39 protein-coding genes are annotated in these 52,758 nt (G+C 71.5%); 18 read left to right on the forward strand and 21 right to left on the reverse strand.

Going from position 1 to position 52,758, the window contains the following annotated elements:
• From M4J07_RS16180 to M4J07_RS16215, 8 genes are all read right to left on the reverse strand, one after another.
• Positions 1-425: inositol-3-phosphate synthase (locus M4J07_RS16180; RefSeq protein WP_255972430.1), on the reverse strand; the 425-nt coding region annotated here is incomplete at its 3' end.
• A gap of 124 nt (positions 426-549) precedes the next feature.
• Positions 550-4,269 carry a ThuA domain-containing protein gene (locus tag M4J07_RS16185; protein ID WP_255972432.1) on the reverse strand — a complete coding sequence of 1,240 codons (3,720 nt, stop codon included), beginning with the start codon at positions 4,267-4,269 and terminating at the stop codon, positions 550-552.
• Positions 4,270-4,530: 261 nt separating this feature from the next.
• Positions 4,531-5,529 (reverse strand): sugar phosphate isomerase/epimerase family protein, encoded by a 999-nt coding sequence (locus M4J07_RS16190; RefSeq protein ID WP_255972434.1) that lies wholly within the window; start codon positions 5,527-5,529, stop codon positions 4,531-4,533.
• Between the two features lie 13 nt (positions 5,530-5,542).
• Positions 5,543-6,793 (reverse strand): Gfo/Idh/MocA family protein, encoded by a 1,251-nt coding sequence (locus M4J07_RS16195; RefSeq protein ID WP_374215047.1) that lies wholly within the window; start codon positions 6,791-6,793, stop codon positions 5,543-5,545.
• Between the two features lie 58 nt (positions 6,794-6,851).
• Positions 6,852-7,913 (reverse strand): substrate-binding domain-containing protein, encoded by a 1,062-nt coding sequence (locus M4J07_RS16200; RefSeq protein ID WP_255972436.1) that lies wholly within the window; start codon positions 7,911-7,913, stop codon positions 6,852-6,854.
• A 20-nt stretch (positions 7,914-7,933) separates the two neighbouring features.
• Complete coding sequence (locus M4J07_RS16205) at positions 7,934-8,950, reverse strand: ABC transporter permease (RefSeq protein WP_255972438.1); 1,017 nt, start codon at positions 8,948-8,950, stop codon at positions 7,934-7,936.
• Positions 8,951-9,260: 310 nt separating this feature from the next.
• Positions 9,261-10,748 (reverse strand): sugar ABC transporter ATP-binding protein, encoded by a 1,488-nt coding sequence (locus tag M4J07_RS16210; RefSeq protein ID WP_255972440.1) that lies wholly within the window; start codon positions 10,746-10,748, stop codon positions 9,261-9,263.
• A gap of 250 nt (positions 10,749-10,998) precedes the next feature.
• The gene (locus M4J07_RS16215; protein ID WP_255972442.1) at positions 10,999-12,180 is read right to left on the reverse strand and encodes an ROK family transcriptional regulator; all 1,182 of its coding nucleotides are present in this window, start codon (positions 12,178-12,180) and stop codon (positions 10,999-11,001) included.
• Between the two features lie 296 nt (positions 12,181-12,476).
• On the opposite strand from M4J07_RS16215, the gene M4J07_RS16220 reads away from it, so the two are divergent.
• Both M4J07_RS16220 and M4J07_RS16225 read left to right on the forward strand, forming a co-directional pair.
• Positions 12,477-13,697, forward strand: a complete 1,221-nt coding sequence (locus M4J07_RS16220; RefSeq protein WP_255972444.1) for a low temperature requirement protein A — start codon at positions 12,477-12,479, stop codon at positions 13,695-13,697.
• A complete protein-coding gene (locus M4J07_RS16225; RefSeq protein ID WP_255972446.1) occupies positions 13,694-14,533 on the forward strand; it encodes an NmrA family NAD(P)-binding protein in 840 nt (279 codons plus the stop codon). The genes M4J07_RS16220 and M4J07_RS16225 overlap by 4 nt, the downstream gene beginning before the upstream one ends.
• A gap of 128 nt (positions 14,534-14,661) precedes the next feature.
• Here the strand turns inward: M4J07_RS16225 and M4J07_RS16230 are convergent, their stop codons facing one another.
• The 4 genes from M4J07_RS16230 to M4J07_RS16240 form a co-directional block, all read right to left on the reverse strand.
• Positions 14,662-15,345, reverse strand: coding sequence for a GntR family transcriptional regulator (locus M4J07_RS16230; RefSeq protein ID WP_255972448.1), 684 nt, complete (start codon positions 15,343-15,345; stop codon positions 14,662-14,664).
• 177 nt (positions 15,346-15,522) lie between these two features.
• Positions 15,523-16,470 (reverse strand): beta-ketoacyl-ACP synthase III, encoded by a 948-nt coding sequence (locus M4J07_RS16235; protein WP_255972450.1) that lies wholly within the window; start codon positions 16,468-16,470, stop codon positions 15,523-15,525.
• A 141-nt stretch (positions 16,471-16,611) separates the two neighbouring features.
• Positions 16,612-16,755 carry an MFS transporter small subunit gene (locus M4J07_RS48675; RefSeq protein ID WP_445276301.1) on the reverse strand — a complete coding sequence of 48 codons (144 nt, stop codon included), beginning with the start codon at positions 16,753-16,755 and terminating at the stop codon, positions 16,612-16,614.
• On the reverse strand, positions 16,715-18,064 hold the full coding sequence (locus M4J07_RS16240) for an L-lactate MFS transporter (protein ID WP_255972452.1): 1,350 nt from the start codon (positions 18,062-18,064) through the stop codon (positions 16,715-16,717). Before M4J07_RS16240 ends, M4J07_RS48675 begins: the two co-directional genes overlap by 41 nt.
• Before the next feature lie 279 nt (positions 18,065-18,343).
• Between M4J07_RS16240 and fdhD the strand changes: the two genes are divergently transcribed.
• Positions 18,344-19,192 carry a formate dehydrogenase accessory sulfurtransferase FdhD gene (fdhD, locus tag M4J07_RS16245; protein WP_255972453.1) on the forward strand — a complete coding sequence of 283 codons (849 nt, stop codon included), beginning with the start codon at positions 18,344-18,346 and terminating at the stop codon, positions 19,190-19,192.
• 33 nt (positions 19,193-19,225) lie between these two features.
• Here fdhD and M4J07_RS16250 read toward each other — a convergent pair whose 3' ends face one another.
• Both M4J07_RS16250 and M4J07_RS16255 read right to left on the reverse strand, forming a co-directional pair.
• Positions 19,226-20,122 carry a sulfotransferase family protein gene (locus M4J07_RS16250; RefSeq protein WP_255972455.1) on the reverse strand — a complete coding sequence of 299 codons (897 nt, stop codon included), beginning with the start codon at positions 20,120-20,122 and terminating at the stop codon, positions 19,226-19,228.
• Positions 20,123-20,256: 134 nt separating this feature from the next.
• Entirely contained in the window at positions 20,257-20,730 is a 474-nt protein-coding gene (locus tag M4J07_RS16255) for a MarR family winged helix-turn-helix transcriptional regulator (RefSeq protein ID WP_255972457.1), read from the reverse strand.
• A 126-nt stretch (positions 20,731-20,856) separates the two neighbouring features.
• On the opposite strand from M4J07_RS16255, the gene M4J07_RS16260 reads away from it, so the two are divergent.
• The 3 genes from M4J07_RS16260 to M4J07_RS16270 all read left to right on the forward strand — a co-directional run bounded on the left by M4J07_RS16260 (position 20,857) and on the right by M4J07_RS16270 (position 24,998).
• Complete coding sequence (locus M4J07_RS16260) at positions 20,857-21,780, forward strand: quinone oxidoreductase family protein (protein WP_255972458.1); 924 nt, start codon at positions 20,857-20,859, stop codon at positions 21,778-21,780.
• Between the two features lie 114 nt (positions 21,781-21,894).
• On the forward strand, positions 21,895-23,730 hold the full coding sequence (locus M4J07_RS16265) for an exo-alpha-sialidase (RefSeq protein WP_255972459.1): 1,836 nt from the start codon (positions 21,895-21,897) through the stop codon (positions 23,728-23,730).
• Positions 23,731-23,741: 11 nt separating this feature from the next.
• Positions 23,742-24,998 carry a DUF4185 domain-containing protein gene (locus tag M4J07_RS16270; RefSeq protein WP_255972460.1) on the forward strand — a complete coding sequence of 419 codons (1,257 nt, stop codon included), beginning with the start codon at positions 23,742-23,744 and terminating at the stop codon, positions 24,996-24,998.
• Here M4J07_RS16270 and M4J07_RS16275 read toward each other — a convergent pair.
• Positions 24,934-25,986, reverse strand: a complete 1,053-nt coding sequence (locus tag M4J07_RS16275) for a bile acid:sodium symporter family protein (protein ID WP_255972462.1) — start codon at positions 25,984-25,986, stop codon at positions 24,934-24,936. The genes M4J07_RS16270 and M4J07_RS16275 overlap by 65 nt on opposite strands.
• A 180-nt stretch (positions 25,987-26,166) precedes the next feature.
• Between M4J07_RS16275 and M4J07_RS16280 the strand changes: the two genes are divergently transcribed.
• Positions 26,167-27,021, forward strand: a complete 855-nt coding sequence (locus tag M4J07_RS16280; RefSeq protein WP_255972463.1) for a LysR substrate-binding domain-containing protein — start codon at positions 26,167-26,169, stop codon at positions 27,019-27,021.
• A gap of 9 nt (positions 27,022-27,030) precedes the next feature.
• On the opposite strand, the gene M4J07_RS16285 is transcribed toward M4J07_RS16280, so the two are convergent.
• The gene (locus tag M4J07_RS16285) at positions 27,031-28,002 is read right to left on the reverse strand and encodes an Lrp/AsnC family transcriptional regulator (protein WP_255972491.1); all 972 of its coding nucleotides are present in this window, start codon (positions 28,000-28,002) and stop codon (positions 27,031-27,033) included.
• 122 nt (positions 28,003-28,124) lie between these two features.
• On the opposite strand from M4J07_RS16285, the gene M4J07_RS16290 reads away from it, so the two are divergent.
• The 6 genes from M4J07_RS16290 to M4J07_RS16315 all read left to right on the forward strand — a co-directional run bounded on the left by M4J07_RS16290 (position 28,125) and on the right by M4J07_RS16315 (position 37,426).
• Positions 28,125-29,609, forward strand: coding sequence for an MFS transporter (locus M4J07_RS16290; RefSeq protein WP_255972465.1), 1,485 nt, complete (start codon positions 28,125-28,127; stop codon positions 29,607-29,609).
• Between the two features lie 235 nt (positions 29,610-29,844).
• On the forward strand, positions 29,845-31,671 hold the full coding sequence (locus M4J07_RS16295) for an AMP-dependent synthetase/ligase (RefSeq protein WP_255972467.1): 1,827 nt from the start codon (positions 29,845-29,847) through the stop codon (positions 31,669-31,671).
• Positions 31,672-31,782: 111 nt separating this feature from the next.
• Positions 31,783-33,039 carry an ABC transporter substrate-binding protein gene (locus tag M4J07_RS16300; protein ID WP_255972468.1) on the forward strand — a complete coding sequence of 419 codons (1,257 nt, stop codon included), beginning with the start codon at positions 31,783-31,785 and terminating at the stop codon, positions 33,037-33,039.
• A 40-nt stretch (positions 33,040-33,079) separates the two neighbouring features.
• The gene (locus M4J07_RS16305) at positions 33,080-35,755 is read left to right on the forward strand and encodes an ABC transporter permease subunit (protein WP_255972470.1); all 2,676 of its coding nucleotides are present in this window, start codon (positions 33,080-33,082) and stop codon (positions 35,753-35,755) included.
• Positions 35,752-36,489, forward strand: a complete 738-nt coding sequence (locus tag M4J07_RS16310) for an ABC transporter ATP-binding protein (protein WP_255972471.1) — start codon at positions 35,752-35,754, stop codon at positions 36,487-36,489. The genes M4J07_RS16305 and M4J07_RS16310 overlap by 4 nt, the downstream gene beginning before the upstream one ends.
• Before the next feature lie 64 nt (positions 36,490-36,553).
• Positions 36,554-37,426, forward strand: a complete 873-nt coding sequence (locus M4J07_RS16315; RefSeq protein WP_305127785.1) for an aldo/keto reductase — start codon at positions 36,554-36,556, stop codon at positions 37,424-37,426.
• Between the two features lie 87 nt (positions 37,427-37,513).
• Here M4J07_RS16315 and M4J07_RS16320 read toward each other — a convergent pair whose 3' ends face one another.
• Positions 37,514-38,353 carry a patatin-like phospholipase family protein gene (locus M4J07_RS16320; protein ID WP_255972473.1) on the reverse strand — a complete coding sequence of 280 codons (840 nt, stop codon included), beginning with the start codon at positions 38,351-38,353 and terminating at the stop codon, positions 37,514-37,516.
• Between the two features lie 124 nt (positions 38,354-38,477).
• On the opposite strand from M4J07_RS16320, the gene M4J07_RS16325 reads away from it, so the two are divergent.
• Positions 38,478-39,170 carry a TetR/AcrR family transcriptional regulator gene (locus tag M4J07_RS16325; protein WP_255972474.1) on the forward strand — a complete coding sequence of 231 codons (693 nt, stop codon included), beginning with the start codon at positions 38,478-38,480 and terminating at the stop codon, positions 39,168-39,170.
• 1 nt (position 39,171) lies between these two features.
• On the opposite strand, the gene M4J07_RS16330 is transcribed toward M4J07_RS16325, so the two are convergent.
• Positions 39,172-40,083, reverse strand: coding sequence for a class I SAM-dependent methyltransferase (locus M4J07_RS16330; RefSeq protein ID WP_255972476.1), 912 nt, complete (start codon positions 40,081-40,083; stop codon positions 39,172-39,174).
• Between the two features lie 147 nt (positions 40,084-40,230).
• On the opposite strand from M4J07_RS16330, the gene M4J07_RS16335 reads away from it, so the two are divergent.
• Positions 40,231-41,049 (forward strand): phytanoyl-CoA dioxygenase family protein, encoded by an 819-nt coding sequence (locus tag M4J07_RS16335; protein WP_255972477.1) that lies wholly within the window; start codon positions 40,231-40,233, stop codon positions 41,047-41,049.
• Here M4J07_RS16335 and M4J07_RS16340 read toward each other — a convergent pair.
• Together M4J07_RS16340 and M4J07_RS16345 are read right to left on the reverse strand one after the other, a co-directional pair.
• Entirely contained in the window at positions 41,034-42,770 is a 1,737-nt protein-coding gene (locus M4J07_RS16340) for a glycoside hydrolase family 6 protein (RefSeq protein WP_255972479.1), read from the reverse strand. The two genes, M4J07_RS16335 and M4J07_RS16340, sit on opposite strands and share 16 nt — an antisense overlap.
• A 56-nt stretch (positions 42,771-42,826) precedes the next feature.
• Positions 42,827-44,335: a cellulose binding domain-containing protein gene (locus M4J07_RS16345; protein ID WP_255972481.1), complete on the reverse strand. Its 1,509-nt coding sequence runs from the start codon at positions 44,333-44,335 to the stop codon at positions 42,827-42,829.
• A 244-nt stretch (positions 44,336-44,579) separates the two neighbouring features.
• Here M4J07_RS16345 and M4J07_RS16350 point away from each other — a divergent pair, with 244 nt between their 5' ends.
• The 3 genes from M4J07_RS16350 (at position 44,580) to M4J07_RS16360 (ending at position 50,941) form a co-directional block, all read left to right on the forward strand.
• The gene (locus tag M4J07_RS16350; protein ID WP_255972483.1) at positions 44,580-47,483 is read left to right on the forward strand and encodes a glycoside hydrolase family 48 protein; all 2,904 of its coding nucleotides are present in this window, start codon (positions 44,580-44,582) and stop codon (positions 47,481-47,483) included.
• A gap of 110 nt (positions 47,484-47,593) precedes the next feature.
• Positions 47,594-50,266 carry a cellulose binding domain-containing protein gene (locus M4J07_RS16355; protein WP_255972485.1) on the forward strand — a complete coding sequence of 891 codons (2,673 nt, stop codon included), beginning with the start codon at positions 47,594-47,596 and terminating at the stop codon, positions 50,264-50,266.
• A gap of 165 nt (positions 50,267-50,431) precedes the next feature.
• A complete protein-coding gene (locus M4J07_RS16360) occupies positions 50,432-50,941 on the forward strand; it encodes a hypothetical protein (RefSeq protein ID WP_255972487.1) in 510 nt (169 codons plus the stop codon).
• A gap of 15 nt (positions 50,942-50,956) precedes the next feature.
• On the opposite strand, the gene M4J07_RS16365 is transcribed toward M4J07_RS16360, so the two are convergent.
• The coding region (locus M4J07_RS16365; RefSeq protein ID WP_374215048.1) for a rhamnogalacturonan lyase at positions 50,957-52,758 on the reverse strand (1,802 nt) is incomplete at its 5' end.

Below are 52,758 nucleotides of genomic sequence, written 5' to 3' on the forward strand. Positions count from 1 at the left end.
GCGCGGACGAAGGCACGGATGTCGGTGGCGAACCGGTCGATCAGTTCGTCCTGGGTGCGTCCGTCGTCGCGGCCGGGCAGCGGGCCGCCGGGCTTGATCTCCCGGTCGGCTGCGGCCAGTTCGGCGTGCACGGCCGAGGGCAGGCCGTGCGGCAGGACGCCGCCCGCGGCGAGGTGTTCGGCGCGCTTGGGCAGCGGGCAGTCGACGGTGTCGTGGCCGCCGAAGACGAGCGACGACAACGTTGGCAGACCGGATGCGGCGAAGGGGGCGGTCTCGGTGACCATGCCGGTCGGCGGGTGGAGTCCGGCGGCGACGGCGGCGCAGCCGGCGACGGCCGTCGTGGCGACGGAGCCGCGTGCGCCGATCAGCCACACGCCGAAGCGGGGGGCCGGGGAGGGGGCGGGGAGGGACGGTTCGGCGGACATGGGCAGCCTCCTTGTCGTACGCGAACCGGGAGTGAGCGGCGCCGGCGGGGGTCGTGCGGGGTCCCGGGCCCGGGGGCCCGGGAGACGGCGGGCGGAGGTCCGGCGTCCTCCGCCCGCCGCCGTTCTAGTCGCCCGTGGTGGGCAGTTCCTTCAGCTGGACGTTGCGGAAGGAGACCTGGTCGGAGGCGCCGTGGTTCTGAAGGCCGATGTAGCCGTCCTTCAGGCTCCGCTCCGGGTCGGTGTTGGTGAAGTCGTTGATCTTGACTCCGTTGAGGAACACCTGGAGGCGTTCGCCCTGGACCTTGATCTCGTAGGAGTTCCACTGGCCGGGCGGCCGCAGGACCTGGTCACGGGCCTTGATGTTGGCCGACTTGAAGGAGTAGACCGAGCCGGTGGTGCGGTCCGGTGCGTCCGTCGCGTCGATCTGGATCTCGTAGCCCTTGTTCACCGCGGACCAGGGGTCGTCGGAGGCCGGGAAGCCCACGAAGATCCCGGAGTTGTCGTCGCCCTGCATCTTCCAGTCGAGCTTCAGGGAGTACGACTTCAGCTCCTTGGCCTGGTACCAGAGCAGGCCCATGCCGCCCTCGGACTCCAGCGTGCCGTCCTTGACGTTGAACTTGCCGGGACCGGCCTGCTTCCAGCCCTCCAGGGTCTGGCCGTTGAAGATCGGCCGGTAGTCCTTGCTGGGCTTGCAGTCGGCCTTGACCTGGCCGGTGGCGTACTGCAGGCCGCCGAGCAGGTGGGTGCGGAAGGCCTGGTCCGCGTAGGACTCCTTGGTGTGGCCGCCCCCGGTGTAGAAGGACCGGCCGCCGCCGTAGCTCTGGCACCAGGCGATCGGGTGGTCGCCCTTCATGGTGCCGCCCTGGTAGGTGGTCTCGTCGAGGGTGGCGAGGACCTTGGCCTGCTCACGGGGGTTGGTGCGGTAGTTGTACCACTCGTCGGTGCGCTCCCAGGCGTCGTCCAGGTGCGCGGTGGCCGGGTGGTCGTGGTCCTCGACGCGCACGGTGGCCTTCTGGATGGCCGGGTGCGAGTCGAAGTAGGCGCCGACGAGTCCGCCGTAGAACTTCCAGTCGTACTCGGTGTCGGCGGCCGCGTGGATGCCCATGTAGCCGCCGCCGTTCGCGACGTAGTTCTCGAACGCCTTCTGCTGGGCGTCGTTGAGGACGTCACCGGTGGTCGACAGGAAGGCGACCGCGTCGTACTTGGCCAGGTTCGTCGTGGTGAACTGGCCCGCCTCCTCGGTGGCGTCGACCGTGATGCCGGCCGGGGCGCCGAGCTCCTTCAGGGCGGCGATGCCCTCGGGGATCGAGTCGTGCCGGAACCCGGCGGTCTTGGAGAACACCAGGACCTTCTTGCCGCCGGTGAACGGCTGGGTGGAGAACTCGAAGTCGTCGACGTCGAACAGTGCGCCGTCGCCGCCCTTGAAGACCAGGTAGAGGTCGGTCGTGCGGTTCGGGAGGGCCCGCAGCGGCACGTCGACGTTCTGGAAGGTCTCCCAGCTGCCGGTCGGCGGGATGTAGGCCGAGCCGTGCAGCGGTCCGGTGGGCGAACCCGTGCGGACCTCGACGTAGCCGCCCGCACCGCCGGAGGAGGCGCGGACGGTCACCTTCTTCTGTCCGGCGAGCCGGTAGGGCGTGAAGGAGATCCAGTCGCCGTCGTTGATGTCGCCGACCGTCTTGCCGCCGTTGGCACCGGTCTTGTCGTACGTCTGGATGCCCGACTGGGTGGAGAAGTGCTCGGCCTGGCGGTGCAGCGGCTGGACGACGGCGCGCGCGGTGCCGGTCAGGGCCTCCTGGCCGTTGGCCCCGCCGTCGGTGTAGCTGGCGCCGACGACGCCGTAGATGTTGGCGTTGGGATCGTGGCCGCCGTCACCGGCGGGCGGCTTCAGGGTGCCTTCGCAGCCCATCTCGCTGGTCAGCTCGTGGGCGTGGGAGTCGTGGCCCAGGCTGTAGGCGACCTTGACCTTGGAGCAGTCGATCGTCTCCTCGGGGTCGGTGACGGTCACCTTGAAGGGGACCGGCTGGCCGAAGGCGGCCAGCGCGCCGTTGCCCGGGACCTCGATCTTCACGGTGGGCTCGGTGTTGCCGACGACGACGCGGGTGCTGGCGTTGCCGGTGTGGCCCTCGGGGTCCTTGGCGGTGAAGGTCGCGGTGTAGGTGCCGACCTTCTTGTACTGGTGGGTGGGGGTCAGGCCCTCGCCCTTGGTGCCGTCGCCGAAGTCCCAGCTGTAGGTGAGGTCCGGGGAGTCGGCGTCCTTGGCGGAGCCGGTGAAGGTGACCTTCATGCCGGCCGCGCCCGAGGTCTTGTTCGCCTTGACCTCGGCGATCGGCGAGAAGCCGTCCTCGGCGTTCTCGATGCGGTACAGCGCGGAGTTCTCGTCGCCCTGGAACCAGGAGACACCGTAGTCGAGGACGTAGAGGGCGCCGTCGGGGCCGAACTCCATGTCCATGATCTGGGTGCCGGTCCACGGAAGGTTCTTGATCTCCTTGACCGAACCGTCCGCGTTCTGCGAGATCGGCTTGATCCAGCGGCGGCCGAACTCGCCCGCGAAGAAGTCTCCGTCGTACGACTCGGGGAACTTCACCTTGGAGTCGAGGTTCGGGTCGTAGTGGTAGACCGGGCCGCCCATCGGGGACTCCGAGCCGCTGCCGAACTCCGGCACGCTGGCGCCGTCGTACGGGATCCACGCGGCCTGGGCGGGCGGCAGGTCCGTGAGGCCGGTGTTGTGCGGCGAGGTGTTCTTGAGGTTGGCGCAGTCGAACTTCTCGCCGGACTCCTTGGTGGCGAAGTCGTAGTCGAGATACGCGTCGTTGTTGCCGGTGCAGAAGGGCCAGCCGAAGTTGCCCGGCTTCGTGACCTTGGCGAACTCGACCTGGCCCGCCGGACCGCGCTTCGGGTCGGCGGCGCCCGCGTCGGGGCCGTAGTCACCGACGTAGACGGTGCCGGTCTTCTCGTCGACGCTCATCCGGAACGGGTTGCGGAAGCCCATCGCGTAGATCTCGGGGCGGGTCTTCTCGGTGCCCGGGGCGAAGAGGTTGCCGTCGGGGACGGTGTACGAGCCGTCCGCGGCGACCTTGATGCGGAGGATCTTGCCGCGCAGGTCGTTGGTGTTGCCGGCCGAGCGGCGGGCGTCGAACGCCGGGTTGCGGTCGGCCCGCTCGTCGATCGGGGTGAACCCGTCGGAGGCGAAGGGATTGCTGTCGTCGCCGGTCGACAGGTACAGGTTGCCCTGCGCGTCGAAGTCGATGTCGCCGCCGACGTGGCAGCAGATGCCGCGGGACGCCGCGACGTCGATGACCTTCTTCTCGCTGGCCATGTCCAGCGTGCCGTTGCCGTTGAGGACGAAGCGGGAGAGGCGGTTGACGCCGTCGAACTTCTTGAAGTCCTCGGCGGAGCCGTTCTCCGGCGCGTCACCGGCCGGGGTGTCGAGCGGCGGGGCGTAGTACAGGTAGATCGCCCGGTTGTTCTTGAAGTCCGGGTCGATGCCGACGCCCTGGAGGCCTTCCTCGTCGTGGTTGTAGACGGGGATCTTGCCGGCGACCTTGGTGACGCCGCCCTGGTCGGTGAGGCGCAGTGTGCCGTCGCGTGCGGTGTGCAGGACGCTGCGGTCCGGCAGGACGGCGAGCGACATCGGCTCGCCCATCTCGGGCTCGCCCTTGGCGAGCGGCACCTGCTGGAACTGCCCTTCGGCGGCGGCCTTGGGGGCGCTGTCCGCGGGCTCGTCCGCGCCGGCCACGGCCGTCGGGGCGCCCACGGCGAGCAGTGCGCCGGTGAACAGGGCCAGAGCGGTGCGGACTCTCGGACGCCTGGCGGCTCGGGTGCTTCTGAGTCTGGTTCTGTGCACGAAGTCCCTCCGGGAACGGGGTGGGCCGTACGGAACGGGTGCGAAGACGTGCGGTGCGGGCGCCGGGGTGCGCCGTCACCCCGGAGGCGTGTGTGTCCTGAACACTTCAGGGACGTTAGCCGCGTTTGTCCGGAGCGAACACCCCTTGCGTCACTACTAGTTGAGCTTTTTCCCATCGCAGGACAAAGCAGCGTTCGGGCAGGCCGGACCGGGAGCCGGCACCGTTGTCCGACTCCCTGTCCCGGCCCCTGGCCGGACGGTTCAGCTGTTGAACGCGGCGTCGAACGACGCGGTCGGCGGCTCGAAGTCGAACGCCTTGAGACTCTTCAGCGCCTCGGGGGCGCCCTGCAGGCGGTCCATGCCCGCGTCCTCCCACTCCACGGAAATGGGGCCCGCGTACTCGATCGAGCGGAGCATGCGGAAGACGTCCTCCCAGGGCACGTCGCCGTGACCGGCCGAGACGAAGTCCCAGCCGCGCCGCGGATCGCCCCACGGGAGGTGGGAGCCGAGGCGGCCGTTGCGGCCGTCGAGGCGGCGCCTGGCCTCCTTGCAGTCCACGTGGTAGATGCGGTCCCTGAAGTCCCACAGGAAGCCCACGGGGTCCAGGTCCTGCCACACGAAGTGCGACGGGTCGAAGTTGAGGCCGAACGCAGGGCGGTGGTCGACCGCCGCGAGGGCCTGGTGCGTCGTCCAGTAGTCGTACGCGATCTCGCTGGGGTGGACCTCGTGCGCGAAGCGGACGCCCTCGGCGTCGAAGACGTCGAGGATCGGGTTCCAGCGCGTCGCGAAGTCCTCGTAGCCGCGCTCGATCATGGATTCCGGCGCGGGCGGGAACATCGCGACCAGGTGCCAGATCGACGACCCGGTGAACCCGATGACGGTGTCGACGCCGAAGGCGGCGGCCGCACGGGCGGTGTCGGCGATCTCGGCGGCGGCCCGCCGCCGCACCCCCTCGGCCTCGCCGTCGCCCCAGATGCGGGCCGGCAGGATCGCCTCGTGGCGCTCGTCGATGATGGCGTCGCAGACGGCCTGGCCGACCAGGTGGTTCGAGATCGCCCAGCACTTGAGGCCGTACTTGTCGAGCAGCTCGTGGCGGCCCTTGACGTACGAGGGGTCCGCGAGGGCCTTGTCGACCTCGAAGTGGTCGCCCCAGCAGGCGAGTTCGAGGCCGTCGTAGCCGAAGTCACGGGCGTGGCGGCAGACCTCCTCCAGGGGCAGGTCCGCCCATTGACCGGTGAAGAGAGTGAAGTTGCGGGGCACGGTGGAGACCTCCTCAGGCCGGGACGGGGCTCGGGACGGGGGTGAAGACGGAGTTCTTCGCCGCACTCTCCTCGACCGCCGCGAGGACGCGCTGCACCTGGAGGCCGTCGGCGAACGACGGGGCGGGCGTGGTGTGTTCGGCGATGGCGTGGACCAGGTCGCGGGCCTGGTGCACGAAGGTGTGCTCGTAGCCGAGGCCGTGGCCCGGCGGCCACCACGCCTCCAGGTAGGGGTGGCCCGGCTCGGTGACGAGGATGCGGCGGAAGCCCGCACTGTCGCCGGGTTCGGTCTGGTCGTGGAAGAAGAGCTCGTTGAGCCGCTCCAGGTCGAACGCCAACGAACCTCGTTCACCGTTGAGTTCGACCTTGAGGGCGTTCTTGCGGCCGGTCGCGAACCGGGTCGCCTCGAAGGAGGCCAGGGCGCCGGAGGCGAAGCGCGCGGTGAACAGGGCCGCGTCGTCGACGGTGACCTGGCCGAAGCCCGCCTCTCCCCCGCCGGCCGCCGAGAGGCCGGACGAGGCGCCGTCGAGCAGCGGGCGTTCCCGCACGAAGGTCTCGGTGAGCGCCGAGACGCCCGCGATCGGCTCGCCCACCAGGAACTGGGCGAGGTCGACGGCGTGCGCGCCCAGGTCGCCGAGCGCGCCCGAGCCCGCGTACGGCTTCTGCAGCCGCCAGGTCAGCGGGAACGACGGGTCGACGAGCCAGTCCTGGAGGTAGCTGACGCGTACGTGCCGCAGCGTGCCGATCCGCCCCTCGTCCACCATCCGGCGGGCCAGCGCCATCGCGGGCACCCGCCGGTAGTTGAACCCGGTCATCGCCAACTGGCCGCGCTCGGCGGCCAGTTGGGCGGCCACGGTCATGGCCTCCGCCTCCTCGACGGAGTTGGCGAGGGGCTTCTCGCACAGCACGTGCTTGCCGGCCTCCAGGGCGGCGACGGCGATCTCGGCGTGGCTGTCGCCCGGGGTGCAGATGTCGACGAGGTCGACGTCGTCACGGGCGATCAGCGCGCGCCAGTCCGTCTCCGCGGCCGCCCAGCCGAGCTTGTCGGCCGCGGCGCGCACCGCCCGCCCGTCGCGGCCGCAGACCGCGGCGAGCCGGGGGGTCAGCGGCAGGTCGAAGACCCGGCCCGCGGTGCGCCAGCCCTGGGAGTGCGCCGCGCCCATGAAGGCGTAGCCGACCATGCCCACCCCCAGGACGGGCTTGGCCTCCGGATCGTTTCCTTCGCCCGGTTCCCGAGCCGTCGTGCCGGTGCTGCTGCCTGCCATGCGGAAGTCCTCCTCGTCCACGCCGTGTTCGCCTCGTGCGCCGTGCCGACGGCGTGCATCACTTGAAGCCGGTCGGCATGTACTGGTCGACGTTGTCCTTGTCGACGACGGCCGAGTACAGCGTCACGTGCGCGGGGATCTCGAACTCGGCCATGCCGCTGATCCCCTTGCCCTGGCCGAGGGCGCGGGCCAGGTCGATGGCGGAGGCGGCCATGGTCGGCGGGTAGAGGACCGTCGCCTTCAGGACGCTGTTGCCCGCCTCGATGGCCTGCATGGCGGAGAGCGCGCCCGCGCCGCCGACCATCAGGAAGTCGTCGCGGCCGGCCTGCTTGATGGCGCGCAGGGCGCCGACGCCCTGGTCGTCGTCGTGGTTCCACAGCGCGTCGAAGCTCTTCTGGGCCTGGAGGAGCTGAGACATCTTCGCCTGGCCCGACTCGACGGTGAAGTCGGCGGCCTGCCGCGCCACCTTCTTGATGTTCGGGAAGTTCTTCAGCGCGTCGTCGAAGCCCTTGGTGCGCTGCTGGGTGAGTTCGAGGTTGTCGATGCCGGCGAGCTCGATGACCTTCGCGTTCTTCTTGTCCTTGAGCTTCTCGCCGATGTAGTTGCCGGCGGACAGGCCCATGCCGTAGTTGTCGCCGCCGATCCAGCAGCGGTACGCCTGCGGGGTGTTGAAGATCCGGTCGAGGTTCACGACGGGGATGCCGGCCCGCATCGCCTTCAGGCCGACCTGGGTCAGGGCCTTGCCGTCGGCGGGCAGGATGACGAGGACGTCGACCTTCTTGTTGATGAGGGTCTCGACCTGACCGATCTGCGCGGCCGTGTCGTTCGACCCCTCGGTCGCCTCCAGGGTGACGTCGGCGTACTTCTTCGCCCGTTCCTTGGCGTTGTCGTTGATGGCGTTGAGCCAGCCGTGGTCGGCCTGCGGTCCGGCGAAGCCGATCGTGACCTGCTTGCCCTTCTTGTCGTCCGCGACCGGCTGGTCGGCGGCCTTGCTGCTGTCGTTGCCCTTGTCGCTGGGCTCGTTGCTGGTGCAGGCCGTGAGCAGGCCGCCCGTGGTGACGGCGGCGGCCGCGCCGAACAGGAGGCTTCTGCGGCTCGACACGCTTGTCGACTCTGGCATGGCGTCGTCCCTTCCCGAACTTACGAGGTGGTGTTGGCCGTACGTCGCTGGACCAGGACCGCCGCGACGATGATCGCGCCCTTGGCGATCTGCTGTGTCGCGGTCTCCAGGTTGTTCAGCGCGAAGATGTTCTGGATCGTGATGAAGATCAGGACGCCGAGCACGGAGCCGACGACGGTGCCGCGACCTCCGGTCAGGAGGGTGCCGCCGATGATCGCGGCGGCGATGGCGTCGAGCTCGTACAGGTTGCCGTTGGTGTTCTGGCCGGAGCCGGAGAGCACGATCAGCAGGAAGGCCGCGATGCCGCAGCACAGGCCGGAGAGCAGGTACAGGTAGAGCCGCTGGCGGCGCACGTCGATGCCGGCGAGCCGGGCCGCCTCCGCGTTGCCGCCGACGGCTACCGAGCGGCGGCCGAACGTGGTGCGGTTCAGGACGAGCCAGCCGAGCACCGTGACCGCGGCGAAGACGAGGACGAGCGGCGGGATGCCGAGGAGGTACGAGTCCCGTTCGCCGAGCTTGAGGACGCTGTCGACGGTGACCATCTGGGTATTGCCGTCGGTGATCTGGAGGGCCAGGCCGCGGCCCGAGGCGAGCATCGCGAGGGTGGCGATGAAGGGGACCACGCCGCCGTAGGCGATGAGGAGGCCGTTCACCAGGCCGCAGGCGAGGCCGACGAGGATCGCGGTGAACAGGATGCCCGCGAAGCCGTACTCCTGGGTGGCGACCGTGGTCGCCCAGACGCTGGCCAGCGCGACGATGGCGCCCACGGAGAGGTCGATGCCGCCGGAGATGATCACGAAGGTCATGCCGACGGTGACGACGCCGATGACGCTCGCCTGGGTGAGGACGAGTTGGAGGTTGTCCGTGTCCAGGAAGGAGTCGGGCTGGGTGATGCCGCCGATGACGACCAGGACGGCGAGGACGCCGAGCAGTGAGAGCGTGCGGACGTCGACGCGGAGGGTGCGGAGTGCGCTGGGGCGCTGGGCCGGCGCGCTCTTGGGCTCCGCCGGGCGGGCGGGTGAGGCGGGCTGCGTCATGGCGCCGGGGTCCCTTCTGGGCGATGGGTTCTGGAGGCTGACTGTGGTGAGGGCGGGGCCACTCGCCGTGGCGGGTGCGGGGCCACTCGCCGTGGCGGATGCGGGGCCACTCGCCGTGGCGGATGCGGGGCCACTCGCCGTGGCGGATGCGGGGCCACTCGCCGTGGCGGGTGCTGTCGAGCGCGAGTGCGGGTGCGTCGTGGCTGGTCGCGCAGTTCCCCGCGCCCCTGAAGGGCGCCGGGAACTGCGCGAGCGGCCCCCGCCGGCCGGTGGTCCCGCACGAAGCACGATGTGGCTCGATCGGAGGGGATCACGTCGGGGCGCCTTCCATCACCAGGTCCAGGACCCGGTGCTCGTCCAGCTCCCCGGCAGGGGCTTCGTGCACGACGACGCCCTCCCGCAGGACCAGCACCCGGTCGGCGAGCCCGAGCACCTCGGGGACCTCGCTGGAGACCAGGAGAACGGCGAGGCCCTCGTCGGCGAGGCGGCGGATGACCGCGTAGAGCTCGGCCCGCGCGCCGACGTCGACGCCACGGGTGGGCTCGTCCAGGAGCAGCACCTTGCAGCCGCGCAGCAGCCAGCGGGCGAGGACCGCCTTCTGCTGGTTGCCGCCGGAGAGGGTGCGGACGGGCGCGGACGGGTTGTCGGGTCGCAGCGAGAGATCGCGGGTCGCCTGCCGCGCCGCCTCCCGTTCGGCCGACCGGTTCAGCCAACCCCCGTACGAGAACCGGGACATGGAGGAGACGGAGACATTGCGGGTGACCGACTCGAGCATCAGGAGGGCCTGCGCCTTGCGTTCCTCGGGAGCCAGGCCGAGACCCGCGCGGACCGCGGAGCGGACGCTGCCCGGACGCAACGCCTTTCCTTCGACGGCGACGTGGCCGGTCGTGGGCTTGCGGGCGCCGTAGATCGTCTCCAGGATCTCGGAGCGGCCCGAGCCGACCAGACCGGCCAGGCCGACGATCTCGCCGGGGCGCACCTCCAGGTCCAGTGGCGCGAACTCGCCCTCGCGGGAAAGGTTCTGGACGCGCAGGACGGGTTCCGCCGACGGCCGGCCGGCCGGGCGTTCCGGGAAGACGTACTCGACGTTGCGGCCCGTCATCAGCGCGACGACGTCACGCGTCGGGGTGTCTTTCGCCGGGAGGCCGCCGGCCACCGCCCGCCCGTCCTTGAGGACGGTGACGCGGTCGCCGATGCGGCGGATCTCCTCCAGGCGGTGGGAGATGTAGACGACGGCGACGCCGTCCGCGGTGAGGTTCGCGACGATCCGGAAGAGGTTGTCGACCTCGTCGGGGTCGAGCGCGGCGGACGGCTCGTCCATGACGATGAGGCGTACGTCGTGGGAGAGGGCGCGGGCCATCGAGACGATCTGCTGCCCGGCCGCGGAGAGCTCGCCGACCAGTGTGGCCGGGTCGATCTCGCCGTGCCCGAGCCGCTCCAGGAGCGCGGCGGTCGCCGCCTTCGCGTCCCTGCCCCGGACGACGAAGCCCGCCGTGGTCGGCTCGTGGCCGAGGAAGACGTTCTCGGCCACCGACAGGTGTTCCACCAGGTCGAGTTCCTGGTAGATGGTGGCGATGCCGAGGCGCATCGCGGCGATCGGCGAGCGCAGGGTGACCCGCTGTCCGCGCCAGGTGATGGTGCCGTCGTCGGGCTGGTGGGCGCCCGCGAGGACCTTGATGAGAGTGGACTTGCCCGCGCCGTTCTGGCCGAGCAGACAGTGCACCTCGCCCGCCAGGACGTCGAGGTCCACGCCGTCGAGGGCGCGCACACCGGGAAACGCCTTGGTGATGCCGGACATGGTGAGCAGCGGTTGTCCCGCCGCCGATGGCAGCGACGAGTCCGAAGGTGGTGAAGAGTCCGATGGTGCCGAAGATGCCATGGCGGGTCCCCTAGCAACGGGTGCGGGCCGGGTTCAGGGCAGTTCAGAGCTGTTTCAGGGCAGGGTGAAGCGGATCAGGACGGAGCAGGGTGAAGCGGATCAGGGCAGGGCAGGGCTGAGCGCTGTGCGTGGTGCCTGGTGTGCGGAACGCGCGGGACGCGCGGGCGTGCTACGCGGGTGAGAACAGGTGGTCGCTGATCAGGCGGGCGCCACCGATGACTCCGGCGGTGGGGCCCAACTCGCCCAGGACGATGGGGAGATTGCCGGTCGCGAGGGGCAGCGACTGACGGTAGACCTGGGTGCGCAGGGCGGCGAGGAGCGTGTGGCCGAGGCCGGTGACACCGCCGCCGATGACGACGAGCCCGGGGTTGAAGAAGCTGACGAGGGACGCGATGACCTGGCCCGTGCGGTTGCCGCCGTCGCGGATCAGGTCGAGGGACGTGCCGTCACCGGTGGCCGCGGCCACGGCGACGTCGGCGGCGCTGAGCTTGCCGGCCGCCTCCAGCCGAGTGGCGAGTTCCGGTGAGCGTCCGTCACGGGCGGCCTCCTCGGCGTCACGGGCGAGTGCCGCGCCGCTGAAGTAGGCCTCCAGGCAGCCCCGGTTGCCGCAGGCGCACTGCCGGCCGTCCGGTTCGACCTGGATGTGGCCGATGTCGCCCGCGGAGCCGGTCGTGCCGCGGTAGACCTCGCCGCCGACGACGATGCCGCAGCCGATGCCGGTACCGATCTTGACGCAGAGGAAGTCGCGCGCCTGGCGTGCGACGCCGGCGTGCTGCTCCCCCATCGCCATCAGGTTCACGTCGTTGTCGACCATGACCGGGCAGCCGAGGTCCTGGCTGAGCGCCTCGCGGACCGGGAAACCGTCCCAGCCGGGCATGATCGGCGGGGCGACCGGTACGCCTTCGGGGAAGCGGACGGGGCCGGGGACGCCGATCCCCGCTCCGTCGAACCCTTCGGCGAGGCCGGAAGCCCTCAACTTGGCTGCCATGGCCAGCACTTGCTCGAAGACCGCGACCGGGCCCTCGCGCACGTCCATGGGCTGGGTGATGTGCCCGAGCACTTCGAGTTCCGCGTTGGTGACGGCGACATCGACCGAGGTCGCGCCGATGTCGACGCCGAGGAACCGGAGTTCGGGCGCGAGCCGGATGTTGTGGGAGCGGCGGCCGCCGCGCGAGGCGGCGAGTCCGTCGGCGACCACGAGTCCGGTCTCCAGCAGGCGGTCCACCTCGACCGCCAGTTTGGACCGCGACAGATCGATCTGGTCTCCCAGCTGGGCGCGGGAGTTGGGCCCTCCGTCGCGCAGCAGTCGCAGCAAGCGCGCCTGGTGCGCGTTCGCGGGTCGAGCCGTCATGCGTCTCACGTGCCCCTCCCCGCCTCTTCGGGCCCCGTCGGTCACCTGCGGTCGTTCCGGCGCCGTCATTATTGCGCCGTCTTGCTTTCGATGGGGAACGTAGCAGCGCCTGCCGGGACTGGGAAGAAGTTGCGCAGGAATTACCCATGACTTTCTCCAGTCACAGGACAAAGACGCTCCCCCGCCCACCTCCGGACCACCCCGGATCACCTCCCGGCCGTCCCCCGGCACTCCCGCGCCGCCACGCCGTAGTCTGTCGACGGTCACAACGCGCCATGTCACAGGGGGAATTGGGGATGACGCCGGAGACGGCACCACCACGACCGAAGGACCTGACGGGCGAAGCGGTCGCCCAGCGGGTCACCACGCTGGAACTCTTCTTCGACCTGGTCTTCGTCTACACGCTGACCCAGCTGACCGTGCTGATCGCGCACGACCTGTCCTGGACCACCGCGGGCCGGGCCGTGCTCATCTTCATGATCCTCTACTGGATGTACAGCGCGTACGCGTACCTCACCAACCAGGTGCCGCCCGACCGCCCGTCGCGCCGGCTGCTGATGCTGCTCGGCATGGCGGCGTTCCTAGTCTGCGCGCTGTCCATCCCGCACGTCTTCGATCCCGACTCGAACGCGGGCGTGGTCTTCGGGCTCGGCTTCCTGCTGGTCGTCGTCGTGCACAGCGTGCTCTACACGCGCAGCCACGGCCGCGACGTCATCTGGTACGCGGTGCCGAACGCCCTCGCCGCACTCGCGGTGACCGGGGCCGGCCTGGCCACCGGGCTGCTCTCGGACGCGCTGTGGGCCCTGGCGATCGCCCTCCAGGTGGTGACGCCGCGGATGGCGGAGTACGGGCCGTCCCGGCGCGGCGACCGGCCCCCTGCCGAACTCCGCGCCCAGATGGGCGAGTTGCAGCCCGGCCACTTCGTGGAGCGGCACGGTCTGCTGCTCATCGTGTCGTTCGGCGAGTCCGTCATCGCGATCGGCGTCGGCATCGGCGAACTGCCCTTCACCGCCTCCGTGTTCACGGGCGTCTTCCTGGCGCTGACCCTGGCGGGCGCCCTGTGGTGGACGTACTTCGTCCGGGACGAGGGCGGCGCCGAGCGGACGTTCGCGGCGACGCCGCCCGCGGACCGCTGGCGGCTGGCCATGACCGCGTACTACTACGCGTTCCTGCCGATGCTGCTCGGCGTCGCGTTCCTCGCGGCCGGGATCAAGAAGGCCCTCGGTCACATGGGCGACCAGCTGCACACCGGTCCCGCGCTGGCGCTCGCGGGCGGTGTGGCGCTCTTCCTGGCGGGCGACGTGGCGTTCCGGGCGGCGATGCGGCTCTTCCCGCTCGGGTACCGGGCGGCTGCCGTGCCGGTGATACTGGCCGCCGCGGTGCTCGGTGTGCGCGTGTCGGCGCTGGCCCAACTCCTTTTCATGGTGGTCGCGTTGGTGGTCATGCTGGCTGCCGAGGCACGCTGGTCACCGTGCGCCGCCGACGCGGCGGAAGCCACCACAGGGGAGCTCACATGATTCTGGTGACGGGTGCCACGGGGAACGTGGGCGCGCAGGTCGTGCGCGCCGTGGCCGCGGCCGGGGCGCCGGTGCGGGCGCTCAGCCGCTCCGGTACGGCGGACGGTCTGCCGCCGGGTGCCGAGGCCGCGGCGGGCGACCTCGAACGTCCCGAGACGGTGCGGCCCGCGCTCTCCGGCGTGACGGCCCTGTTCCTGCTGCCCGGCTACACGGGGCAGCGGCAGATCCTCGCCGACGCGCGGGCGGCGGGCGTGGAGCGGGCGGTCCTGCTGTCGAGCAGTTCGGTGCCGGGCGGCGAGGAGTCCAACGCGGTCACCCGCTACATGATGGAGGCGGAGGCCGCGGTCCGTGACAGCGGGCTCGCGTGGACCTTCCTGCGGCCGTGCGCCTTCATGTCCAACGCCCTTGAGTGGGCTGACCAGTTGAGGAAGGGCGACGTGGTGCGGGCCGCGTTCCCCGGCGTACGGGCCGCGGTGCTCGACCCGTACGACATCGGGGAGGTCGCGGCGCGGGTGCTGCTCGCGGAGTCGGGGCGGTACGACGGGGAGGCGCTCGCGCTGAGTGGTCCGGAGGCGTTGACGGCCGGGGAGCGGGTGCGGATGCTCGGCGAGGCGATCGGGAGGTCGTTGCGGTTCGAGGGGCTGACGGACGAGGAGGCCCGGGCGGACTTCTCGGCGCGGATGCCGGAGGCTTACGTGCGGGCGTTCTTCCGGTTCTACGTGGACGGGACGTTGGACGAGTCCCCCGTGCGGGACACCGTGGAGAAGGTCACGGGGCGGGGGCCCCGGACCTTCTCGGAGTGGGCTGTCGCGCATGCGGCGGCGTTCGGCGGGTGAGGGGTCGGGACTCTGTGGTGCGTTGCCGGATGCGGGCTCGTGGGGGCTGGTCGCGCAGTTCCCCACGCCCCTGAGTGGCCCGTCCGCCGGCCCCCCGAAGTCGCGGCGGAGGCGCCGCCCTCGTGGGGTCAGGGTGTGGTGCGGTCGCGGTGGTGGTAGGTCTCTCGGGTGTGTTCCGTGTGGGCGCGCATGACCGCCGTGGCCTGGGCCTCGTCGCGGGCCGAGATCGCCGCGATGAGTTCGCGGTGCTCGATCCAGGACTGCTTGCCGCGCTGGCGGGCCACCGGCTGGTAGTACCAGCGGACCCGGCGGTCGACCTGGCCCGCGAGTTCCGCCAGTACGACGTTGCCCGCGAGTTCCATGACCTTGGCGTGGAACTCGGCGTTCGTCGCGACGACCAGCTCGACGTCGCCGTCGGTCACCGCCTGTTCGCCCCGCGCGCAGAGCTCCTCCAGGGCTGCGATGCCGGTCTTGCCCGCGTTGGCCGCGGCGAGCCGGGCGGCCTCCGCCTCCAACAGCGTACGGACGGTGAGGAGTTGATCAGCCTCCTCCTCCGTCGGCTCGTGCACGAACGCGCCCTGCGCGGGGCGCAGATCCACCCAGCCCTCGGTGTTCAGCCGCTGCAGCGCCTCGCGCACCGGCTGGCGCGAGACCCCCAGGTGACCGGCGAGCTCGCTCTCGACCAGGTGCTGGCCGGGCTGGAGGGCCCGCGTCGTGATCAGTTCGAGCAGCGCCTCGTAGACCCGCTCGCGCAGCGGTCCGGGGCGCTCGAGCTTGGGCACCGCCCCCTGCGGCAGTCCTGTGGACAACATCGCGGTCCCCCTCCTGGGCTTCGGAGCATCCGGCAAGCCGTTTCCGGATCCGGGTCGGCCGGATCCCCTCCAGTATCCGGCATCGGAACACTGGATTGTCTTTGGAATACAGTTTACCGAGCACAATCGCCACAGCCAGGGGGAGTTGGGCTCGTCACATTCCGGCGACCGCCCAGGTCACGGGATGCGCACGACCTGACCCGCGTACGAGAGGTTTCCGCCGAAACCGAAGAGCAGCGCGGGCTGCCCGCTCTCGATCTCGCCGCGCTCGACCAGCTTGGACAGCGCCATCGGCACGCTCGCGGCCGAGGTGTTGCCGGACTCGACGACGTCCTTGGCGACCACCGCGTTCACGGCGCCGATCTTCTCGGCGAGCGGCTCGATGATCCGCAGGTTGGCCTGGTGCAGGACGACCGCGGCGAGGTCGGCCGGGTCGAGGCCCGCCTTCTCGCAGGCCGCGCGGGCCAGCGGCGGCAACTGCCGGGTCGCCCAGCGGTAGACGGACTGCCCCTCCTGCGCGAAGCGGGCGGGCTCGCCCTCGATCCGTACGGCGTTGCCCATCTCGGGGACCGAACCCCACAGGACGGGGCCGATGCCGGGCGCCTCGTCGCCGGGGACCGGTTCGACCACGACGGCGCCCGCGCCGTCGCCGGTCAGCACACAGGTGGAGCGGTCCGTCCAGTCGGTGACGGCGGACATCTTGTCGGCGCCGACGACCAGGGCGCGGGTGGCGGCGCCCGCGCGCAGGGTGTGGTCGGCGGTGGCGAGGGCGTGCGTGAAGCCCGCGCACACGACGTTCAGGTCGAGGGCAGCGGGCGACGGGACGCCGAGGCGGTGGGCGACGCGGGCCGCGGTGTTCGGCGAGCGGTCCACCGCCGTCGAGGTGGCGACGACGACCAGGTCGATGGCGTCGGCCGTCAGCCCGGCCGCCGCGAGCGCCTTGGCGGCGGCGTGCGCGGCGAGTTCGTCGACCGGCTCGTCGGGCCCCGCCACGTGCCGGGTGCGGATGCCGACGCGGGAGCGGATCCACTCGTCGCTGGTGTCGACCATGCCCGCCAGGTCCTCGTTGGTGAGGATCCCGGCAGGCTGATAGTGGCCGATGCCGACGATGCGCGAACCGGTCATGGGGGTCCCCTCGTTTGCCTGGCTCGCGGGCCGTGTGCACCCTCACGAGCTGCGGATCCTCCAGTCTGGTCAGCGACTCACGAGTACGGCGTGACGTAAAGCGACAGGAATGCCGCCCCTTGGTTGGAGAGTTCCAACCGATCACCTGGTAAACAGCTGTGTCGCCTTTTGTACCAATTCGTACAGTCCGTAGGCGAGGGGTGCGCCCACCCACAGCCAGGCGACGGCGATGAGGCCGCGGCGCCTAGGCGGGCTGCTGGCGGTCACGGGCGTGGGCTGCGTCATCGGCGGACTCCCTGGGGGCGGGGACGTGGTGGCGGACGTGGACGGGGCGGACCAGTTCGTTGGCGACGAAGCCGACGACCAGCAGGCCGATCATGATCGTGAACGACAGGCCGTAGAGGGACGAGCCGTGCTTGCCCGCTTCCTCCTGGCTGTCGGCGACCCGGTTGACGATGAGCGGGCCGAGGACGCCGGCGGTCGACCAGGCGGTGAGCAGCCGGCCGTGGATGGCGCCGACCTGGTAGGTGCCGAAGAGGTCCTTCAAGTAGGCGGGGACCGTCGCGAAACCGCCGCCGTAGAAGGAGAGGATCACGAGCGCGCACACGACGAAGAGGGGCTTCGACGCGTCTCCGTAGAGGGCGATGAGGAGGTACATCAGCGCGCCGACGCCGAGGTAGAGGCGGTAGACGTTCTTGCGGCCGATCAGGTCCGAGGTGGAGGACCAGCCGATGCGGCCCGCCATGTTCGCGGCGGAGAGCAGGGCGACGAAGCCGGCCGCCGCGGAGACGGACACCGGCGTGCTCGTGTCGGCGAAGAAGTCCGTGATCATGGGCGCGGCCTTCTCCAGGATGCCGATGCCCGCCGTCACGTTCATGCACAGGACGACCCACAGGCACCAGAACTGCGGGGTGCGGATGGCCTGTTTCGCCGACACCTGCGGGCCCGCGGGGGCGGCGCTCGCCGGATCCGGCGACTGTGCCCGCACCTCCTGCCGCGGCACCCGGACGAGCAGGACCCCCAGCGTCATGAACACCGCGTAGGTGAGGCCGTGCACCAGGAACGCGAGGGCGATGCCGTCGCTGTCCGTGCCGAACGAGTCCAGCATCTGCGCGCTCCACGGCGACGCGATCAGGGCGCCGCCGCCGAAGCCCATGATGGCGATGCCGGTGGCCATGCCGGGCCGGTCGGGGAACCACTTGATCAGGGTGGAGACCGGCGAGATGTAGCCGATACCCAGGCCGATGCCGCCGACGAAGCCGTAGCCGAGCACGATGAGCCAGTACTGCTCCGTGGCGGCGCCGAGCGCGGAGAGCAGGAAACCGGACGAGAAGCAGACGAGGGCGACGGCCATCGCCCAGCGCGGGCCGTTGCGCTCGACGAGGGTGCCGCCGAACGCGGCGGACAGGCCGAGCATGACGATGCCGAGCTGGAACGGCAGGGCGCTCTGCGTCCCGCTGAGGTCGAGGGCCGATTCGAGCGGCGGCTTGAAGACGCTCCAGGCGTAGGCCTGGCCTATGGAGAGGTGGACCGAGAGGGCGGCCGGGGGAACGAGCCAGCGGCTCCAGCCGGTTGGCGCGACGGGGGGTTTCATGATCCGGAACGGTAGGCAGCCGCAGAGGAGTTGGGAAGGGCCCGGACACCACTCAATACAGAATCCGTCGACCGTATGCAAGGGGTCACTGCACGGAGCCGGCCGGCCGGTGCGCGAGGGCTTGTCGGCCTCACGTCCATACTGTAGACAATATTCCATCAGTGGAACGGGGAGCCACGGCCGCGCACTCCGTGTGCAGGACAATGAGAGGGCCGGGCCACCTCGGCACCAAGGGCCGCTTCGGCCGTCGGCACGGACAGAACCGGGACTGATCACGACATGGGACGAGTCACTGAGCGGCGCAAGGTGATCCGGATCAGGGGCGAGCGCGTCTCCGAGCGGCCGGACACGCTCGTCGCCGAGGAACCCCTGGAGATCCGGCTGAACGGCAAGCCGCTCGCGATCACCATGCGCACCCCGGGCGACGACTTCGCGCTCGCCGCGGGCTTCCTGGTCAGCGAGGGCGTGCTCGGCGGCGCGGCCGACCTGCAGAACATCGTGTACTGCGCCGGCGCCACCCAGGACGGCTCGAACACGTACAACGTGGTGGACGTGCGGACGACCCCCGGCGTCGTGCTGCCCGACATCACCCTGGAGCGCAACGTGTACACGACGTCGTCGTGCGGGCTGTGCGGCAAGGCCAGCCTCGACGCGGTGCGCACCACGGCCCGGTTCCCGATCGCCGACACTCCCCCGGTCCGGCTCGAGCCCGAGCTGCTCGCCTCGCTCCCCGACCGGCTGCGAGAGGCCCAGCGCGTGTTCGACCGGACCGGGGGCCTGCACGCCGCGGCACTCTTCGACGAGGAAGGTCACCTCGTCGACATAAGGGAGGACGTCGGACGGCACAACGCGGTCGACAAGCTGGTCGGGCGGGCCCTGCAGAGCGGCGGTCTGCCGCTGTCCCGCTCGGTGCTGCTGGTCTCCGGGCGCGCCTCGTTCGAGCTCGCGCAGAAGGCCGTCATGGCGGGCATCCCGGTGCTCGCGGCGGTCTCCGCGCCGTCCTCGCTCGCCGTCGACCTGGCGGCGGAGACCGGCCTCACGCTGGTCGGCTTCCTGCGCGGCGCCAACATGAACGTGTACGCGGGCGAGCACCGGATCGCCCTGCGTGCCGCGGCCACGCAGGACTGACCTGTCCCGCCGCGGCACGGGGCGGGTTACCGGTTACCGGTAACCCCAGCTCGCGGCCAGTTCCCGGAGTCGGGGCGGGAGCGCCGACGCGTCCTTCGGCGCGCGGGCCGGCTGGATGCGGCCGGAGCGGATCGTCTCGCTCCAGTCGCCGATGTGCGGGCGGAACGTGCCGTGGTCGCCCGCGCCGTAGTCGAGCATCGCGGGGGTCCAGTCGATGCCCAGGTGCGCACAGATGCGGCGGGTCTCCCGCTCCGGGGACGCCGTCAGGTCCTCGTACCTGACCGTGACGCCGGCCAGCGCGCCCATCGCCCGGTCCAACTCCTCGGCGTAGCCCAGGACTTCGTCGTGGATCTCCGCGACGTCGGGGTCGGCGCGGCGGGCCGTCAGGGACTCGACGACGGCCGCGGGGTGGCGCAGCAGGAAGATGTAGCGGGCCTGGGGCCAGGCGCGGTGCAGCCGGGGCCACATGAGGGTGTTGGCCGGGGTCTTGTCGACCACGACCGGAGGACCGCCATAGCCGTCGCCGTCGCCGCGACATCGGGCGTGGTGCAGCACTCTGTCCCACAGCATGTGCTCCAACTCCTCGCGGTCCAGACCGAGTTCGCGCATCGCCTGGTACGAGAAGTCCCGGTCGAGACGGACGTGCAGGGTGCGCAGGTGCATCTCGTGCGGGGCCCGGACCTCGGGGTGGCTGTTGAGCAGGACGCGCAGCAGCGTGGAGCCCGAGCGCACCGAGGAGAGCAGGAAGACCGGGTCGGGGACGAGGCGCGGGGCCGGTTCGAGGGGCGGGCCCTCGTCGCGGGGGCCGGGCTGTGCGGGGATCGCCGGCAGTGTTTCCGCGCGGGGCACGGGTGGCCTGAGCGCCTGGGCGAGCAGCCTCCTCCTGCGTCGCATCCCTTTGCGTACCGCGTCCCAGCGGGCGTCCGGCACGTCGCGTCACCTCTTTCGAATCGGCCCTTCCGCTTGCACGGTCCAGCTGAGGGGGTCGAGGCGAACAGCAAGTGACCTACGGGAAAAGGGAGTACGGCACATGACGCGCACAGCCGCCCCACATCGGCGCCGGCTCAGCCGTCCTCGGCGGAGGCGGCGGGGACGGCGGCGACGCGCCTGAGCAGGTCCGTGAACAGCTCCCGCTCGGCCGCCGAGAGCACGGCGAGGAGCTCGTCGTTGGCGGCACGGGCCGACGCGGCGCAGGTCCCGACGAGCCCGCGCCCGGCCTCGGTGATGGTGACCGCGTTCTTGCGCCGGTCCCCGGGGTCGGGCGCGCGCTCGACGAGGCCCGCCTTCTGCAGGTCGTTGAGGACGCCGACCATGTCCTTGGGGTCGAGCCGGACGCTCCGCACGAGGTCGGCCTGGGCGACCGGCTCCAGGTCGGACACCGCGCACAGGACCACGTGGTGCCACATCTTCAGGCCCTGCTCGGCGAGGGCGTCGGCGACGAGCGCGCGGCCGCGGGCGGCGGCCCGGCCGAGGAGCCAGCTGGGCAGGTCCCGGATGGCGCTCGGTGCGGCGGGGGACGGTGGAGTCGCTGCGGTCATGGGGGCAGCGTAACCGTATTTCATTGGACTTCCCAACGATGAATCCCATACTGTTGGGGCTCCCAACGATTCCCGACGCGCCAGGTGGGTGCCGCCCACCCGCGCCCGAAGGCGGTGATGACGACCATGCGTCGTGTCCGGTACACCCGCGGCGGCGGACCCGAGGTGCTCTTCACGGAGGAGGTCGCGGTGCCCGAGCCGGGCCCGGGCGAACTCCTCGTGCGCGCCGAGGCGATCGGCGTCACCCTGCCCGTCGTCCGCAAGGTGCGCGAGGCCCGTGACCCGATCCCGCTCGGCGGCGAGGTCGCCGGACGGGTCGTCGCCCTCGGCGCCGGCGTGACCGCATGCGCGGTCGGCGACCGGGTGACCGGCCTGGTCCTCGGCCACGGTTACGCCGACCACGTCCTGCTGCACGTCACGATGGCCTCGCCCGTGCCGGACGGCGCGAGCGCGGTGGACGCGGTGGCCCTGGTGCGCAGCGGACTGGTCGCGTACGGGGCGCTGCGGGCGGCGCGGCCCGAGTCCGGGGAGAGCGCGCTCGTCACGGCGGCGGCCAGCGGGGTGGGCCAACTCGCCGTGCAGCTGGCCAGATTGAACGGGGCGTCCCGGGTGACGGCCGCGGTCTCCGACCGCCGCAAGGCGGACTTCGTGCGCGCTCTCGGGGCCGACTCCGTGGTGACGTACGGCGAGGAGTCCTGGGGCGAGCCGGTGGACTACGTCCTGGACGCGGTCGGCGGCGACCTCCTGACACCCGCGGTGGCGGCGCTCGCGCCGTACGGCCGGCTCGTGGCGTACAGCTCGGGCGGCGGGACCGTGTCGGCGTACGACCTGCTGGTGGGCGCCAGATCGGTGATCGGGTTCCAGATGGCGCTGATCGCACGGGAGCGGCCGGGGACGTACGAGGCGTGGCGCCGGGAGCTGTGGGAGCTGTTCCTGACAGGGGCTCTGACACCGTGCGTGCACGGCGAGTTCGCTCTGGAGGACGCGGCGGATGCGCATGCGGTGATCGAGGGGCGGGCCAACCTCGGCAAGGTGGTCCTGATCCCGTGACGGGGTTCGTGCACGGTCCTTGTGGGGTGGCGAGCGTCCCAAGTAGCGTCTGTGGCGCATACGTTGGACGTGGGATGTCCGGTTGTCCGGATGACCTGAAGGGTGGGCCGCGCCATGCACCGAAGATCCTTCCGAGTCCGTCTGAGATCGCTGCTGGTGGCGCTGGCCGTCGCCGCGGCGCTCCCCGCCCCGGCCGCCGTGGGGGCGGCCGGGCCGGACACGCAGACCCCTTTTGACCAGCAGGTGTTGTTCAAGGCGTCCCAGGACCCCGGGTACGCCTGCTATCGGATCCCCGCCGTCGTGAAGACGGTCAGGGGCACGCTCCTGGCCTTCGCCGAGGGCCGGACGAACGACTGCTCGGACGCCGGTGACATCGACATCGTCGTCAAACGCTCCGAGGACGGCGGCCGCACCTGGTCGCCGCTCCAGGTCGTCAACGAGGGCGCGGGCGACACGCACGGCAACCCCGCGCCGATCGTGGACCGCAGGACCGGCCGCATCGTGCTCGCCGAGACGTACAACACGGGCGTCCCCGGCGGCGGCAACTGCCCGGTGCCGTGCGACCGGACGCCGCACCTCCAGTACAGCGACGACGACGGCCGCAGCTGGTCGGCGCCGCGGGACCTCAGCGACCAGCTGCTGCCCGCCGACTTCAACTCCTGGTACGCGACCGGCCCCGTGCACGGCATCCAGCTCACCAAGGGACGCCACCGGGGCCGCCTCGTGTTCAGCGTCAACGCCGAGACCTGGAACGGCAGCCGGGTCACCGCGAACCACGCCGCCCTGATGATCAGCGACGACGGCGGCGACAACTGGCGGGTCGGCGCGAAGGACTCGTGGCCGATCGCCGACGACGGCACCTTCCGCCAGAAGCCGTCCGAGATGACGCTCGCGGAGCGGCCGGACGGCACGATCTACGTCAGCGGCCGGGAGCAGGACGGCACCGACCTCGGCCACCGCACGGACGCCGTGAGCCGCGACGGCGGGGAGTCGTTCGTCAGCCCGTTCGCGGCGATCCCCGACCTGTACGCGCCGCAGGTGCAGGCGTCGGTGCTGCCGGTCGGCAAGGACGGCAAGCGGCTGCTGCTCGCCTGCCCCGGCGACCCCGACCGGCGGCGCACCATGACGATCCGCTCCTCGTACGACGGCGGGCGCACCTGGGAGAGCTTCGACCGGGGCACCGTCGTGACGACGGACTGGTCCGGCTACTCGGACCTCGTGCAGGCCGACCCGGAGTACGTGGGCCTGATGTACGAGGGCGGGGCCGTGGACGCCCGGGACGAGATCCGGTTCGCCCGGTTCACGCTCGACTGGCTGAAGGAGCGGCGCGGGCCCGACCCGACGACGGACGACCGGGCGCCCGGCGCGCGGGGTGCGGCCGTGCTCGGCGGGGCCGCGGCGACGGACGGGCGGTTCGGCCGCGCGCTGGCCTTCGACGGCGTCGACGACGCGGTCCGGCTGCCCTACCGCAGGGAACTCGCGCTGGGGACACGGGACTTCACGGCGTCGCTGTGGTTCAGGTACACCGCCACGACCGGCGAGCAGCCACTGCTGTGGATGGGCGGGATCGGCACGACACAGCCGCAGGTCTGGCTCAGGGGTGAACCCGCGTCGAACCGGATCACCGGACTCATCACCGCGCGGGACGGCTCGGCCGCACCGCGGACGGTGTCCGTGCGGACCACCACGGCGTACAACGACGGGGCCTGGCACCACGTCGAACTGCGGCGCGGCGGCGGCGCGTTGACGATGTCGGTGGACGGCACCGTGGTCGGCAGCGCGGCGGACGTGCCGGGTTCCGTGAGCCGGAACTCGCCGTTCGGGGTGCACGTCGGGCAGCGGATGGACAGCCGGGCGTACTTCACCGGAGCGATCGACGACGTCCGGGTCACCGCCGGCGACGCCGCTGTGCTGTGGCTGCCCATGGACCGTGTGCACGGGAGGAGTTAGCGTCGCGTCGCGTGACGGGGCGTGAGCGTACGAAGGCGGCCGCGGGCCGGCGGAGGCCGGTCACGACGCTGATCGGGCTGCTGCTCGCCCTCGGCTGCGTCGCCGTCGTGGTGATCGCCCTCCCGGACCGGGAGGGCGATCGCCCGTGTTCCGCCCGCACCGTCTCCTCCTGGACCCCGGACACCGCCCGCACCGACGCCTTCGCCCGCTACGGCGACGACGGCGCCCGGACCGACGACTGGACCGGCGGCGACGGGACGCACTCCGTGCGGCTGCCGGACGGGCGCGTGCTCTGGCTGTTCTCCGACACGTACCTGGGGACCGTGCACCCGCCGCCCAACCCGGTCGGGCAGCCGCACTCCTGGCGGGACGGCAGCGCCCCCTTCGTCCGAAATTCGGCCGTGGTGGCGGGCAGCTCGGGAGAACCGGAGCGGACCGTCGCCGCTCCCCTCTTCCCCGACACCGGGGTCGGCGAGTGGCGGTGGCCGGTCGCCGCGCGGGTCGAGGCGCGCTCCCCCGGGTCCGGGGAGCAGGTCGTGCGCGTCCTGCTGTGGACGCGGACGGCGGGCGGCGGACCGTACATCTACGGGGTGCCCACGTCGACCGAGGTGGCCACCCTGTCCCTGCCGGACCTCCGGCTGGAGGGCATCACGCAGGTGCTCGACCAGCGGCAGGTCGGGAACCCGGCGCGGCGCGTCCTGTTCGGGACGACCGCCGTCACGGGCGGCGACGGGCGGACCTACGTCTTCGGCGGGGACGACGGGCAGCGCCCGGTGCACCGGGCCTACGTCGCCCGGGTGCCGGACGGGCGGCTCGGCGATCCCAAGGCGTGGGAGTACTGGGACGGGAAGCGGTGGCTGGCCGGGGCGCGGCCTGCCCCGGTGCTGGGCGACGGGCAGCGGCGCGGGGTGGGCAGCGCGTTCAGCGTGGTGCGGGACGCGGGGACCTACGTGCTGTTCACGATGGCGGCGGGGGCCTCCGGCCTGACGTCCGTGACGAGCTACTGGGCGTGCTCGCCGAGCGGGCCCTGGCACGGTCCCGCGAAGGCGCTCACGCCACCGCTGCCGCGCGACGCCGCCGCCGGACAGGACACCGCCGCGTACAACCCGCAGGTGCATCCGGAGCTCGGCGGCGACGGCCGGCTCGTCCTGTCCTACGACGTGAACTGGCTGGACGCGACGGCCGCCACCGCACAGGCGCACATCAGCCGGAACGTGTCGCTGTACCGGCCGCGGTTCGTGTCCCTTCGACTGGCGCGGCCGGGGTGAGCAGCGGCTCCGGCACCGTCTCGGGGTCGTTGGCGCGGCGCTTGGCGATGACCGCGCACACCATCAGCTGCATCTGGTGGAAGAGCATCAGCGGCAGCACGGCGAGCGAGGCGTGGGCGCCGAACAGGACGCTCGCCATGGGGAGTCCGGAGGCCAGGGACTTCTTCGACCCGGCGAACTGGATCGCGACGCGGTCCGCGCGGCCGAACCCGAGGGCCTTGGCCCCGTACCAGGTGGCCAGCAGCATCACGGCGAGCAGCACGGCCTCGACGACCAGCAGGCCCGCGAGGCGGACGGCGCTGACCTGGTGCCAGATGCCCTGCACCATGCCCTCGCTGAACGCCGCATAGACGACGAGCAGGATCGAGCCGCGGTCCACGTACCCGAGGATCTTCTTGTGCCGGGCGATGAAACCGCCGACCCAGCGGCGCAGCAACTGGCCCGCGACGAACGGCACGAGCAGCTGCAGCACGATCTTGACGACCGAGTCGGCGTTGAAGCCGCCGCCGCTGTTGCCGAGCAGGGCCGCCGCGAGCAGCGGGGTCAGCACGATGCCGGCGAGCGAGGAGAAGGAGCCCGCGCAGATCGCCGCCGGGACGTTGCCGCGCGCGATCGAGGTGAACGCGATCGACGACTGGATGGTGGACGGCACGAGGGTCAGGAAGAGCAGGCCCTCGTAGAGGTTCTGCGGCAGCAGCACGGGCACGAGGCCCCGGGCCGCCAGGCCGAGCAGGGGGAACAGGACGAAGGTGCAGACGAGGACCGTGACGTGGAGCCGCCAGTGGCGCACCCCGTCCATGGCCTCCCGGGTGGACAGGCGGGCGCCGTAGAGGAAGAAGAGGAAGGCGACGGCGGCGGTCGAGGCCCCGGAGGCGACGTCGGCGGCGGCTCCGCGGGCCGGCAGGAGCGCAGCGAGGCCGACTGTCCCGATCAACGCCAGGATGTACGGGTCGATCGGCATCCAGGACGGCCAGCTCAGGCGTTTCATTGGTTCCTTGTTCTGTGGCGTGCTGTGACGTGCTGTGCGTGCGGTGCGTTCTTCGGTGCTGTCAGTGCTGTCGTTCAGGTCGTGCCCTCTCCATCGTCCTCCTGATCACCGTGATCGGGAATCCGGCATACCGTTCTGACTGTGATCGTGTTCCGTGATGAGCGGGGGTAGGGTCGGACCATGTACGACCCCGGGCAGTTGAGGACGTTCCTCGCCGTGGCGCAGACGCTGAGCTTCACGCAGGCCGCGCGGCGGCTCGGCCTGCGGCAGTCGACGGTGAGCCAGCACGTGCGGCGCCTGGAGGAGGCGACCGGGCGCACGCTGTTCACCCGGGACACCCACTCCGTGGAACTGACGGAGGACGGGGAGGCGATGCTCGGGTTCGCGCGCCGGATGCTGGCGGTGCACGAGCAGGCGACCGCGTTCTTCACGGGGACGCGGCTGCGGGGGCGGCTGCGGTTCGGGGCCTCGGAGGACTTCGTCCTGACCCGGCTGCCGGAGATCCTGGAGTCGTTCCGGGTCGAACACCCCGAAGTGGACCTCGAACTGACCGTCGAGCTCTCGGGGACGCTGCACGAGCAGCTGGACGCGGGCAAGCTCGACCTGGTGCTGGCCAAGCGGCGTCCCGAGGACCCGCGCGGTGAGTCGGTGTGGCACGACCGGCTGGTGTGGATCGGCTCGGAGCGGCTGCGGATCGATCCGGAGCGGCCGGTGCCGCTGATCGTCTATCCCCCGCCGGGGATCTCGCGGGCGCTGGCGCTCGAGGCGCTCGAACGGCACGGGCGTGCGTGGCGCATCGCCTGTACGAGCGGGTCGCTGAACGGGCTGATCGCGGCGGCCCGGGCGGGTCTGGGCGTGATGGCCCACTCGCGGGGACTGCTGCCGCCCGGTCTGGTCCGGGTGCCCGAGCGGGCGGGGCTGCCGGAGCTGGGCGAGGTCGACTTCGTGCTGCGCGGGGCCACGGGACGGGCGGAGGGCGGGCCGGCGCGGGCCCTCGCCCAGTCGATCCTGGCGGGCGGCGACCGGCTGCGCTGAGTCCCGCCCTCAGCGGGTCGGCGGCCGGTACGTCAGCTGCTTCACCCGGCGCATGAAGGGCGCCGTCTCCACGTGCTCGACGCCCTCCAGGTGTCCCAGCTTTCCGGAGACGTACGCGTACAGGCCCGCCGTGTCGCGGGCGATCGCCGTGACGACGATGTTCGAGGGGCCGGCGGTCGCGGCGGCGTAGGCGATCTCCTCGTGGTCGGCGAGGGCACGGCCGACCGCGTCGAGGTGGCGCGGGGACGCCGTGATCCACAGGACCGCGGCGACGCCGAAGCCGACCCGCGAGGTGTCGTACTCGATGTCGATGTAGAGCGCGCCCGAGGCGAGCAGCGCGGCCAGCCGTCGTTTGACCGCCGACTCGGAGCGGCCCGTGGCCCGCTGGAGCTCCGGGTGGGTGGCGCGGCCGTCGCGCTTGAGGACGGCGAGGAGCGGGGCGTCGTCCGCGGTGACGACCGCAGGTCCGGCCGGGCCGTACCGCGGGCGCAGGGCGGCGATCTGGTCCGGGGTCAGCGGCCCGTACTTGCGCAGCCAGCCCTCCGGACCGCCGAAGAACCGGTGGAGCATCTGGAAGGCGCGGATCTCGACGATGTGCGGGGTGCGCGGCAGCTTGCCGAGGAGCAGGTCCTCGTGGTCGCCCGCGGTGCGCGGCACGGTCGCGCAGACCACCTCGGTGCCGCCGGACGTCAGCCCGATCCACGCGGTGTCCGGACGGCGGGCGAGCGCCGCCGCGATGGTCTCCGCGCCGTCGGGCGCGCAGCGCAGCCGCAGCATCCAGTTCTCGCGTCCGAGGAGCTGGGTGTCCTGCAGTCCGACGACCCGCAGTCCGCCCTCCGCGACGAGTCTGCGGTAGCGGCGGGCCACGGTCTGGTCGGAGACGCCGATGACCTCGGCGATCCGGCTGAAGGGCGCCCGCCCGTCGACCTCCAGGGCGTGGAGGATGCTCAGCTCCACCGCGTCGAACGGGGTGGATTCCATCGCCAGGACCTCTCGTCCGTCGGATTCCGTCGATCCGTCGCCGCTGATCACGTCGATCGGCCGGGTTCGGCTCATCGTACGGAACGACAGGCCGTACCCGACGAGAGAGGCCGGTTTTCACGATGCGTACATGGGGGACCCTGACCGCGGTCTGCCTGGGGACGTTCATGCTGCTGCTGGACGTGACCATCGCGGTCGTCGCGCTGCCCGACATGGCGGGGGCGCTGGACGCCTCGCTCAGCGATCTGCAGTGGGTGATGGACGGCTACGCGCTGGCGCTCGCCGCGCTGCTGCTCGGCACCGGGGCCGCCGCCGACATCCTGGGGCGGCGCCGGATACAGACGATCGGCGTGGTCGTGTTCGCGCTCGCCTCGGCGGTGTGCGGGCTGGCCACCGGGCCCACGATGCTGGTCGCGGCGCGGGTGGTGCAGGGCGTGGGCGCGGCGGCGATGTTCGCGACGACGCTGCCGATCATCGGCGCCACGTACCAGGGGCGGCAGCGGTCGGTGGCGCTCGGTGTGTTCGGGGCCGTGAGCGGCGGCGCCGCGGCGATCGGTCCGGTGCTCGGCGGGCTGCTGACCGAGGGGCCGGGCTGGCGGTGGATCTTCTGGGTCAATCTGCCGGTGAGCGTCGTGGCGGTGTGGCTGACGCTGCGGTACGTGCCGGAGTCGCGCGGCCCGAAGGGGCGGCGGATCGACTGGGCGGGGACGGCGGCGTTCGCCCTGTTCGCCGGGTTCGCGACGTACGGAGTCATTCGCGCGGGCGAGCAGGGGTGGGGCGAGCGGGGCGCCCTGACCGCGCTCGGCGTCGCCGTGCTGGCGCTGGTCTGCTTCGTGGGCGTGGAGCGGCGGTCGGCGCATCCGATGCTGGATCTGGGGCTGCTGCGGCGGCCCGCGTTCGTGGGCGTGATGGTGGGCGCGTTCGCGTTCAACGCCGCCGCGTTCGGCGTGCTGCCGTACACCTCGCTGTGGCTGCAGACGCTGCTCGGCATGAGCCCGGTCGACGGTGGCCTGGTGTTCCTGTCCCTGTCCGGGGCGTCGATGGTGGTGGCGATCGCGGGCGGGAAGCTGCTGCACGGGGTGCCGGCCCGGATCACGGTGGGCGGCGGGCTCGTGCTCATCGGGGCCGGACTGTGCTGCCAGGCGGTGCTCGACGCGGGGTCGACGTGGTCGGCGCTGGTGCCGGGGCTGTTGCTGACCGGTGTGGGGGTGGGGTTCGTGTCCCCCGGCATCGCGGGCGCCGCGCTCGCCACGGTGGAACCGGAGCGGGCGGGCATGGCGGGCGGTTCGCTCAACACGTTCCGCCAGCTCGGGTACGCGCTGGGCATCGCCGTCTTCGGCACCGTGCTGATCTCGCGGATGCAGGACACGCTGCCGAGCGGGGCCGCGCACGCCCTCGCGGGCGGCGGGGCGGAGGGGCTGCGCGGGCAGGTGCCGGAGCACGCGCTGCACGCGGCCTTCGCCCAGGGGCTCAACTCGGCCTCGGTGCTCGCCGGTTGTGTGGCGCTCGTCGCAGGATTCCTGGTCCTCGCCCTGGTACGGTCCCCCAAGGCTGCCGTAGTGGAACCGACCGCTCCGCCCAAAAAGGCGGTCGGGGCTCGGCAGTGACCTCTCCGTAGGGATTCGGTGGAGACGGAAGCCGAACGGTGAAGAGCACCGGGAGATTACGGAACCGAAACTTACTGAACCGTCAGTATTCTGTCCCGCCGCTTCCCTTGTGGCCGCATTTAAACGGCTGACCTGTGCATATTCCGCGCGCTCCCGGCGAGCTTCACCCCCTCCCGCCGGGGCGCGCGGTCGGGTACCGTCACCGACGCTGTGCGGAGCGCCACAAGGAGCAACTTTGCGCGAGTTCACCAACCCCCCTCTCGCGTCGGCGCCGCCGGTGGGCGGCCTGGCCGACGCCGTGTTCGACCATGCCCTGGAAGACCCCGCCCACATCGCCCTCGGCCGCAAGGACGAACAGGGCCGGTGGCAGGACGTCACGTCCGAGGAGTTCCGTGACCAGGTCCTCGACCTGGCCAAGGGCCTGCTCGCCCAGGGCATCCGGTTCGGCGACCGGGTCGCCATCATGTCCCGCACCCGCTACGAGTGGACGCTGTTCGACTTCGCGCTGTGGACCGTGGGCGCCCAGGTCGTCCCGATCTATCCCACGTCGTCGGCCGAGCAGGTCTTCTGGATGCTCTACGACGCCCAGGTGACGGCCGCCGTCGTGGAGCACGAGGACCACGCGATGACCATCGCCACGGTCATCGGCCGGCTGCCGCACCTGCGCCGCCTGTGGCAGCTGGACGGCGGCGCGGTCGACGAGGTCACCGCGTCCGGCACCCACATCGACGACGAGACGGTGCACCGGCACCGGCGGGCCGTCACCCCCGACTCGATCGCCACGATCATCTACACGTCCGGCACGACCGGCCGCCCCAAGGGCTGTGTGATCTCGCACGCGAACTTCATGTTCGAGGCGGACACGATGGTGGCGCGCTGGGAGCCGGTCTTCGCCTCCAAGCGCGACAACGTCGCCTCCACCCTGCTCTTCCTGCCGCTGGCCCACGTCTTCGGGCGGATGGTGCAGGTGGCGGCGGTCCGCGGCGGCGTGAAGCTGGCCCACCAGCCGCAGCTGAACGCGGCGGCGCTGCTGCCCGACCTGCAGGCGTTCCGGCCGACGTTCATCCTCGCCGTGCCGTACATCTTCGAGAAGGTCTTCAACGCGGCCCGCCGCAAGGCCGAGAAGGACGGCAAGTCCGGACCCTTCGACAAGGCCGTGGAGTGCGCCGTGAAGTACGCGGACGCACAGGAGGCCAAGGCGTTCGGCACCGGTCCCGGCCCGTCCGCGTCGCTGCGCGTGCAGCACTCGGTCTTCGACAAGCTCGTGTACTCCAAGGTGCGCGAGGCGATGGGCGGCAAGGTCCGGCAGGCGATGTCCGGAGGCTCGGGCATGGACCGGCGGCTCGGCCTGTTCTTCGCGGGCGCGGGCGTGGCGATCTACGAGGGCTACGGGCTGACCGAGTCGACGGCCGCGGCGGCCGCCAACCCGCCGGAGCAGACCCGCTACGGCACGGTCGGCAAGGCGATCCCCGGCACCACGATCCACATCGCGGACGACGGCGAGATCTGGCTCTACGGCGGGAACATCTTCCAGGGCTACCTCAACGACCCCAAGGCCACCGACGCCTCCCTGCACGACGGCTGGCTCGCCACCGGCGACCTGGGCTCGCTCGACGAGGACGGGTACCTGACGATCACCGGCCGCAAGAAGGAGATCCTGGTGACCTCCGGCGGCAAGAGCGTCTCGCCGCAGCAACTGGAGGAGCGGGTCCGCGACCATCCGCTGGTCGCGCAGTGCATCGTCGTCGGCAACGACCGCCCCTACATCGCGGCGCTCGTCACCCTCGACTCCGAGGCCGTCGAGCACTGGCTCGGCATGCGCGGCAAGCAGCTGATGACCCCGGCGGACCTGGTGCGCGACCCGGATCTGGAGATGGAGGTGCGGCGGGCCGTGGTGGCCGCGAACACCCTGGTCTCGCAGGCGGAGTCGATCCGTACGTTCCGGATCCTGGCCCATCAGTTCACCGAGGAGCACGGGCTGCTCACACCGTCCCTGAAGCTGAAGCGGAAGGCCATCGAGACGGTGTACTCGGCGGAGGTGGACGCGCTGTACCGGGGATGAGACCTCCCTCCATCGGTTTCTGACGGTTCATCAATTACCGACGCGTCAGTTATTGACGGTTCATCAGGTCGGACACAGAATCACCCTCACTTCGACGGAGGGGGCCCGACCGTGTCGCGACCGATCCGCGCCATCACCGCCACCGTGGCGGCACTCCTGCTCGCCACCGCCTGCAACTCGACCGCGAACAGCAACTCACCTGATTCCAAGGGGAGTTCGGCACGCGGCGTGACCGCCGACTCGATCAAGGTCGGCGGCATCGTCTCCATGACGACGGCGAGCGGCTACAGCAAGAAGGACACCGATCTGGGCGCGCGGGCCCGCTTCGACCGCGCCAACGCCGAAGGCGGGATCAACGGCCGCACGATCGACTACCTGGGCGCGGAGGACGACGGCCAGGACCCGGCGAAGAACCTGGCCGCGGCCCGCAAACTCGTCCAGCAGGACAAGGTGTTCGCGATCGCGCCGATGAGCTCGGTGACGTTCTCCGGCGCCGACTTCCTGCAGAAGCAGAAGGTGCCGACGTTCGGCTGGGGCACCCTGCCGTCGTTCTGCGGGCCGACCTACATCTACGGCTTCGGCGGCTGCATGGTCCCGATGCCCGGCGGCACGATCTCGCAGACCTGGCCGGAAGGGCTCAAGAACGTCACCGGCGGCGCCGCGGGCAGGACCGTCGCGATCCTCGCCAACGACAACGACGCGGGCACCTTCGCCATCCGCACCTACAAGCAGTCGTTCGCCTCGGCCGGCTACAAGGTGACCTACGCCAAGGCGTCCGTGCCCGCGACGTCGGTGCCCAGCGACTGGTCGGCGTACACGAAGGAGCTGCTGCGCAGCGACGGCGGCAAGGCCCCCGACGTCGTCGTCTCCGTCATGCAGACCCCGTACAACATCGGCCTGTTCACCGCCGTCAAGCGCACCGGCTTCAAGGGCGTGCTCACCGATCCGACGGACTACGACCCGGGGCTGCTCGCCAAGAGCGCGACGAAGCAGGCGCTCGACGGGATCCACGTGCTGCTGTCCTTCGCGCCGTTCGAGTCGTCGACGCCCGCGATGAAGCAGTTCAAGGCCGACATCAAGAAGGCGGCGGGCGGCAAGGACGTGCCGCTCAACATGCACATGATGACCGGCTACATGAGCGCCGACCTCTTCCTGTCCATCGCCGGGAAGGCGGGCAAGGACCTCACCGTGGCGTCGTTCCAGAAGGCGGCGGACGGCTTCTCGGACGCCGGGACGATGGTCGGCGACCGGCAGCTGCCGCGCGGCCGGAAGGAGTCGTTCGGCTGCGGGGCGCTCGTCCAGCTCAAGGACGGGGCGTACCGGGTGTCGTCGCCGTTCACGTGCTACGAGCCGATCCCCTTCAAGTGACCCGAGTCTCTCAAGTGGAGCCGCCTGAAGGGGAGTTCCGATGGCCGACCTGCTTGCCTTCGTCCTGAGCGGGCTCGTGTCGGGCGCGCTGTACGCGCTGCTCGCCACCGGGCTCGTGCTGTCCTACTCGGCGTCCGGCCTGTTCAACTTCGCGCACGGCGCCACCGCCTACCTCTGCGCGCTCGCCTTCTACGAGCTCCACTCGGGGTTCGGCTGGCCCGCGGTGCCGACGGCGCTGCTGCTGGTCCTGGTGCTGGCTCCGCTGCTGGGCTGGGGACTCGACCGGCTGATGTTCCGGAAACTGGCCGGGGTCGGCGAGACCGCGCAGATCGTGGCGACGATCGGGCTGCTGGTCGCGCTGCCCGCGCTCGGGCTGTGGACCGTGGAGCTGCTCGACGACGCGGGCGCCCCGGTGAAGCCCGCGGAGAACCAGTTCGGACTGCCGGGGGTCGGGCCGAGCCCGGCGAAGAACTGGCAGCTGCTGGACGGCGTCGGCATCGACTCCGACCAGCTGATCACCTGGGTGGCGACGGCCGTGGTCGCGCTCGGACTCTGGATCCTGCTGCGCCACACGGCACTGGGGCTCAGGCTGCGGGCGGCCGTCGACAACCGCTCGCTCGTGGAGCTGCGCGGGATGAGCGCGGACCGGCTCTCGTCGGTGGCGTGGATGCTGTCGTCGGGCCTCGCCGGTCTGGCGGGGGTGCTCGCCACTCCCCTGCTCGGCCTGTCGTCCCACGACTTCACCCTGTTCCTGTTCGTGTCCGCGACGGCCGCCGTGCTCGGCCGGTTCCTGTCGGTCCCGCTCGCCTTCGCCGGAGGGCTCGGACTCGGCGTGCTGCAGAACCTCGTCGCGGGGTACGCCTCGTTCGCCGAGCGGATCACCGGGTTCCGTACGGCGGTGCCGTTCCTGATCCTCTTCGCCGGACTGCTGCTGCTCACGCGCCGGCAGCGCACGGCGGGCACGGCCGCGGCGGACGCGCCGCCGGTGGACTATCTGGCGGGCCGCTCGTGGGCGCGGCGCTGGGGTCCGTGGGCGGTGGCCGGGGTCCTTCTCGCGGTCTCCTTCTACACGGTCACCACTCCCTTCTGGAGCGGGATCCTCGCCCAGGGGCTGGCGATCTCGCTGGTGTTCATGTCGTTCACCGTCGTGACCGGGCTCGGCGCGATGGTGTCGCTCGCGCAGGCCACGTTCGTGACGGGCGCCGCCCTCGTGGCGGGGCTGCTGATGAGCCACGGCTGGCCGTTCCTCGGGGCGGCGCTCGCCGGGACGTGCGCGGCGGCGGCGCTCGGCGCCCTGGTGGCGCTTCCCGCGCTGCGGCTCGGCGGCCGGTCGCTGGCGCTCGCGACGCTCGCGCTCGCCTTCCTCGCCGATCAAGTCCTCTTCCAGCTGGGCTGGTTGAGGAACGGCGACACCGGCTGGGAGATCCCCCGCGCGGTCTTCGGCCCGGTCGACCTCGGCGACGACCGGGCGATGGGCGTGGCCATGGTCGTGCTGTGCGCGGCGGGCGTGGCGGCGCTCGGCGCGCTGCGCGGGTCGCGGGCCGGACGGGCGATGCTCGCGGTCCGCTCGGCCCCGGCCGCCGCGATGGCGTCGGGCATCTCCGTGGTCCGCACGAAGCTGCTGCTGTTCACGGTGTCGGCGGGGCTCGCCGGGTTCGGCGGTGTGATGTACGCGTCGTACAACACCCGCATCACGGCGACCGACTTCACGGCCATGACGGGGCTGATCTGGCTCGCCGTGGTGGTCGCCGCGGGGGTGCGGCGGCCGCAGTTCGCGGTGGTCGCGGGGCTCACCTTCGCGGTCGTGCCGCATCTCGTCGGCGACTACGTGACGGAGTCGGTGCAGCTCCCGGTGATCCTGTTCGGACTCGCGGGCCTCGCGCTCGCCAACGACCCGGACGGCTACTGCGCCGCGTTCTCGGTCCGCCGGCACCGGCGCAGGGCGGCCGTCGCGGCGGCCCCTTCCGAGCCGTCCGGCACGGCGCCGGAGCCGGCCGCGGCGCTCCAACTCCTCGGCGTGCACGCCGGATACGACGGAGCGCCCGTCCTCCAGGGCGTCGACCTGACGGTCCGCCCCGGCGAGATCGTCGCGCTGCTCGGCCCGAACGGCGCCGGGAAGTCGACCGCCTGCAAGGTCGCCGCCGGACTCATGGCGCCGCTGAGCGGCCGGGTGTACGCCGCCGGCGACGACGCCACCCGGCAGGGCGCGGTGGGCCGGTCGCGGGCCGGGGTGGTGCTCGCGCCCGAGGGGCGCGGCATCTTCCCCTCGCTCACGGTCGACGAGAACCTCGCCCTCCAACTCCCGGACAGGGACGACCGGTCGGCGGTGTACGAGCGGTTCGCCGGCCTCGCCGCACGCCGTGACGTCACGGCGGGTTCGCTGTCCGGCGGCGAGCAGCAGCTGCTCGCGCTCGCGCCGCTGCTGCACCGGCCGCCGCGCGTCCTGATCGCCGACGAGCCGTCGCTCGGCCTCGCACCCCAGGTCGTGGAGGAGGTCTACCGGCTGCTCGCCGAACTCCGGGACGCGGGCACGGGGTTGCTGCTCGTCGAGGAGAAGGCGTCGGAGATCCTCGGCGTCGCGGACACCGTCGCGTATCTCGCGCAGGGCCGGGTGACCTGGTGCGGGCCGCGCGACCAGGTCGAGGCGGAGCGGCTCACGGACGCGTACCTGGGGATCGCGGCGACCGGCGAGGTCGAGGAGGCGGGACGGTCATGAGCTACGTACTGGAGGCCGAGGGCGTCGTCGTGCGGTTCGGCGGCGTACGGGCCCTGGACGGGGTCGGGCTGCGGCTTGCGGCCGGCGAGGTGTGCGGGCTCATCGGCCCGAACGGCGCGGGCAAGACGACCCTCTTCGACGTCGTCTCCGGCATCCGGCGGCCCGACGCGGGCCGGGTGCTGTTCGACGGCGCCGACATCACCCGGCGCTCGCCGGTGTGGCGGGCGCGGCACGGGATGCGCCGCACGTTCCAGCGCCAGCAGCTGTTCGGGCAGCTCACCGTCGCCGACAACCTCCTCGTCGCGCAGGAGTGGCGGCGCGGCGGCCAGGACCCCGGGCGCCGTGGCGAACTGCTCGCGGCCTGCGGCCTCGACGCGCTCGCCGGCTCCTACGCGGGAACGCTGCCGGTCGGCCGGGCCCGCATGGTGGAACTGGCACGCGCCGCCGCCGACCGGCCCCGGGTCCTGCTCCTGGACGAACCCGCGTCCGGCATGACGGCCGGGGAACGCGAACGGCTCGCGGCGGTGGTGCGCAGGCTCGCCGAGGAGGACGGCTGCGCGGTGCTGCTCGTCGAGCACAACGTGGCCTTCGTGATGGAGGTGTGCTCCCGGGTCGTGGTCCTCGATCTGGGCAGCGTGCTCGCCGAAGGGACACCGGGTGGGATACGGGCCGACGAACGGGTACGCGAGGCGTATCTCGGGACGCAGACCCCGGCACAGGGTTCACATACGTGACTGAGATGCTGGTGTCGCGCCGTTCACGGCGACAGGAATGCACGTACGCCCGTGATCGTTGACCATGGGAGTACCACCCGACGACTTAAAGGACCGACACCTCGTGAGCAAGGTTCCCCCGATCATCCTGAACAACGGCGTCGAGATGCCCCAGCTCGGGTTCGGCGTGTGGCAGGTGCCGGACGACGAGGCTCAGAAGGCGGTCGCGACGGCCCTGGAGGCCGGGTACCGCAGCATCGACACCGCCGCGATCTACGGCAACGAAGAGGGCACGGGCAAGGCGATCGCCGCGTCCGGCGTGGCCCGCGAGGAGCTCTTCGTCACGACGAAGCTGTGGAACGCCGACCAGGGCCACGACGCCACCCTGCGCGCCTTCGACACGTCGCTCGCCAAGCTCGGCCTCGACTACGTGGACCTGTACCTGATCCACTGGCCGCTGCCGTCCAAGGACACGTACGTGGACACGTACAAGGCCTTCGAGAAGCTGTACGCGGACGGCCGCGCCAAGGCCATCGGCGTCTCGAACTTCCTGCCGGAGCACCTGGACCGGCTGACGGACGAGACGTCGGTCATCCCGGCCGTGAACCAGATCGAGCTGCACCCGCACCTCCAGCAGCGTGTCTCCCGCGAGCGGCACGCGGAGCTGGGCATCGCGACCGAGGCCTGGTCGCCGCTCGGCCAGGGCAAGGGCCTCCTGGAGGTCCCGGCGATCGTCGCGATCGCGCAGAAGCACGGCCGCACCCCCGCGCAGGTCGTGCTCCGCTGGCACGTCCAGCTGGGCAACGTGGTGATCCCCAAGTCCGTGACGCCTTCGCGGATCAAGGAGAACATCGACGTGTTCAGCTTTGAACTGGACACCGAGGACCTCGGCGCGATCAGCGCGCTCAACGAGGACCGTCGCATCGGCCCGGACCCGGCCGCGTTCGACGTCGCCTGAGCCCTCCGGCCCGCCCGCTCCACCGAGGCCGCCGTCGCGGACACCCCCGTGTCCCGCGACGGCGGCCTCGTCCGTGCCGGCCCGCCTTCAGCCCTTCAGGGTGCGCGCGATCGCGTCGGCGGCGCCCGTCGCCTGGGCGTGGCCGGCGCGGGCCGCGGCGGGGCGGCGGTGGTTCGCGGTCATGTCGCGGCCCATGGCGCGGCGGGCGGTACGGTCCGGGGTCAGGAGGGCGACGGCGGCGCCCCCGGCCCGTAGCGCGTCGGCCTGCCGGTGGGCGGAGCGGTGCGGGCCGACGGCGGACGGCAGCGGCGAGACGGCCAGGACGCGCCGGTACCCGCGGGCCGCGTCGAGGGGTGTGGTCTCCCGGCTGCCGCCGTCCATCCAGCGGCGCCCGGCCAGCGTCGCGGGCGGCCAGACCAGCGGGACGGCGCAACTGGCGGCGACCGCCTCGACGAGGCCGACCCCCGCCTCCCGGTCGAAGAGGGCCGTCTCCCCGGTCACCGCGTCGACCGCCGCGATCCGCAGCGGACGCCCGGGCCACTCCCGCACCCCGCGCAGCAGCGTGCGCACGGTGTCGAGGCTCTCGGCCTCCGGTACGGTCCGCGCCCGCAGCGCGGCACGGCCGAGGCGCCGTGCGGAGCGGTCGGGGTCGCGGGAGCCGAGGGCCGCCCACAGGAAGCGCACGGTCTGGGAGAGCGTGACGCCGAGCTCCACCCGGTCGTCCTCGGCGAGTTGACGCTCGTACAGTGCGCGCGGCGACTCCCCGGCCGCCAGGCGTGCTCCGAAGATCGCGCCGGCGGAGGCGCCGACGACGACCTCGGCCCGGTCGAGGTCGAGACCCGCGTCCGCCAGTCCGGCGAGCACGCCGACCAGCCAGGCGCCGCCGACCGGTCCGCCGCCGCCGAGCACCAGTGCCGTTCCGTCCATGGACCGCCCCTTCCAGGGAAATGGGGAGTACTCCCCGTTTCCCTGGTGGACGATAGCATCCTTACCGGGGAGCACTCCCCGGTAAGACCGGCCGGAGCGGCCGCGAAGGATGGCGGAGGACCTGATGACCACCGGGGAACAGGGCGCGGCGGCCCCGCGCAGGCGCGACGCGCGCCGCAATCGGGAGCTGCTCGTCGAGGCGGCCCACGAGGTCTTCGTCGAGCAGGGCCTGGAGGCGCCGCTCGACGTCATCGCCCGCCGGGCCGGGGTCGGCAACGCGACGCTCTACCGCCACTTCCCCGACCGGGCCGCGCTCGTCGACGCGGTCTTCCGCGATCCGCTGGGCGGCACGATGGAGGCGGGCGAGCTGGCCCGGTCGGCGCCGGACGCCTGGGCGGGTCTGACCGGCTATCTCGACGCCGTCTTCGCGGTGCTCGCCGCCGACCGCGCCGCGGGCGACCTCATGACGACGAACCTCCAGGGCATCGACGCCCTGGAGGCCGTGCACGCGCACAACCGGCGCACGATGGAACTGCTGCTGGACCGCGGCCGGTCGGAGGGCACCGTCCGGCCCGACGTCACCGCGGAGGACGTCCTCTTCGCGCTGGCCGCGCTCGGGCGCGCGGTCCCGGCGCTCACGGCCGCGGCCGCCCCCGACGCCTGGCGCCGCCCGCTGGCCCTGCTCCTCGCCGGACTGCGCGCGGCACCGGACCTGGAACCACTCCCGGACCCCGCGCTCGACGCCGGTCGACTCCAGGCGGTTCTGGGCGAGTTGGGCCCGAACCTGGCGCCCGGAACCGCCTCGCGGCGCTCCTGAACTAGCCCTTCACGGCGGTGTGCACCGTGTGCGCCGTCAGCAGGAACACGTCGTCGCGGCGGTGCAGGCTCTGCGGGTCGGCCGGGTCGAGGAGCCGGTCGAGGGTGGCGAGGTCCTCGGCGGACAGGTCGTCGGCGAACATCTCGCGGCGCCGCCCCCACAGTTCGACGACCAGCTCGCGGCCGCCCGGCGACAGCGGCGCGGGCAGGTCGAGGAGGAACGTCCGGCTGGTCGCGGCGGTCAGGCCCGCGTCCGTCAGGAGCGCCGTCCAGTTCTCCGCGTCCTCCTTGGCCCCCGGCAGGGACGACCGCATCCCGGCGAACCAGTCCTCCTCGATCGCGTCGGCGCGGGCGTGCAGCCCGGGACGGCCGATGCCGAAGTCGCGGGGCAGGCTGCGCCACGGCAGGCCGCCCTCGACGAGCGCGAGCGTACCGCCGGGGGCGAGCCGTCCGGCGAGCGCGGCGACGGCGGCCCGCTGGTCGCCGACGTGGTGCAGGGAGCGGGCCGCCCAGATGAGGTCCGCGGACGGCAACGCGTCGATGTCGTCGGGCAGTTCGACCCGCAGCGTGCTGATCCGGTCGGCGAGGCCCTCCTCGGCGGCGCGCTCGGTGGCGCGGGCCAGCAGCGCCTCCTCGGGGTCGGCGGCGACGATCCGGGCCTCGGGGAAGGCCGCGGCCAGCTGGACCGAGACGGCCGCGGGGCCGCTGCCCGCGTCGACGATCAGGCCGGTGCCGCCGGGCCGCGCCGCGCGCAGCCAGCCGAGGGCCTCGGTGTACATGGGCGCGTAGACGGACGCGTTGCGCTCCAGGTGCGGAACCATCTCCGCCCAGTCCAGGTCGCTGTGGTCGTGGTGGTGCCCGTGCCCGCCGTGCCCGTGTCCGTCGTGTCCGTGCTGGTCGTGGCCGTGTGCCATCGGTGTGCTCGCCGCCCTTCGCGTCCGCCTTCGGTGTTCTCCCAGGGTGCGCGGCACTCCCGGTACAGGCAAGTCTTGTTGCCGCTTGAGCAAATCGGTGCGGAAAGTGTCGGGCGTCCCCGCGGCCGGCCGGACCACTCTGGGCGCATGGACGACACGACTCTGGTGGAGCGGTTCCTGCGGGACGGCTTCGTGAAGCTGACGGGCGCGGTCGCGCCGCGCGTCGCCGCGGACTGTGCGCGGCTGCTGTGGCGGGAGACGGGCTGCGACCCGGACGATCCGGCGACGTGGACGCGGCCCGTGCACTGGGTGGGCGGGCTCGCGCAGGGCCCGTTCGCCGCCGCGCCCAACTCCCCCGCGCTGCACCACGCGTACGACCTGCTGGTGGGTGCGGGCCGCTGGCAGCCGCGCTACTCGCTCGGGACCTTCCCGCTGCGCTTCCCGCACGCGGAGGAGCCGGACGACGCGGGCTGGCACATCGAGGGCAGCTACCAGCCGGAGGGCGCAACCTGGCCCTTCACCAACGTCCGCTCGCGGGACCGCGCGCTGCTCATGCTGTTCCTGTTCAGCGAGGTGGGCGAGGACGACGCCCCGACGCGGATCCGGGTCGGCTCGCACCTGGACGCGCCGCGGGTCCTCGCGCCGTACGGGGAGGAGGGGGCGAGCGGGCTGACGTTCGCGGCCGAGCTCGACGCGGCGTCCGAGCACCGGCCGCAGGCGTACGCGACGGGCTCCCCCGGCGACGTCTTCCTGTGTCATCCGTTCCTGGTGCACGCCGCGCAGCCGCACCACGGAACCCGGCCCCGCTTCCTCGCGCAGCCGCCGCTGCTGCCGGCGGCGCCGTACGAGCTGGACCGGGCGGACGGCGCGTACTCACCCGTGGAGACGGCGATCCGCCGGGGCCTGGGGCTCGACGCCCCGGCCCCGGCGGACCTCCGCGTGCGGACCGGTCAGAGCGCCGGGTAGGCGTTCTTCATCAGTTCCTGGAACTGGGCGGAGAACCAGTGCCCGGACAGCGGCGCGTTCGGCAGCGCCCCGGACATGTGGTTGTTGTTGCGCGGGTTGCCCGTGTACGTCGGGTCGCACATGCCGTCGAAGCCCTTGCCCTCGTCGTTGTCGATGGCGGTGCTCGAACCGTCGGACTCACCCGGCGGCTTCATCCACACGTAGGCGTCGATGCCGGTGGCGGGGTTGGCCTGCGGCCGCTCACCGAGGCCGGCTCCGCTCTGGTTGCACCAGTTGCCGAGGTGGATGCGGCGGTCGTAGCGGCCGCCGTCCACGTACGTGTCCACGTCCGTCGTGGCCCCGGGTCCGGTGGGCCGGGCCGTGCCGCCCCAGCCGTTGCGGGAGGTGTCGATCAGCATGCCGAGGTTCTGGTCGAAGCCGAGCGAGACGAGCTTGGTGCGCATGGCCTGGGCGTACGAGAGCTCGTCGGTGTAGCGGTTCCAGTCGACCCACTTCGACTCGCGGACGGACTTGCCGCCGACCGAGTCGCCGATCGCGAAGTTGTCCTCCTTGAGGGCGCTGTAGTTGGCCGTGTTCACGATGAAGCCGTGGACGTCGGACAGCTGCGCGCCGTTGCTGGTGGCGGTCGTCTTGAACAGCTCGGCGGAGGCGCCGAAGTTGTCGTCCCAGCCGAGCCAGCCGTGGTGGCCCGCGTCGATGTAGTTGTAGACGTTCGGGATGTCACCGAGCTTGTCCAGGGCGTAGCCGACGCCCTTCTGGTAGTTGCCGTTGGCCTTCATCACGTCGCAGTTGGGCGTGGCCGTGGGGCGTCCGCTGACGTTGGTGACGAGGTTGGGCAGCGAGTCGATCTCGATCGTGGTGACGATGCGCAGGCCCGCGTACTTGGAGTCGGCGAGGATCGCGGCGATCGGGTCGATGAAGTCGCTCTTGTACTTGTCGATGTCCGTCGGGCCGAGCTCGCCGTTGGAGGCGAGGGCGGCGCAGTCGCGGCCCGGCAGGTCGTAGACGACGAGCTGCACGACCTCTTCGCCGCTGCCCTTCTGGGCGAGCGCCGCGTCGAGGTGGTCGCGCAGGCCCATGCCGTCGCCGACGCCGTTGATCGCGGCGATGCGGTCCAGCCAGACGCCGGTGGGCTGGTCGGCGATGCGGCTGCCGCCGGTCTCGGCCCTGGCCTTGGCCGACCACTCCGGGTTCACGTACACCTTGGCGCCGGCGTACGGGTTGTCGACGCGGTCACCGGGGCCGGTCGGGTCCGTGGGATCGGTCGGATCCGTGGGGTCGGTGGGGTCGGTGTCCTCGTTGCAGGTGACGCCGTTCAGCTTGAACGTGGCCGGCTGGGCGTTGCTGCCGCTGTAGGTGCCGTTGAAGCCGAACGAGGCGGAGCCGCCGGTGGCGAGGGCGCCGTTGTACGAGAGGTTCTTCGCGGTGACCGCGGTGCCCGACTGGGAGATGTCGGCGTTCCAGCCGCTGCTCACCTTCTGATTGCCCGCGAAGGACCAGGTGAGGTTCCAACTGTTCACCGCCGCGCCATTGTTGGTGACGGTGACGGCGGTGGTGAAGCCCGTGTCCCACTGGTTCTGCACTGTGTAGTCCACGGTGCACGCGGCGGCCGCGGCACCGATGTCGGCCGGGATGGCCGCGGCGGTGCCCACGCAGGCGGCGCCGGTGAGGGCGAGGGTGGCGAGCACGGCGGTGCCGGCCCTGGTTCTGGTACGGCTCATGGTGTGGGGTGTCCCTTTCGGTCCTGTTTCGTTGCGCACGGACGGGCTTGGCAGGCTCATTCGCCGACGGCTTGCAGGTGGTCGCGCAGGCCGGCCCCGAACGCGGTCGGCGTGCCGTCGTAATCACTGATCAGCGAGGGACCTGACGAGCAGTCCCAGGTGTTCCAGGTCCAGCCGAGGTACGAGAGCTTCCGGTCGTCGAACCACTTCATGACGCGGTCGATGAACCCGTGGGAGCAGGTGTTCTCGCCGATCTCCCCCGCGATCAGGGGGACCTGGGCCGCGACGGGAGCGAGCTGTTCGTCCCAGCAGCTCTCACTGGCGCAGCTGTTGAAGTTGTAGACGTGGTACGCGGCGGCGATGTTGCCCGCCGGGTCGGCCGGCTGGTGCTGCAGCCACTGCCGCAGGTCGTTGGAGTAGGCGAGACCGCCGGCCAGGATCAGGTTCCCGGCCCCGCTGGTGCGGATCGCGTCGACGAGGTCCTGCATGCCGGCGACTTCGTAGCCGATGCCGGGGCAGGTGCCGCCGTCCTTCCAACAGGTCCACGCCTCGGTCAGGTTCGAGGTGGCGCGGTCCGGATACGGCTCGTTGAACAGGTCGAAGACGACGGTCGGGTCGTCCTTGTAGGCGGTGGCGACCGACGACCAGAAGGCGGGCGTGTACTGGGCGTCCGGCATCGGCTTCTGGCAGGTGGCGTGCACGTCGGAGCAGCCCGCCGAGTTCCCGGTGTACTGGCCGTAGGACCAGTGCAGTTCGAGGATCGGCGTCATGCCGTGCGCCTTGACCTTGGTCACCAGGTCCTTGATGGCGGACTGGTAGTTGGCACCTCCGTACTCGGGTTTGATGTTGGACAGGCCGAGCCAGCACTCCTCGTTGAGCGGGATGCGGACGGCGTTCGCCTTCCAGTCGGCGATCGCCTGCACCGACGCGTCGTCGACCGGGCCGTCGAAGATCCCGTAGCCCTGGACGCACATGAACTCGCCGCCGGAGCGGTTCACGCCGAGGATGCGCCGGGTGGCGCCGGTGGCGTCGACCAGCTTGTTCCCGGACGCCTTCAGGGCCGGGGCGGTGCCGTCACCGGGATCCGTCGGATCGGTCGGGTCCGTGGGGTCCGTCGGGTCGGTGATGTCGGTGTTGCAGGTGGTGCCGTTCAGCTTGAAGGTCTTGGGCACGGTGTTGGCGCCGGACCAGGATCCGATGAACCCGGCCGAGACGCTCGCGCCGGTCGCGAGCGTGCCGTTCCAGGACTCGTTGGCCGCGGTCGCGGTGGCGCCGGACTGGGACCACTTGGCGCTCCAGCCCTGGGTGACCTCCTGCCCGTCGGCGAAGTCGAAGGACAGGCTCCAACTGTCCTTCGCCGCACCGTTGTTGGTGACCTTCACGGCCGCCTGGAAGCCGCTGTCCCACTGCGACGTGACGGAGTACTCCACGGCGCAGGCGGGGGCGACCGCCGATGCGGTGCCGGTCAGGGGTACGAGCGTGGCCGCGGTGACGGCACACGCCACGAGGGAGGCGCGTAACGCAGAGAGGACGTGCTGCGGGGGGTGGTGCGGGGGGTGTCGCATGAGCGACTCCTTGCAGCTCTGGCGGGACGGCACGGGGCCGGCACGTCGACTGATGGAATCGCTCCCACTGGTTGCTGGAGGACTGTAGAGAAGGAACTGCCGTCAAGCAACAGACGAGTTCAGAATTTCCACTGTCGAATTAATTCGACTCTTCAAGCCTCTTGACCCTCATTTTCCTCGTCCCCATCCTTGGGAGCGCTCCCACTGGTTCACAGGTTGTTCGAGCCGCAAGGAGGAACCCCCCATGCCCAGAAGACCGGCCCGGCGGTTGTGGACCGCCGTGGCGGCCGCCCTGGCACTACCGCTCGCCACGCTCGCCGCTCTGCCAACGACCGCTGAGGCAGCGGCAGTTGAGTGCAGCGTCGACTACAAGACCAACGACTGGGGATCCGGCTTCACGGCCGATCTGACGATCACCAACCGCGGCTCCGCGGCGATCGACGGCTGGACCCTCACCTACGCGTACACCGGTGACCAGAAACTCACCAATGGCTGGAGCGGCACCTGGTCGCAGTCCGGCAAGAACATCACGGTGAAGGACGCCGGATACAACGGAAAGATCGCGGCGGGCGCCGCCACGTCGACCGGTGCGCAATTCACTTACAGTGGCTCGAATTCGGCGCCCACGAATTTCGCGATCAACGGCACGACCTGCGCGGGCGCCCACCAGCCGCCGGTCACCGTGCTCACCTCGCCCCAGGCCGGCGCGGTCTACTCGGCCGGTGACGTGGTGCCGCTCGCGGCGACCGCGGCCGCCGCCGACGGGGCCACCGTCGACAAGGTCGAGTTCTACGACGACACGACGCTCCTCGGCACGGACACGACGTCCCCGTACGAGCTGGGCACGGACGACCTGACGGCCGGCACGCACTCGCTGTACGCGAAGGCGTACGACAGCCAGGGCGCGTCCGGCGAGTCGACCCCGGTCGGCATCACGGTCGCCACCGGCCCCGCCGTCGTCGCGATGCCGTCCCAACTCGGCGTCCAGCAGGGCAAGTCGGGGACCTTCGACGTCAAGCTGTCGACGCAGCCCAGCGCGAACGTCACGGTCAGCACGGCCCGCGCGAGCGGCAACACCGGCCTGTCGGTGTCGTCCGGCGCGAGCCTCACCTTCACGCCGTCGAACTGGAACACGGCGCAGAAGGTGACGGTGGCCGCCGACTCCTCCGGCACCGGCGCGGCGACCTTCGCGATCACGGCACCCGGCCACGCCAAGGCCGAGGTCGTCGTCACGCAGCTCGCGGCGGGCAAGGAGTACGACACCCGCTTCCTCGACCTCTACGGGAAGATCACCGATCCGGCGAACGGCTACTTCTCGCCGGAGGGCATCCCGTACCACTCGGTCGAGACGCTGATCGTCGAGGCGCCCGACCACGGCCACGAGACGACGTCGGAGGCGTACTCGTACCTCCTGTGGCTCCAGGCCATGTACGGGAAGGTGAGCGGCGACTGGTCCAAGTTCAACGGGGCCTGGGAGATCATGGAGAAGTACATGATCCCCACGCACGCGGACCAGCCGACGAACTCGTTCTACAACGCCTCGAAGCCCGCGACGTACGCCCCCGAGCACGACCTTCCGTCGCAGTACCCGGCGAAGCTCGACGGGTCGGTCTCCGTCGGCAGCGACCCGATCGCGGCCGAGCTGAAGAGCGCGTACGGCACGGACGACGTGTACGGCATGCACTGGCTGCAGGACGTCGACAACGTCTACGGCTACGGCAACGAGCCCGGCAAGTGCGAGGCGGGCCCGACCGCGACCGGACCGTCGTACATCAACACGTTCCAGCGCGGTGCGCAGGAGTCGGTGTGGGAGACGGTGCCGCAGCCGACCTGCGACGCCTTCAAGTACGGCGGCACGAACGGGTACCTGGACCTGTTCACCGGTGACTCCTCGTACGCCAAGCAGTGGAAGTTCACCAACGCCCCGGACGCCGACGCGCGGGCCGTGCAGGCCGCGTACTGGGCGGACGTCTGGGCCAAGGAGCAGGGCAAGGGCTCCGAGGTCTCCTCGACCGTCGGCAAGGCGGCGAAGATGGGCGACTACCTCCGGTACTCGATGTACGACAAGTACTTCAAGAAGGTCGGCAACTGCGTGGGCGCGAGCAGCTGCCCGGCCGGCACCGGCAAGGACGCCTCCCACTACCTGATGTCCTGGTACTACGCGTGGGGCGGCGCCACCGACACCTCGGCGGGCTGGGCCTGGCGCATCGGTTCGAGCCACACGCACGGCGGCTACCAGAACCCGCTCGCCGCGTACGCGCTCTCCTCGTACGCCGACCTGAAGCCCAAGTCGGCCACGGGACAGGCCGACTGGGCCAAGTCGCTCGACCGTCAGCTGGAGTTCTACCGCTGGCTGCAGTCGGACGAGGGCGCCATCGCGGGCGGCGCGACCAACAGCTGGGGCGGCAGCTACGGCACCCCGCCGTCCGGCACGCCGACGTTCTACGGCATGTTCTACGACGAGGCGCCCGTCTACCACGACCCGCCGTCGAACCAGTGGTTCGGCTTCCAGGCGTGGTCGATGGAGCGCGTCGCCGAGTACTACCAGCAGACGGGGGACGCCGACGCGAAGGCGGTCCTGGACAAGTGGGTCGACTGGGCCCTGTCCAAGACGACGGTCAACCCCGACGGCACGTTCCAGATCCCCTCCACCCTCCAGTGGTCGGGCAAGCCGGACACCTGGAACGCGTCGAGTCCCGGCGCCAACTCGGGCCTTCACGTCACGGTCGCCGACTACACGAACGACGTGGGCGTGGCGGCGGCGTACGCCAAGACGCTGACGTACTACGCGGCCAAGTCCGGTGACGCGCAGGCCAAGTCGACGGCGAAGGCGCTGCTCGACGGCATGTGGCAGAACGACCAGGACGCGCTCGGCATCGCGGTGCCCGAGACGCGGACCGACTACAGCCGGTTCGGCGACACGGTGTACGTGCCGTCCGGCTGGACCGGCACCATGCCGAACGGCGACAAGATCGACTCCTCGTCGACCTTCGCCTCGCTGCGCTCCTTCTACAAGGACGACCCCAACTGGTCGAAGATCGAGGCCTACTTGGCGGGCGGCGCGGCGCCGACGTTCACGTACCACCGGTTCTGGGCCCAGGCGGACATCGCGCTCGCCATGGGCTCGTACGCGGAGCTGCTGGAGTAACGCCCCGCTGACAGCCGCTCCGTGCACCGCGGGCCGGCCGGGCCTCCTCCCCGAGGTCCGGTCGGCCCGCTCCCCTGCCCCCATGCTCCGACCCACCCCCGGGAACCCGTATGCGAAGACCACGCACCCGGCTGCTCACCGCGGCCGTACTCGCCCTGGCCGCAGGGCTTCTGACGCATCCTCAGACGGCACAGGCGGATCGGTCCGCCGATCGGCCGGCCGCGCGGATCGCGGCCGACACCTACACCTGGAAGAACGCGCGCATCGACGGCGGCGGTTTCGTCCCCGGCATCGTCTTCAACCGCACCGAGAAGAACCTCGCCTACGCCCGCACCGACATCGGCGGCGCCTACCGCTGGGACCAGGACACGAAGTCCTGGACGCCGCTGCTCGACTCGGTCGGCTGGGACGACTGGGGCCACACGGGCGTCGCGTCCCTCGCCACGGACTCCGTCGACCCGGACCGGGTGTACGCGGCCGTCGGCACGTACACGAACGACTGGGACCCGGGCAAGGGCGCCGTCCTGCGCTCGGCCGACCGCGGCGCGACCTGGCAGAAGACGGACCTCCCCTTCAAGCTCGGCGGCAACATGCCCGGGCGCGGCATGGGCGAGCGCCTCGCGATCGACCCGCACGACAACAAGGTCCTGTACCTGGCCGCGCCCAGCGGCAAGGGCCTGTGGCGCTCCACGGACGCGGGCGTGACCTGGTCGCAGGTGACGTCCTTCCCCAACGTCGGGAACTACGCGCAGGACCCGTCCGACACGTCCGGCTACGCCTCCGACAACCAGGGCGTGGTGTCCGTGACGTTCGACGAGTCGAGCGGGACGGGGACGGACCGCACGAAGACGATCTACGTCGGCGTCGCGGACAAGGAGAACCCGCTGTACCGCTCGACGGACGCGGGCGCGACGTGGCAGCGGGTGGCGGGCCAGCCCACCGGCTACCTCCCCCACAAGAGCGTCCTCGACGCCGAGAACGGCTACCTCTACGTCGCGTACAGCGACACCGGCGGACCGTACGACGGCGGCAAGGGCGAGGTCTGGCGGTACGCGACGAGGACGGGCGAGTGGAAGGACGTCAGCCCGGTCGCGGCGGCGGACACCTACTACGGCTACAGCGGTCTGACGGTCGACCGGCAGCACCCGGGCACGGTCATGGTCTCCGGGTACAGCTCCTGGTGGCCGGACACGCTGATCTTCCGCTCGACGGACAGCGGCGGCACGTGGACGAAGGCGTGGGACTACACGTCGTACCCGAACCGGGTGAACCGCTACACGATGGACGTGTCCTCCGCGCCCTGGCTGTCCTGGGGCGCGAATCCGTCGCCGCCCGAGCAGTCGCCGAAGCTGGGCTGGATGACGGAGGCGCTGGAGATCGACCCGTTCGACTCGGACCGGATGATGTACGGGACGGGCGCGACGATCTACGGCACGAACGACCTCGGGAAGTGGGACACGGGCGGCACCTTCACCATCACCCCCATGGTGAAGGGACTTGAGGAGACGGCGGTCAACGACCTGGCGTCGGCGCCCTCGGGCGCCCCGCTCCTGTCGGCCCTCGGCGACATCGGCGGCTTCCGCCACACGGACCTGACGAAGGTCCCGCCGATGATGTTCACCTCACCGAACTTCACGTCGTCGACGAGCCTGGACTTCGCGGAGGGCAAGCCCGACGTGGTGGTCCGCGCGGGGAACGTCGACTCGGGCGCGCACGTCGCCCTCTCGAACGACAACGGCGCCAACTGGTACGCGGCGGGCGCCGATCCGGCGGGCGTGACGGGCGGCGGCACGGTCGCGGCCTCGGCGGACGGCGGCCGGTTCGTGTGGAGCCCGGACGGTGCGGGCGTCCAGACGGGCACGGGGTCCTCGTGGACGGCGTCGAGCGGGGTTCCCGCGGGCGCGGTGGTGGAGTCGGACCGGGCCGACGCGAACGTCTTCTACGCGTTCAAGTCCGGGACGTTCTACGCGAGTTCGGACGGCGGCGCGACGTTCACGGCGAAGGCGTCGTCGGGTCTTCCGGCGGACGGCCCGGTCCGTTTCAAGGCGGTGCCGGGGGCCGAGGGCGACATCTGGCTGGCGGGCGGCTCCACGCAGGGCGCGTACGGGCTGTGGCACTCGACGGACGGCGGCGCCACGTTCACCCGGCTGTCGAACGTCGACCAGGCGGACACGATCGGCTTCGGCAAGGCCGCGCCCGGGGCCGCGTACCCGACGCTCTACGCGAGCGCGAAGATCGGCGGCGTCCGCGGCATCTTCCGCTCGACGGACGCGGGCACGTCCTGGACCCGCATCAACGACGACGCCCACCAGTGGGGGTGGACGGGCGCGGCGATCACCGGTGACCCGCGCGTCTACGGCCGGGTGTACGTGTCGACGAACGGCCGGGGCGTCGTCTACGGCGACACGGCCGGCACCACGGACCCCGACCCCGATCCCGACCCGGGTGACGGCGGTGACGCCGCCTGCACGGTCGCGTACAAGGTCACGAACGAGTGGCCGGGCGGCTTCCAGGCGGACGTGACCCTCACCAACACGGCCACGACGCCCTGGGACGGCTGGACCCTCGGCTGGTCCTTCGACGACGCGGCCCAGAAGGTCACCCAGTCCTGGAACGCGGAGGTGACCCAGACGGGCCCGAAGGTCACGGCCCGGAACGTGGGCTGGAACGGCAAGGTGGCCCCGGGCAGCGCGGTGACGTTCGGCTTCACCGGGGACCGGGCGACGGCGAACGGAGAACCGGGGGCGTTCGCCCTCGACGGGAAGCCCTGCACGGTCGTCTGACGGCAGGTGTCGGGAGGGGCCGGCGGGTCGACCGCCGGCCCCTCGGAGCGCCCGTGGAGCCCTTGCCGTCACGTCACGAAGTCATCACTTCACCTTCACATAGTCATCACATTGCCGACGGCCGCACTAGCCTCTCCCCCTCAGCATCGACCGCAGGGGGACGCCATGACCCATCCCTACCCACCCGTACCGCCGCCGGGGCCCGGCCCACGTGCCGTGCCGAGATGGGCCCGGAAGCGCATCGTGCTCCCCGCCATCGGACTGGCGTTCATCGTGGGTGGGGCGTTCGGTGCCGTGGGAGACGACGGCACCGACACCGGCAGCACCAAAGTGGCGGCGGACCGGCCACGGCCCACCGCCACCATCACCACGACGGCCACCGCCACTGCCACGCGTACGGCGGAGCCGGAGGCGGCGCCCACCGTGACCGCCACGAAGACCGTGAAGGTCACGGTCACCCCGAAGCCCGCGGCCGGTTCCGGCTCAGGCTCCAGCGGTGGTGGCGGGAGCGAGAGCGGGGCCGGCAGCTGTTCGATCGTGTCGAGCGCCGGCAACTGCTACTCGGCCGGCCAGTTCTGCCGCAACAGCGACCACGGCTCCTCCACCACGACGGCGAGCGGGGCGGCGATCACCTGTCGCTACAGCTCCAACGCCTGGCGCTGGAGCTACAGCTGACCGAGCGGCGCGGCCTCACGGCGTCGTGATCACCGGTCGCGGCGCCGTCGGCATCTTGTTGCCGATGAAGAAGCTCGGGTGCGGGGGCTGGTTGTAGGCCGTGTTCTGCCAGGCCAGACCCGTGCGGTACATCGTGTCGTGGAGGAGCGTCGTGATGCGCGTGCTCGTTTCCAGCGGGGTCGAGTAGATGCGCAGGGCCGTGTTGTTCGACGTGGGCCAGACGACCTCCTCGCGCCAGTCACCCAGGATGTCGCCGGAGAGGGCCGGGGTGGCCTTCGTCCCGTTGTTGGAGTGGACGTCCGAGCCCGTGAGGAGGCGGGTGTCGGAGGACGTGCCGTACTTGTCGATGTGGGTGCCGTCGAGGAGTTCTCGCGTGGTGTCGCCGTCCCACCAGGAGAGGAAGTTGACGGAGGACGGTTCGCGGCCCTTGGTCGCGCCCGCCTCGTCGCGGATCGACGTGTCGGACGCCGACCAGACCTCCGCGCCGTCGTTGCCCGCGTAGACGTCGCCGGCGACGCCGCGCCCGTTGTCGCAGCACGCGGCGAGTTTCCACTTCACCGTGCCGTTCGCCGGGTCGATGTACAGCTCGGCGGGCTGGGACGTGGACTCGGAGACCTTGAAGTACTCCAGGCCGGCGGTCGACGGGTCGAGGTCGCCGAGGTGCTGCGCGTCGCCGTGGCCGGTCTTCGTCGTCCACAGGCCGTTGCCGTTGTCGTCGACGGCCATCGCGCCGTAGACGATCTCGTCCTTGCCGTCCCGGTCGACGTCGCCGACCGACAGGGAGTGCGAGCCCTGCCCGTCGTAGCCCTTGCCGCTGTTCGTCGAGGAGTTGGTGTCGAAGGTCCAGCGGCGGGTGAACTTTCCGTCCCGCCAGTCCCACGCGGCGATCACGGTCCGCGTGTAGTAGCCGCGCGCCTCGATGAGCGAGGGGCGGGAGCCGTCCAGGTAGGCGGTGCCCGCGAGGAAGCGGTCGACGCGGTTGCCGTACGAGTCGCCCCAGGACGAGACCGTGCCGCGCGCGGGGACGTAGTCGACGGTGCCCATGGCCGCGCCCGTCTGGCCGTTGAACATGGTCAGGAACTCGGGGCCGGACAGGACGTAGCCGCTGGAGTTCCGGTAGTCGGCGGACGCGCTGCCGATCACCTTGCCCTGGCCGTCCGTCGTGCCGTCGGCCGTCTTCATGGCGACCTCGGCCTTGCCGTCGCCGTCGTAGTCGTACACCTGGAACTGGGTGTAGTGGGCGCCGGAGCGGATGTTGCGGCCGAGGTCGACGCGCCACAGGCGGGTGCCGTCGAGCTCGACCGCGTCGACGATCGTGTTGCCGGTGTAGCCGGACTGGGAGTTGTCCTTGGCGTTCGTGGGCTGCCACTTGAGGACGAACTCGAGGACGCCGTCGCCGTCGAGATCACCGACCGACACGTCGTTCGCCTCGTAGGTGTACGCGACACCGTCGGGTGTGGTGCCGCCCGTGGGCGGGCTGATCGGTACGTCCTTGTAGCCGGCCCGGAACTGGATCGCGTGCGCCGAGTCCGGCTGCTCGGTGCCGTTCACGATCGCCCGGACCGTGTAGTCGGCGGAGCTGGGCGCGTCGGCGTGGAAGAAGTTCGTGGAGCCGGTGACCGGCGTCGAGTTGACCTTCGTACCGGCCCGGTACACGTTGAAGGAGACGTCGTCCGGGTCGGTGCCGAGCCAGCGCCAGGTGATCAGGTTCCCGGCGTCGGTGTGCACGCTGACCAGGCCGCGGTCGAGCTTCTCGGCCTGCCGGGCGGTGGCCGCCGCGGCGTCCTCGCCGGGCAGGAAGGTGAGCCCGGTGGCGG

Origin of the sequence: Streptomyces longispororuber (genome assembly GCF_024448165.1) — a bacterium.
Lineage (GTDB): Bacteria > Actinomycetota > Actinomycetes > Streptomycetales > Streptomycetaceae > Streptomyces > Streptomyces longispororuber_A.

What these genes read in the sequence shown, in the direction of transcription:
- M4J07_RS16325 (WP_255972474.1), top strand. Translation starts at nt 38,478, where the DNA reads ATGACCACCGGGGAACAGGGCGCGGCGGCCCCGCGCAGGCGCGACGCG.
- M4J07_RS16285 (WP_255972491.1), bottom strand. Translation starts at nt 28,002, where the DNA reads ATGGAATCCACCCCGTTCGACGCGGTGGAGCTGAGCATCCTCCACGCC.
- M4J07_RS16230 (WP_255972448.1), bottom strand. Translation starts at nt 15,345, where the DNA reads ATGTTGTCCACAGGACTGCCGCAGGGGGCGGTGCCCAAGCTCGAGCGC.
- M4J07_RS16220 (WP_255972444.1), top strand. Translation starts at nt 12,477, where the DNA reads ATGACGCCGGAGACGGCACCACCACGACCGAAGGACCTGACGGGCGAA.
- M4J07_RS16335 (WP_255972477.1), top strand. Translation starts at nt 40,231, where the DNA reads ATGGACGACACGACTCTGGTGGAGCGGTTCCTGCGGGACGGCTTCGTG.
- M4J07_RS16210 (WP_255972440.1), bottom strand. Translation starts at nt 10,748, where the DNA reads ATGTCCGGCATCACCAAGGCGTTTCCCGGTGTGCGCGCCCTCGACGGC.
- M4J07_RS16355 (WP_255972485.1), top strand. Translation starts at nt 47,594, where the DNA reads ATGCGAAGACCACGCACCCGGCTGCTCACCGCGGCCGTACTCGCCCTG.
- M4J07_RS16315 (WP_305127785.1), top strand. Translation starts at nt 36,554, where the DNA reads ATGGGAGTACCACCCGACGACTTAAAGGACCGACACCTCGTGAGCAAG.
- M4J07_RS16340 (WP_255972479.1), bottom strand. Translation starts at nt 42,770, where the DNA reads ATGAGCCGTACCAGAACCAGGGCCGGCACCGCCGTGCTCGCCACCCTC.
- M4J07_RS48675 (WP_445276301.1), bottom strand. Translation starts at nt 16,755, where the DNA reads ATGACGCAGCCCACGCCCGTGACCGCCAGCAGCCCGCCTAGGCGCCGC.
- M4J07_RS16205 (WP_255972438.1), bottom strand. Translation starts at nt 8,950, where the DNA reads ATGACGCAGCCCGCCTCACCCGCCCGCCCGGCGGAGCCCAAGAGCGCG.
- M4J07_RS16345 (WP_255972481.1), bottom strand. Translation starts at nt 44,335, where the DNA reads ATGCGACACCCCCCGCACCACCCCCCGCAGCACGTCCTCTCTGCGTTA.
- M4J07_RS16235 (WP_255972450.1), bottom strand. Translation starts at nt 16,470, where the DNA reads ATGACCGGTTCGCGCATCGTCGGCATCGGCCACTATCAGCCTGCCGGG.
- M4J07_RS16265 (WP_255972459.1), top strand. Translation starts at nt 21,895, where the DNA reads ATGCACCGAAGATCCTTCCGAGTCCGTCTGAGATCGCTGCTGGTGGCG.
- M4J07_RS16320 (WP_255972473.1), bottom strand. Translation starts at nt 38,353, where the DNA reads ATGGACGGAACGGCACTGGTGCTCGGCGGCGGCGGACCGGTCGGCGGC.
- M4J07_RS16255 (WP_255972457.1), bottom strand. Translation starts at nt 20,730, where the DNA reads ATGACCGCAGCGACTCCACCGTCCCCCGCCGCACCGAGCGCCATCCGG.
- M4J07_RS16195 (WP_374215047.1), bottom strand. Translation starts at nt 6,793, where the DNA reads ATGGCAGGCAGCAGCACCGGCACGACGGCTCGGGAACCGGGCGAAGGA.
- M4J07_RS16215 (WP_255972442.1), bottom strand. Translation starts at nt 12,180, where the DNA reads ATGACGGCTCGACCCGCGAACGCGCACCAGGCGCGCTTGCTGCGACTG.
- M4J07_RS16200 (WP_255972436.1), bottom strand. Translation starts at nt 7,913, where the DNA reads ATGCCAGAGTCGACAAGCGTGTCGAGCCGCAGAAGCCTCCTGTTCGGC.
- M4J07_RS16240 (WP_255972452.1), bottom strand. Translation starts at nt 18,064, where the DNA reads ATGAAACCCCCCGTCGCGCCAACCGGCTGGAGCCGCTGGCTCGTTCCC.
- M4J07_RS16225 (WP_255972446.1), top strand. Translation starts at nt 13,694, where the DNA reads ATGATTCTGGTGACGGGTGCCACGGGGAACGTGGGCGCGCAGGTCGTG.
- M4J07_RS16350 (WP_255972483.1), top strand. Translation starts at nt 44,580, where the DNA reads ATGCCCAGAAGACCGGCCCGGCGGTTGTGGACCGCCGTGGCGGCCGCC.
- M4J07_RS16305 (WP_255972470.1), top strand. Translation starts at nt 33,080, where the DNA reads ATGGCCGACCTGCTTGCCTTCGTCCTGAGCGGGCTCGTGTCGGGCGCG.
- M4J07_RS16330 (WP_255972476.1), bottom strand. Translation starts at nt 40,083, where the DNA reads ATGGCACACGGCCACGACCAGCACGGACACGACGGACACGGGCACGGC.
- M4J07_RS16360 (WP_255972487.1), top strand. Translation starts at nt 50,432, where the DNA reads ATGACCCATCCCTACCCACCCGTACCGCCGCCGGGGCCCGGCCCACGT.
- M4J07_RS16260 (WP_255972458.1), top strand. Translation starts at nt 20,857, where the DNA reads ATGCGTCGTGTCCGGTACACCCGCGGCGGCGGACCCGAGGTGCTCTTC.
- M4J07_RS16275 (WP_255972462.1), bottom strand. Translation starts at nt 25,986, where the DNA reads ATGAAACGCCTGAGCTGGCCGTCCTGGATGCCGATCGACCCGTACATC.
- M4J07_RS16280 (WP_255972463.1), top strand. Translation starts at nt 26,167, where the DNA reads ATGTACGACCCCGGGCAGTTGAGGACGTTCCTCGCCGTGGCGCAGACG.
- M4J07_RS16310 (WP_255972471.1), top strand. Translation starts at nt 35,752, where the DNA reads ATGAGCTACGTACTGGAGGCCGAGGGCGTCGTCGTGCGGTTCGGCGGC.
- M4J07_RS16290 (WP_255972465.1), top strand. Translation starts at nt 28,125, where the DNA reads ATGCGTACATGGGGGACCCTGACCGCGGTCTGCCTGGGGACGTTCATG.
- fdhD (WP_255972453.1), top strand. Translation starts at nt 18,344, where the DNA reads ATGGGACGAGTCACTGAGCGGCGCAAGGTGATCCGGATCAGGGGCGAG.